The sequence below is a fragment of the bacterium genome, assembly GCA_035295165.1.
Classification (GTDB): domain Bacteria; phylum Sysuimicrobiota; class Sysuimicrobiia; order Sysuimicrobiales; family Segetimicrobiaceae; genus JAJPIA01.
On record DATGJN010000033.1, the window covers coordinates 1 to 56,262 of the forward strand.

General features: G+C 67.0%; 57 protein-coding genes, 1 tRNA gene and 1 pseudogene (1 of these 59 only partly in view). 35 read left to right on the forward strand and 24 right to left on the reverse strand.

Features of this window, described 5'->3' with window-relative positions; genetic code table 11:
* A partial coding sequence (locus VKZ50_04755) for a thiamine pyrophosphate-dependent enzyme (GenBank protein ID HLJ59023.1) occupies positions 1–220 on the forward strand: 220 nt, incomplete at its 5' end.
* Between the two features lie 11 nt (positions 221–231).
* Positions 232–1,206, forward strand: coding sequence for an alpha-ketoacid dehydrogenase subunit beta (locus VKZ50_04760; protein HLJ59024.1), 975 nt, complete (start codon positions 232–234; stop codon positions 1,204–1,206).
* Between the two features lie 302 nt (positions 1,207–1,508).
* Here VKZ50_04760 and VKZ50_04765 read toward each other — a convergent pair whose 3' ends face one another.
* A complete protein-coding gene (locus tag VKZ50_04765; GenBank protein HLJ59025.1) occupies positions 1,509–1,886 on the reverse strand; it encodes a hypothetical protein in 378 nt (125 codons plus the stop codon).
* A gap of 449 nt (positions 1,887–2,335) precedes the next feature.
* On the reverse strand, positions 2,336–3,538 hold the full coding sequence (locus VKZ50_04770) for a hypothetical protein (GenBank protein HLJ59026.1): 1,203 nt from the start codon (positions 3,536–3,538) through the stop codon (positions 2,336–2,338).
* A gap of 217 nt (positions 3,539–3,755) precedes the next feature.
* On the opposite strand from VKZ50_04770, the gene VKZ50_04775 reads away from it, so the two are divergent.
* Positions 3,756–4,346 carry a class I SAM-dependent methyltransferase gene (locus tag VKZ50_04775; protein ID HLJ59027.1) on the forward strand — a complete coding sequence of 197 codons (591 nt, stop codon included), beginning with the start codon at positions 3,756–3,758 and terminating at the stop codon, positions 4,344–4,346.
* Between the two features lie 40 nt (positions 4,347–4,386).
* Here the strand turns inward: VKZ50_04775 and VKZ50_04780 are convergent, their stop codons facing one another.
* From VKZ50_04780 to VKZ50_04790, 3 genes are all read right to left on the reverse strand, one after another.
* Positions 4,387–6,153: an adenine deaminase C-terminal domain-containing protein gene (locus VKZ50_04780; protein HLJ59028.1), complete on the reverse strand. Its 1,767-nt coding sequence runs from the start codon at positions 6,151–6,153 to the stop codon at positions 4,387–4,389.
* Positions 6,154–6,250: 97 nt separating this feature from the next.
* Positions 6,251–6,580: a tRNA-binding protein gene (locus VKZ50_04785; GenBank protein HLJ59029.1), complete on the reverse strand. Its 330-nt coding sequence runs from the start codon at positions 6,578–6,580 to the stop codon at positions 6,251–6,253.
* A gap of 39 nt (positions 6,581–6,619) precedes the next feature.
* Positions 6,620–8,107, reverse strand: a complete 1,488-nt coding sequence (locus VKZ50_04790) for a leucyl aminopeptidase (protein HLJ59030.1) — start codon at positions 8,105–8,107, stop codon at positions 6,620–6,622.
* Between the two features lie 152 nt (positions 8,108–8,259).
* On the opposite strand from VKZ50_04790, the gene VKZ50_04795 reads away from it, so the two are divergent.
* Positions 8,260–8,982, forward strand: a complete 723-nt coding sequence (locus VKZ50_04795) for a divergent polysaccharide deacetylase family protein (GenBank protein ID HLJ59031.1) — start codon at positions 8,260–8,262, stop codon at positions 8,980–8,982.
* A 19-nt stretch (positions 8,983–9,001) separates the two neighbouring features.
* Here VKZ50_04795 and VKZ50_04800 read toward each other — a convergent pair whose 3' ends face one another.
* From VKZ50_04800 to VKZ50_04820, 5 genes are all read right to left on the reverse strand, one after another.
* Positions 9,002–9,976 (reverse strand): divergent polysaccharide deacetylase family protein, encoded by a 975-nt coding sequence (locus tag VKZ50_04800; protein HLJ59032.1) that lies wholly within the window; start codon positions 9,974–9,976, stop codon positions 9,002–9,004.
* A gap of 63 nt (positions 9,977–10,039) precedes the next feature.
* Positions 10,040–11,764, reverse strand: a complete 1,725-nt coding sequence (locus VKZ50_04805; GenBank protein HLJ59033.1) for an N-acetylmuramoyl-L-alanine amidase — start codon at positions 11,762–11,764, stop codon at positions 10,040–10,042.
* A 128-nt stretch (positions 11,765–11,892) separates the two neighbouring features.
* Positions 11,893–12,753, reverse strand: coding sequence for a hypothetical protein (locus VKZ50_04810; protein ID HLJ59034.1), 861 nt, complete (start codon positions 12,751–12,753; stop codon positions 11,893–11,895).
* 108 nt (positions 12,754–12,861) lie between these two features.
* On the reverse strand, positions 12,862–14,157 hold the full coding sequence (locus VKZ50_04815; GenBank protein ID HLJ59035.1) for a tetratricopeptide repeat protein: 1,296 nt from the start codon (positions 14,155–14,157) through the stop codon (positions 12,862–12,864).
* Between the two features lie 1,089 nt (positions 14,158–15,246).
* Positions 15,247–16,131, reverse strand: coding sequence for a hypothetical protein (locus tag VKZ50_04820; protein ID HLJ59036.1), 885 nt, complete (start codon positions 16,129–16,131; stop codon positions 15,247–15,249).
* A 444-nt stretch (positions 16,132–16,575) separates the two neighbouring features.
* On the opposite strand from VKZ50_04820, the gene VKZ50_04825 reads away from it, so the two are divergent.
* From VKZ50_04825 to speD, 3 genes are all read left to right on the forward strand, one after another.
* Positions 16,576–17,553 (forward strand): acyl-CoA thioesterase, encoded by a 978-nt coding sequence (locus tag VKZ50_04825; protein HLJ59037.1) that lies wholly within the window; start codon positions 16,576–16,578, stop codon positions 17,551–17,553.
* The gene (locus VKZ50_04830; GenBank protein ID HLJ59038.1) at positions 17,543–18,001 is read left to right on the forward strand and encodes a small multi-drug export protein; all 459 of its coding nucleotides are present in this window, start codon (positions 17,543–17,545) and stop codon (positions 17,999–18,001) included. The genes VKZ50_04825 and VKZ50_04830 overlap by 11 nt, the downstream gene beginning before the upstream one ends.
* A 76-nt stretch (positions 18,002–18,077) precedes the next feature.
* Positions 18,078–18,551 carry an adenosylmethionine decarboxylase gene (gene speD / locus VKZ50_04835; protein ID HLJ59039.1) on the forward strand — a complete coding sequence of 158 codons (474 nt, stop codon included), beginning with the start codon at positions 18,078–18,080 and terminating at the stop codon, positions 18,549–18,551.
* 9 nt (positions 18,552–18,560) lie between these two features.
* Here speD and VKZ50_04840 read toward each other — a convergent pair whose 3' ends face one another.
* Positions 18,561–18,833: a YggT family protein gene (locus tag VKZ50_04840; protein ID HLJ59040.1), complete on the reverse strand. Its 273-nt coding sequence runs from the start codon at positions 18,831–18,833 to the stop codon at positions 18,561–18,563.
* A gap of 63 nt (positions 18,834–18,896) precedes the next feature.
* On the opposite strand from VKZ50_04840, the gene VKZ50_04845 reads away from it, so the two are divergent.
* From VKZ50_04845 to VKZ50_04895, 11 genes are all read left to right on the forward strand, one after another.
* Positions 18,897–20,105 carry an alanyl-tRNA editing protein gene (locus VKZ50_04845; protein HLJ59041.1) on the forward strand — a complete coding sequence of 403 codons (1,209 nt, stop codon included), beginning with the start codon at positions 18,897–18,899 and terminating at the stop codon, positions 20,103–20,105.
* Entirely contained in the window at positions 20,098–20,892 is a 795-nt protein-coding gene (locus tag VKZ50_04850; GenBank protein ID HLJ59042.1) for a DNA-formamidopyrimidine glycosylase family protein, read from the forward strand. Before VKZ50_04845 ends, VKZ50_04850 begins: the two co-directional genes overlap by 8 nt.
* A gap of 212 nt (positions 20,893–21,104) precedes the next feature.
* A complete protein-coding gene (locus VKZ50_04855) occupies positions 21,105–21,431 on the forward strand; it encodes a hypothetical protein (GenBank protein ID HLJ59043.1) in 327 nt (108 codons plus the stop codon).
* 168 nt (positions 21,432–21,599) lie between these two features.
* Positions 21,600–22,793, forward strand: a complete 1,194-nt coding sequence (locus VKZ50_04860; GenBank protein HLJ59044.1) for a M20/M25/M40 family metallo-hydrolase — start codon at positions 21,600–21,602, stop codon at positions 22,791–22,793.
* A 13-nt stretch (positions 22,794–22,806) separates the two neighbouring features.
* A complete protein-coding gene (locus tag VKZ50_04865) occupies positions 22,807–23,589 on the forward strand; it encodes an SAM-dependent chlorinase/fluorinase (GenBank protein ID HLJ59045.1) in 783 nt (260 codons plus the stop codon).
* A 299-nt stretch (positions 23,590–23,888) separates the two neighbouring features.
* Positions 23,889–25,250: a S41 family peptidase gene (locus tag VKZ50_04870; protein ID HLJ59046.1), complete on the forward strand. Its 1,362-nt coding sequence runs from the start codon at positions 23,889–23,891 to the stop codon at positions 25,248–25,250.
* A 41-nt stretch (positions 25,251–25,291) separates the two neighbouring features.
* Positions 25,292–25,864, forward strand: coding sequence for a hypothetical protein (locus VKZ50_04875; protein ID HLJ59047.1), 573 nt, complete (start codon positions 25,292–25,294; stop codon positions 25,862–25,864).
* Positions 25,865–25,989: 125 nt separating this feature from the next.
* Positions 25,990–26,568 (forward strand): LemA family protein, encoded by a 579-nt coding sequence (locus tag VKZ50_04880; GenBank protein ID HLJ59048.1) that lies wholly within the window; start codon positions 25,990–25,992, stop codon positions 26,566–26,568.
* 2 nt (positions 26,569–26,570) lie between these two features.
* Positions 26,571–27,503 (forward strand): TPM domain-containing protein, encoded by a 933-nt coding sequence (locus VKZ50_04885; GenBank protein HLJ59049.1) that lies wholly within the window; start codon positions 26,571–26,573, stop codon positions 27,501–27,503.
* 2 nt (positions 27,504–27,505) lie between these two features.
* Positions 27,506–27,913, forward strand: a complete 408-nt coding sequence (locus tag VKZ50_04890) for a TPM domain-containing protein (protein HLJ59050.1) — start codon at positions 27,506–27,508, stop codon at positions 27,911–27,913.
* Positions 27,910–28,509, forward strand: coding sequence for a LemA family protein (locus VKZ50_04895; GenBank protein HLJ59051.1), 600 nt, complete (start codon positions 27,910–27,912; stop codon positions 28,507–28,509). The genes VKZ50_04890 and VKZ50_04895 overlap by 4 nt, the downstream gene beginning before the upstream one ends.
* Here VKZ50_04895 and VKZ50_04900 read toward each other — a convergent pair.
* On the reverse strand, positions 28,490–29,173 hold the full coding sequence (locus VKZ50_04900; GenBank protein HLJ59052.1) for a metal-dependent transcriptional regulator: 684 nt from the start codon (positions 29,171–29,173) through the stop codon (positions 28,490–28,492). The two genes, VKZ50_04895 and VKZ50_04900, sit on opposite strands and share 20 nt — an antisense overlap.
* Before the next feature lie 109 nt (positions 29,174–29,282).
* On the opposite strand from VKZ50_04900, the gene VKZ50_04905 reads away from it, so the two are divergent.
* The 3 genes from VKZ50_04905 to VKZ50_04915 are packed head-to-tail and all read left to right on the forward strand — an operon-like array spanning position 29,283 to position 31,437.
* Entirely contained in the window at positions 29,283–29,753 is a 471-nt protein-coding gene (locus VKZ50_04905) for a DUF4149 domain-containing protein (GenBank protein HLJ59053.1), read from the forward strand.
* A 44-nt stretch (positions 29,754–29,797) separates the two neighbouring features.
* Positions 29,798–30,460 carry a lipoyl(octanoyl) transferase LipB gene (lipB, locus tag VKZ50_04910; GenBank protein HLJ59054.1) on the forward strand — a complete coding sequence of 221 codons (663 nt, stop codon included), beginning with the start codon at positions 29,798–29,800 and terminating at the stop codon, positions 30,458–30,460.
* A gap of 20 nt (positions 30,461–30,480) precedes the next feature.
* A complete protein-coding gene (locus tag VKZ50_04915; GenBank protein ID HLJ59055.1) occupies positions 30,481–31,437 on the forward strand; it encodes a succinylglutamate desuccinylase/aspartoacylase family protein in 957 nt (318 codons plus the stop codon).
* A 58-nt stretch (positions 31,438–31,495) separates the two neighbouring features.
* On the opposite strand, the gene VKZ50_04920 is transcribed toward VKZ50_04915, so the two are convergent.
* The 4 genes from VKZ50_04920 to VKZ50_04935 all read right to left on the reverse strand — a co-directional run bounded on the left by VKZ50_04920 (position 31,496) and on the right by VKZ50_04935 (position 34,298).
* Positions 31,496–31,708 (reverse strand): DUF6496 domain-containing protein, encoded by a 213-nt coding sequence (locus VKZ50_04920; protein ID HLJ59056.1) that lies wholly within the window; start codon positions 31,706–31,708, stop codon positions 31,496–31,498.
* A gap of 241 nt (positions 31,709–31,949) precedes the next feature.
* Complete coding sequence (locus VKZ50_04925) at positions 31,950–32,192, reverse strand: hypothetical protein (protein HLJ59057.1); 243 nt, start codon at positions 32,190–32,192, stop codon at positions 31,950–31,952.
* A gap of 86 nt (positions 32,193–32,278) precedes the next feature.
* The gene (locus tag VKZ50_04930) at positions 32,279–33,661 is read right to left on the reverse strand and encodes a hypothetical protein (protein HLJ59058.1); all 1,383 of its coding nucleotides are present in this window, start codon (positions 33,659–33,661) and stop codon (positions 32,279–32,281) included.
* 205 nt (positions 33,662–33,866) lie between these two features.
* Positions 33,867–34,298, reverse strand: coding sequence for a hypothetical protein (locus VKZ50_04935; GenBank protein ID HLJ59059.1), 432 nt, complete (start codon positions 34,296–34,298; stop codon positions 33,867–33,869).
* Between the two features lie 232 nt (positions 34,299–34,530).
* On the opposite strand from VKZ50_04935, the gene VKZ50_04940 reads away from it, so the two are divergent.
* Positions 34,531–35,703, forward strand: a complete 1,173-nt coding sequence (locus VKZ50_04940; GenBank protein HLJ59060.1) for a peptidoglycan DD-metalloendopeptidase family protein — start codon at positions 34,531–34,533, stop codon at positions 35,701–35,703.
* 9 nt (positions 35,704–35,712) lie between these two features.
* Here VKZ50_04940 and VKZ50_04945 read toward each other — a convergent pair whose 3' ends face one another.
* The 4 genes and pseudogenes from VKZ50_04945 to VKZ50_04960 form a co-directional block, all read right to left on the reverse strand.
* Positions 35,713–36,531 carry an alpha/beta hydrolase gene (locus VKZ50_04945; GenBank protein HLJ59061.1) on the reverse strand — a complete coding sequence of 273 codons (819 nt, stop codon included), beginning with the start codon at positions 36,529–36,531 and terminating at the stop codon, positions 35,713–35,715.
* Positions 36,528–36,653 (reverse strand): annotated as a pseudogene (locus VKZ50_04950) (ABC transporter permease). Before VKZ50_04950 ends, VKZ50_04945 begins: the two are co-directional and overlap by 4 nt.
* 129 nt (positions 36,654–36,782) lie before the next feature.
* Positions 36,783–37,193 (reverse strand): VOC family protein, encoded by a 411-nt coding sequence (locus VKZ50_04955; GenBank protein ID HLJ59062.1) that lies wholly within the window; start codon positions 37,191–37,193, stop codon positions 36,783–36,785.
* Positions 37,194–37,461: 268 nt separating this feature from the next.
* Positions 37,462–39,066 carry a GMC family oxidoreductase gene (locus VKZ50_04960; GenBank protein ID HLJ59063.1) on the reverse strand — a complete coding sequence of 535 codons (1,605 nt, stop codon included), beginning with the start codon at positions 39,064–39,066 and terminating at the stop codon, positions 37,462–37,464.
* A 571-nt stretch (positions 39,067–39,637) separates the two neighbouring features.
* Here VKZ50_04960 and VKZ50_04965 point away from each other — a divergent pair.
* From VKZ50_04965 to VKZ50_05005, 9 genes are all read left to right on the forward strand, one after another.
* Positions 39,638–39,916 carry a ubiquitin-like small modifier protein 1 gene (locus VKZ50_04965; GenBank protein HLJ59064.1) on the forward strand — a complete coding sequence of 93 codons (279 nt, stop codon included), beginning with the start codon at positions 39,638–39,640 and terminating at the stop codon, positions 39,914–39,916.
* 4 nt (positions 39,917–39,920) lie between these two features.
* Entirely contained in the window at positions 39,921–40,766 is an 846-nt protein-coding gene (locus VKZ50_04970; GenBank protein HLJ59065.1) for a hypothetical protein, read from the forward strand.
* Positions 40,759–41,709 carry a cysteine synthase gene (locus tag VKZ50_04975; protein HLJ59066.1) on the forward strand — a complete coding sequence of 317 codons (951 nt, stop codon included), beginning with the start codon at positions 40,759–40,761 and terminating at the stop codon, positions 41,707–41,709. The genes VKZ50_04970 and VKZ50_04975 overlap by 8 nt, the downstream gene beginning before the upstream one ends.
* 166 nt (positions 41,710–41,875) lie before the next feature.
* On the forward strand, positions 41,876–42,343 hold the full coding sequence (locus VKZ50_04980; GenBank protein ID HLJ59067.1) for a M67 family metallopeptidase: 468 nt from the start codon (positions 41,876–41,878) through the stop codon (positions 42,341–42,343).
* Positions 42,340–42,768, forward strand: coding sequence for an Rrf2 family transcriptional regulator (locus tag VKZ50_04985; protein ID HLJ59068.1), 429 nt, complete (start codon positions 42,340–42,342; stop codon positions 42,766–42,768). Before VKZ50_04980 ends, VKZ50_04985 begins: the two co-directional genes overlap by 4 nt.
* A 144-nt stretch (positions 42,769–42,912) precedes the next feature.
* Positions 42,913–43,551 carry a sigma-70 family RNA polymerase sigma factor gene (locus VKZ50_04990; GenBank protein ID HLJ59069.1) on the forward strand — a complete coding sequence of 213 codons (639 nt, stop codon included), beginning with the start codon at positions 42,913–42,915 and terminating at the stop codon, positions 43,549–43,551.
* The gene (rsrA, locus tag VKZ50_04995; protein ID HLJ59070.1) at positions 43,548–43,772 is read left to right on the forward strand and encodes a mycothiol system anti-sigma-R factor; all 225 of its coding nucleotides are present in this window, start codon (positions 43,548–43,550) and stop codon (positions 43,770–43,772) included. Before VKZ50_04990 ends, rsrA begins: the two co-directional genes overlap by 4 nt.
* 8 nt (positions 43,773–43,780) lie before the next feature.
* Positions 43,781–44,716, forward strand: coding sequence for a hypothetical protein (locus tag VKZ50_05000; GenBank protein HLJ59071.1), 936 nt, complete (start codon positions 43,781–43,783; stop codon positions 44,714–44,716).
* Between the two features lie 141 nt (positions 44,717–44,857).
* Positions 44,858–44,934 (forward strand) — tRNA-Met (locus VKZ50_05005).
* On the opposite strand, the gene VKZ50_05010 is transcribed toward VKZ50_05005, so the two are convergent.
* The 4 genes from VKZ50_05010 to VKZ50_05025 all read right to left on the reverse strand — a co-directional run bounded on the left by VKZ50_05010 (position 44,913) and on the right by VKZ50_05025 (position 50,856).
* On the reverse strand, positions 44,913–46,553 hold the full coding sequence (locus tag VKZ50_05010; GenBank protein ID HLJ59072.1) for a recombinase family protein: 1,641 nt from the start codon (positions 46,551–46,553) through the stop codon (positions 44,913–44,915). The genes VKZ50_05005 and VKZ50_05010 overlap by 22 nt on opposite strands.
* Before the next feature lie 376 nt (positions 46,554–46,929).
* Positions 46,930–47,502, reverse strand: coding sequence for a hypothetical protein (locus VKZ50_05015; GenBank protein ID HLJ59073.1), 573 nt, complete (start codon positions 47,500–47,502; stop codon positions 46,930–46,932).
* Between the two features lie 651 nt (positions 47,503–48,153).
* Positions 48,154–49,146, reverse strand: coding sequence for a ParB/RepB/Spo0J family partition protein (locus tag VKZ50_05020; GenBank protein HLJ59074.1), 993 nt, complete (start codon positions 49,144–49,146; stop codon positions 48,154–48,156).
* Between the two features lie 1,542 nt (positions 49,147–50,688).
* Entirely contained in the window at positions 50,689–50,856 is a 168-nt protein-coding gene (locus tag VKZ50_05025) for a hypothetical protein (GenBank protein HLJ59075.1), read from the reverse strand.
* 1,120 nt (positions 50,857–51,976) lie between these two features.
* On the opposite strand from VKZ50_05025, the gene VKZ50_05030 reads away from it, so the two are divergent.
* The 4 genes from VKZ50_05030 to VKZ50_05045 form a co-directional block, all read left to right on the forward strand.
* Positions 51,977–52,720 (forward strand): hypothetical protein, encoded by a 744-nt coding sequence (locus tag VKZ50_05030; GenBank protein HLJ59076.1) that lies wholly within the window; start codon positions 51,977–51,979, stop codon positions 52,718–52,720.
* 49 nt (positions 52,721–52,769) lie between these two features.
* A complete protein-coding gene (locus VKZ50_05035; protein HLJ59077.1) occupies positions 52,770–53,915 on the forward strand; it encodes an ATP-binding protein in 1,146 nt (381 codons plus the stop codon).
* A gap of 283 nt (positions 53,916–54,198) precedes the next feature.
* Positions 54,199–54,717 (forward strand): hypothetical protein, encoded by a 519-nt coding sequence (locus tag VKZ50_05040; GenBank protein HLJ59078.1) that lies wholly within the window; start codon positions 54,199–54,201, stop codon positions 54,715–54,717.
* 684 nt (positions 54,718–55,401) lie between these two features.
* Positions 55,402–56,262, forward strand: partial view of an HD domain-containing phosphohydrolase gene (locus VKZ50_05045; protein ID HLJ59079.1) — the 5' portion only. Its footprint extends 669 nt past the window's final position; only the first 861 of its 1,530 coding nucleotides appear in the window; the start codon lies at positions 55,402–55,404; the stop codon falls past the right edge of the window.

The following is a 56,262-nucleotide window of genomic DNA, read 5'->3' on the forward strand; positions in this document are numbered from 1 at the left end:
CACCTACGTGCCCCCGGCGCTGCTTGAGGAGTGGGCGGCGCGAGATCCGATCGCGCGGTTCGAGGGACGGCTGCGCGATGCCGGGGTCCTCTCTCGTGCAGCCGACGACGCGATGCAGGCGAGAATCGCGCGGGAGGTCGAGGAGGGTCTCGAGTGGGCCGAGGCGAGCCCCGAGCCGTCCCCGGCGACGGTCGCCGACGGCGTGTACGCCCCGGACTGAGGACTCACGACATGGCGCAGATGAGCTATCTGGAAGCGATCCGCGACGCGCTGCAGGGCGAGATGCGGCGGGATCCCCGCGTGTTCGTGCTCGGCGAGGACATCGGTGTCTACGGAGGGGCGTTCGGCATCACGAGGGGGTTCGTGGAGGAGTTCGGCGCGTGGCGCGTCATCGACGCGCCGCTCGCCGAGACCGCGAACGTGGGCGCGGGAATCGGCGCCGCGGTGCTGGGGATGCGCCCCGTCGTGGAGATGCAGTTCGCGGACTTCGTCTCGGACGCGTTCACCCAGGTCGTCAACGTCGCCGCGAAGTTTCACTGGCGCACCGGCACGCCGCTCCCGCTGGTGCTGCGCCTGCCCTACGGAGGGGACGTGAAAGGCGGCCCGTTCCACTCTCAGTGCATGGAGGCGTGGTTCGTCCACACGCCGGGGCTCAAGGTCGTGGCGCCGGCGTTTGCCGACGACGCCAAGGGTTTGTTGACCGCGGCGATCCGCGACCCCAACCCGGTGATGTTCTTCGAACACAAGCACCTCTATCGGTACCGGACCGAGGACGTGCCGGACGGCGAGCACACGACGCCGATCGGCGTCGCGCGTACGGTCCGCGACGGCACCACGCTCTCCGTGTTCTCCTATGGGTGGATGCTGCACAAATGCCTCGCCGCGGCCGACGCGGTGGCACGCGATGGGATCGACGCGGAGGTCTTGGATCTCAGGAGTCTTGCGCCCCTCGACCGCGAGGCGATTCTGGGGTCGGTGCGCAAGACCGGCAAAGCGCTCGTGGTGCACGAGGCGGTCCGCACGGCCGGCGTCGGCGCCGAGGTCGCGTCGTTGATCGGCGAGGAGGCGTTCGATGCGCTGGACGGCCCGGTGGTGCGGCTTGCCGGCAAGGACGCGCCGGTGCCGCACAGCCCGGTGCTCGAGGCCGCGTTTCAGCCGTCTGCGGACGAGATCGCCTCGGCGATCCGCGCGCTCGCCGCGTACTGAACGCCCGCGGCCCCTCCGTTGGGGCCGTGTCGATCCGGCGGACCGCATTCGAAGTCGCATCGTGAGGGGGGAGGGCAGCGCGGTCTTTGCGAGCGCTCGTGTTGCCCGCGATCGTCGCCCGCGTCGCAAGAACAGGCACGGCCTTCACGTCTGTCAGTCTCGCGGAATCTCTTTCGTAGCGTTCCGGGCGGCACGGCGGGTTTGCATCGGTGGGCTCGGACGCTCGACGAACGCCAGACGCCCGGAGCGTCAGGGGCTCCGAGCGCCGTGGCTGAACGGACCTGCGTGCTGGTAAGGGACCGCTATTTTACGTCGTACCCGGTGTCCAAGACGGCGGCGTCCGCCCCGTTCTTGCACGTGATGTGCACGCCGTAGTGCGCGGAGTACCCATGGATCTGTTGCCACGACCAGGTGACTTGGCCCTTGTCATCGGCCTGGAGGTCCCGGAGCGGGGCTGATGTTTGCGATCCTCCTCTGCCTGTGGCGCTGTTTCCGACCGACACCAGTCCCCCACACGTTGCCCCGGATTGCGTTTGCACGACAATCGTCTGTTGTTGCCCCTGACCAATTGGCGAATTGATGGACACCAGTGTCACCGTGAGTTTGTCGGCGAACCCTGGTCCAACGCTCACGGTCAGCAGGATCAGTATCGTCGGGACGAGGAGAGCAATGGCTCGCATGAGGTCCTCCTTTGCGTGGCGTAACTCGGGAGAGTGTAACAGGGGCGGGAGCCCGCCGCCATCCTTCGTTCGATCCGCTTTACGCGACCTCGCGGGTCGGCCTTCGTTCGATGGAAGCCATGGGCACCTTCGTGCGGCGACGGAGAGCCCGGGAGTCATGATCCCACCCGTCGCGTTCGAAAGGCATCCAAGGCAACACGATCATTCCGCATCTCCCCACGGGAACCAAGACGCCCGCTGAGGCCCTGTCCCTCGCCCGCGAGCTCATGGCCACGTCTGTGGCTCAGGGGACGGGGTACGCCACAGTGACTGTGCGGCGAGCCGCGACGCGGGAACGGCCACCGATGGGAACGCGCAGTCGTCGCGGAGCGGCGGCGAGGTTGTGGGGGCCGGGGCGTCGCGGGCTACTGTTTGGTCCGGTAAGGCGGCGGAATCCTCGCTCGGACTCCCTAGCCGCGCCCTTCGAGCGCCCGCTTGATCCACGCCAGATGCCCTCGCCGGATGTGTCCATAGTTGTAGAAGGAGAGCCCGTCCACGCCCACCTCGCGGAGCACCCGTACCTTCGCCGCGAGGTTCGTCGCGTCGGCCGCATCCGGGTAGGCGGGCTTGAGGACGACGTGGAGGCGCGTGCTCGGCCCGATCCGATGACGGGCCCACCACGCGTCCGCGCCGACCTCGATGGGGTCCGCACGGTAGCCGAGGATCTCGATCGTGTCGACGTGCCCCGCGAGCCGCGTCAGGTCCGAACCGTTCAGCGGTGCCCGCGCGAGCGGTTGGCCGACGGACGGAATGACGGACAGACGCACCCCCGCCGGCGTGGCGGCGCGGAGGTCGGCGACGAGCGACGTCACGGTGTCGACCCGGACGGCGAGGTAGGATGCGAACTCGCGGTCGTGGAGAACGTTTGCGAGCACCCAATGGAGCGCTTGTCCGTCGGAGGGTCGCGGCATCGACGGCGCATCGAAGAACGCATCGAGCGCGTCGCGCACGGTCTCCGCGAGTCGGGCGGCGTCGAGCCCGGTCTCCGCGGCCCTCGCCGCACACGCCGGGCAGAAGCACAGGGCGAGCAGCATCGCGCTCCACGGATCCGGCGGGTCCATGCGGTTCTCATGGTGAAATCCGTGCGCGTACGGGAGAAAACCCGGCGCTTCGATGACGACGTGCTGCACCGGGTAGGACGCCGCCACGTCCGCGATCAGGGCCCGCGCGTACGCGCGCACCGACCCATGGCTGGGGCAGAGGCTGTACCAGTACGGGTCGCCGTAGGCATTTCGCGCAACGCACTCCGGGTGCGCGGTGCCGAGCGGCGTGTTGTGCAAGAGCACCATCCACGCGGCGACGTCGACACCGCTGGCCGCCCGGTGGTCTGCCAGCGCGGCGAACGCATCGTACCGCTCAACGAGCGGGTTCACGATGGGGCGGAGCGGGGTGTCTCGATACCGGGCGGTCGTCGGCCGGAAATATACCGTGCCGTCGACCGGGAAGATGACGCGGGTCGCGGGCGCATGCGGACGCAGAAATTTTCCGGCGTGGTAGCTGCCGGCGACGACGGCCGTGTTGATGCCGACGTCCCGGAGGCGCGCTGTCACCGCCTCGGTACCTTCATCGGCGAGATCCCACGGATACAGAAACATCCCCGCGTACACGCGCATCCCCGCCTTTCAAGAACGTCGGGGGATCCTTCCTGGCGCGTCGCGGCGTCCCCTGTTCGCGGTCAGGATCTATCTCGGCGTGTTGCGCGGCGGGCGGACGGCAAGTGGATGAGGCGGCGCGGAGGAGCGCATCCCGCGGCCCGCGAAGGCCGTGGGCGCTGCCGTCGGGCCGCGTTGGCGTGTGTCGAGACGTCGGCCGAGCAGCGGAGGAGGCCCGATGGACGAGGCCGCGCTGTTTCACCTGCTGGATGAGTTGGCCGAGTTTGGCCGCGCGCACGACGCCCGCGAATCCGAGCGATCGCGGCGGCTGCTCAACATCACGCCCGAGGCCGGCCGGTTCTTGTCGATTCTGGTGCGCGTGCTCGGCGCGCGCACCATCTTGGAGCTGGGGACGTCGAACGGGTACTCGACGATCTGGCTGGCATGGGCCGCGTCCGCGACCGGCGGCCACGTCACGACGGTCGATCAGGCGCCGCACAAGGTGGCGATGGCGCGCGAGAACCTGGCCCGAGCCGGGGTGGGCGGGCGCGTGACGATCCGAGAGGCCCGCATCCTCGACGTGCTGCCGAGCATCGCCGGGCCCGTGGATTTCATCCTGCTGGACGCCGACCGCCCCAGTTATCTGACGTACCTCGGCCCGCTGCTGCGGTTACTCCGCCCGGGTGGCCTGCTCGCGACGGACAATGTGGTGTCGCACGCGTCGGAGGTCACGGCGTTTATGGCGCGATTGAGGGCGGACCCCGCATTGGAGACCGTGACCCTGCCGGTCGGAAGCGGCGTGGAGCTCACCTACAAGCGGACACCCTGACGATGTCGGGCGATCGGCCCGCCGGTCTCGTCGCGACCGTTTAGGCGGGGGATGGGAGGTCTCGTCTCGGAACGAGCGTTTCCCCGCGCCGGACATCCCACACCCCGCGGTAGGTGACGCGCACGTCGGGCAGCGAGTCGATCGGCAGGAAGAGCAGGCTGTAGTGTGGGTCGGCGTGAGCGTACCCGCGCGCGCGGAGGAACGCGTACAGGCCCCGCACCTGGTCTGCGACCGCCGGCAAACGGTCGGGCGACATCACCCCTGCGATCGGCAGCGGCAGTTCGAGCAGGGTCGTTCCCCGTTCCACCGCCACGATCCCGCCGCCGATCTCGAGGACCCGCCGGGTGGCGTGCGCCATGTCCGCGGGGTCCTGGCCGAGCACGATGAGATGGGCGTTGACGTTGAACGAGGACGCCATCCCGCCCAGCCGGGTGACGAAATTCGAGAGCGCGCCGTTGGTGATCCAGCGTCCCGCCGGATCGAGGAGCGCCAGCCGGACAACGTCGGAGGGCCACGCGAGCACGCCGTTGCGAACGGGCACGGTCATGTCTCGCCTGCGCGTGATGACGCTGTTCTCCAAGTGCATCACCGGAAAGCTCACGCTGTCGGGCGGACTCGCGGGGACTCGGGACGACGTTCCATCGCCGGCGGCGGCGAGGTCACCGGCCGTGGTCTCGAACAGCTCCGGGCGTGGATGCCAATCCGGTCGGATCCTGCGCGGAAAGTAGCGGGGCCAGTCCACGTCGGGGAAGGTCGCCACCGTCGCGCGGTCGCGCACCGCGATCTCGCCCGCGGCCAGCACGAGCGACGGCGTGGGATCGCGGAGGTCGTCGAGCACGGCGATATCCGCGCGCCGGCCGGGACCGATTCCGCCGATTTCCTCGTCGAGGTCGAAGTACGTCGCCGGATTGAGCGTCGCCATCTGATACGCGGGGATCGGCGGGATGCCCGACGCAATGGCCTGACGGATCACGTGGTCCATGTAACCGGATTCGGCGATCGTCGTCGTCTCGGGGCCGTCCGTGGTCAGCATCAGCCGGGCGGAGGCCGCCCGCTCCGCCGTGACCGCCTGTGCGAGGGCGGGGAGATCCGGACGCAGCGACGAGTGTCGCAGCATCGTGTAGATGCCGGCCCGGAGCCTGGCGAGGGCTTCGTCCGGGGTGATCGCCTCGTGATCCGCCGACCAGCCCGCGGCGGCGAGCGCGACGAGACGGTCGGGCGACGCCCCCGGCGCATGGCCCTCGATCCGCCGGCCGGTCGAGAACGCGAGCGCAATCTTCCGGAACAGGTCCTCGTCTCCGCGGTAGAGGTCGGGCCACCGGGTGACCTCGCCGACGGCGCGCACCGATTCCTGTTCCAGCAACGGGGTCAGACGCTCGATCGAGAACATCGTTTCGTCCGGCAGCGGCGAGGCCGCGTCGGGGCGGAGGAACCAGTAGACGTGGACCGGCATGGCGGACAGCCTCGCCAGCAGCTCCACGATCAGTTCCGGCGGCGTCTGCAACTGTATCTGCAGGGTGTCTGCGACCAGCGCGGTCGTCCCCGTACGCAGGACCTCGCGTGCGAACTCGACCGGGGTCACCATCCCGGTGATGTGGGTGTGGGGGTCGATGTACCCGGGCGCGAGCACCTTGCCGGCGAGCGTCAGGACGTCGGTGTCCGGTCCCACCATCGTGCGGCCGGACCCCACGTACGCCACGCGGCCGCCGGCGATGGCCACGTTCGCCCGGTAGAGTTCACCGCTGTACACGTTGAGCAGCGTCGCGCTCTCAAGATAGCGGTCGGCGGGTTGGCGGCCCGCGGCCACGCCCAGCAGACGTCGGCTCTCCTCGAAGGTTCGTGTCGTATGTCTCAGCGGGGTGCTCCCATCCTCGGTGCCGGCGCGCTCCGCGCGACCGCAGCGGTCAGAAGATCTTGGTGCCGTCCGGCACGTCGCGCTCGAGGCTCAAGAGCACGACCCGTCGTTCTGGATCCGCCGCGCCCAGGACCAGCACCTCGGACGTGAACCCGGCGATCGCACGGGCTCCCAGGTTGAAGGCCGCGACGACCTGTCGTCCCACGAGGTCTTCCGGCCGGTACAGATCAGTGAGCTGCGCGCTCGACGTGCGCTCGCCGTAGGGTCCGAAGTCGATCCAGAGCATGTATGAGGGCTTCCGCGCCTTGGGATGGCGCTCCGCCCTGCGGATCCGGCCGACCCGCATGTCGAGGGCTTCAAATGCCTCGAGTCCCTTCATGCTGTCGTGTGTGCGCAGCCCTGGCGGGTGGGCCGCCGCCTAGTCGGACGACGCCAGGTAGCGCAGCAGCGTCCGCACCCCGAAGCCGGTGCCGCCCATCGGCATGTAGGGCGGTGCGCTCTTCTCCTCGCAAAACGCTGGCCCAGCAATGTCGAGGTGGGCCCACGGGGTCGCGCCAACGAACTCGCCGATGAACGCGGCGGCCCGCTCGGCGCCGGCTTGGCGCCCGGCGGAGTTCTTCAGGTCGGAGATCTCGCCGCGCATCGCCTCGAGGTACTCCTCGTACATCGGCAACTGCCAGACCTGTTCCCCGGCCAGCGCCGCGGCGCGGACGAGGCGCTCTTGCAGGGTCTGGTCGTTGCCCATGATGCCGGCCGTGTAGTCGCCGAGCGCGATCACGCACGAGCCGGTCAGCGTGGCGAGGTCGATGAGTTCCGTGGCGCCCTCGCGCACCGCGAACGCAAGTCCGTCCGCGAGCACGAGCCTGCCCTCCGCGTCGGTGTTGGTGATCTCCACGGTCTTCCCCGCGAGGCTCCGGATGATATCGCCTGGCCGCATCGCGTGCCCGCTGATCATGTTCTCGGTGGCGGTCGCGATGCCGAGCACGCGCACGGGCACGTCGTGGGCGCGCAGCGCGCTCATCGCGCCGACGACGGCGGCGGCGCCTCCCATGTCGCCCTTCATCGTAGCCATCCCGCTCGCCCCCTTGATGTCGAGCCCGCCGCTGTCGAACGTGATGCCCTTGCCCACGATCGCGACCGTTCGCCGGGGCCGCTCGCCACCGCCGGAACCCTTCGGTTCGTACGTGAGCACGATGAACTTCGGGGGTTGGTCGCTCGCCGCCGCGACGGCGGCGAACAGTCCCATCCCCATGCGGCGTGCCTCGTCGAGCTCGATGACGCGGAAGCGAAGCCCGTCCCGCTCGGCGACCGCGCGGGCCGCGTCCGCGAGGCCGGCAGGGGTCATGACGTTGGCTGGCTCGTTGACGAGGTCGCGCGCCAGACAGGTCGCCCGCACGGCTGCTTCCCCGAGCCTGAGCGCGGCCCCGAGTGCCTCCTGGGCCCCGGTGGGCACCAACACGGTTGCCTCCTGCACGGGCGTGTCGGTGCCGCCGCGGTACTTGTCAAACCGGTAGGCGCCGAGCCCGGCGCCCTCTACGATCGCGCGGACGCGCTCGGCCGCATCCGAGCCGTCCGGTCCCGTGTGCAGCGCGATCCGCACCGCCCGGGCCTCACGCGCGCGCCGGACCGTCACCGCTGCGTAGCGCCGCAGGCGCTCGTGGTCGGATCCCGCGCCGGTGCCCACGAGCAACACCCGACGGAACGGTGCGTCCGGGGCGAAGTGCATCACGGTGGTGCCCTGTTTGCCGGTGAATCCTTCGACGCGCGCCAGTTCGGCGAGCCGTCCGCCGGTCGCGCCGTCGACGTCGGCCGCAGGTCCACTTAGTGTTCCCGGTTCGGAGACCGGCAGAGCGAGCAGGTCGCACTGCGTACGGTGAGGCGCGGTGTCGCCGAGTCCAAAGCGCATCAAGGGTCCTCCCAAGGATGCGGCGGCGAACGCCGCCGCAGGCTCGCGCGAGAAGAAACGCACTCAGGAGTATTGTCGGGCGCGCCGGGAAACCCCTCTGCGGGGCACGGCGTGTTGACGGTCGGGAGGCCCGGCGGTAGACTCGGGCCGGGATGGTGAGAGCGCTCGCGGTCGTCCTCGTCGTTGCGGCCGCGGTGGGGACCGTGGGACCGGCGCCCGGTGCCGGTCGGTCCGCGTCCGCCGCGATCGTCCTCGTGCACGCGGGCGCCAGCCTGGCCGCGCTCGCCCCGATCTACGCCATGCGGCGTCCGTTCGGTCTCGGGATTCGCCCGCGGCAGCCCTACTCGGTGGAAATCTCGAAGGACGCGCCGGCCCACGGGCTGGAGGCGGTGCTGGACCTCCCGGTCGGGACGGCCGGGTCGGCCGTTCCCGCGATCACCGCGCGCATGTCCGATGACGAGATCCGCCGCACGACGTTGGACGATCTCGTGACGGCGCCGGGGGTCGTGGGGCTCCGCGCCGACGCCGGGGCCTATGGCGTGCCGAACGCTCGGGTGCTGCGAGACGTGTTGCAGGTCGTTCGTGCGAGGGGTGCGTGGTTTCTCGCGGCTGGAGACGACGACTCCGGTGCGTCCGCGATCGCCCGGGAACTCGGCGTTCCGGTGCTCGTCGTGACCGATGATCTGGATGCGACCCCGACCCCCGATGCGATTGCGGCAGGCGTCCGTAGGCTGATCACGCGCGCGCGCGGGACGGGAATGGCGATTGGCGTGGCTCGCTTGGAGACGCCCGCGCCCAGTGTCATCGGCGCCTTGCTGTCCGAATTCGATCGCGCGGGGGTGCGCCTCGTGCCGCCTTCGGTGTTCCTTCGCTGAGCGCTGTCGGCGCCGTCCGCTAACGGACCAACTGCGACACCGTCACGAGCTGGATCCCCGCCTCGTCAAACTCGGGCAGCATCGATCGCAACACGCCGGCCGTGACCTTGCCGACGTGTCCGATCGCGATCGCCTGCCCTTGGCTGAGCGCGATCCTGATCAGCGCGTGGAACTGGCCACGCACGTAGGCGTCCGTGTTCTGGTTGTCGAGGAACACGGCGCGCGTTCCGGTCGGCACGCCCATCTCCCGGGCGACCTGAGCGGCCACCGAGCGCGGCGATGTCAAGCTGTCCACGAAGAAGAGCTGCCGCGTCTTGATCACCGAGATGACGTCCCGCATCACCCGCGGGTCCGCGGTGCCGCGAGACCCCTCGTGGTTGTTCGCGCCCACGGCGGTGGGGACCGTCGCGAGGTCGCCTCGGACGGTCTCCTGGATCGCGGCGTCGGGCATGTCCACCGTGACCACCCCCGGGCCGAGCGGGATCGACGGGTCCAGTGGCTGCACCGGCAGGTGCAAGATGATCTGCACGCCGTGGGCTGGGGCCTCCTGCGCGATCTCGGTGGAGAAGGGGAGGTGGGGAAGGACCGACATGGTGACCGGCCGGCCGAGCGCCATGACCTCGCGGGCGGCCGCGAGACTGTAGCCGGCGTCATCGAAGATGACCGCCACCCGCGCGCGCCCCGGCCCGGCCGGGCCGACGGGATGCTCCGGGGCCTGCGTGGATGGCTGCGGGGCCGACGGCGTGGATCCCGCCGACGGCGCCCCTGGGGTCTGCTGCGGTGTCGACGCTCCGGGTCGACGAGGGGGGGCCTGCTGCGGCGAGCGGGGGTGCATTGTCGGCCCGGGCGCGACCGCGACCGGTGACCGCGTCACGGGACGGCTGTGAGACGCCCACAGCGCTCCGAGCACCAGCCCGACGCCAAGCAGCACGCCGAGTAACAGCGCGCTCAACCACTGCGAGGATTGCCGGCGAGCCGATCGCCGTCGCGCCATGCGTGTCCTCCCTTTCGGATTCCGTCTCTGGGCCGGCGGGCAGCGCGAGGGGCCGTCCCGACGCTACGGGGCCCCGGACTGCTGGGCCGTGAGATACCGCTGGATGCCGTTGAGAATGCCCCGCGCGAACAGTTGTTGCGTCGCGGGGTCCCGCAGCATCTGTTCCTCCCGCGGGTTCGTGACAAACGCGGTCTCCACGAGCACGGCGGGGATCTGTCTGGTGTCGAGGAGCACCTCGAACCGCGCCTGGGTCGGAGGCCGCGGCGTGAGGTTGACCGCGCGGCTCACCTCGTCCTGCACGTACTGGGCGAGGGGGACGCTCTGCGGTGTGTAGTAGAACGTCTGGGTACCGTTTGCGTTGGCGTCCACGGAGGCGTTCGCGTGGATGCTCACGAACAGGGTCGCTCCGCCTCGCTGCGCGATGGACGCGCGATCGTCGAGTGGGACAAACTCATCCCTGTCGCGCACCATGACGGTGTCGATGTGCTGCTGGGCCAGCAGCGCGCGGAGGTCTTGGGCGATCGCGAGCACCACGTCCTTCTCGCGAACCCCGGTCGGACCGGTCGCGCCCGGGTCGCTCCCGCCGTGGCCCGCATCGATCGCGACGACGACCGGACCGCGGGGGCCGGAGGCGGGTAACGGTCCCGCTCCGGGCGCGCCTGCGGCTGCGGCGCCGAGGCCGACCAACGTCTCTGTCGGGTCGGCGCCGGCGCGCACGGCAAACGGCGCGGGACGGGCCAGTTCGACGACGACCCGCACGATGTCCGGCGCCTTGTGGAATTGCGCCGCGCGGATTTGGACGACGAGCCCGTCGTTCACGTCCAGCGTCTGTTTCACCGGGACAAACACGGCGTCCTGGGCATCCAGCACGACCCGGTCCGGGTTGCGCAGCACGTGCTGCGTGATCCGGAGCGGCTGGGTACTCGTGATCGAGAGCCGCCCGCCGCCGTCGACGTGCTGATAGGCGACATTCAGGATGCGCGGCTCGCCGGAAGCCGCGGGCGAAATGGAGCCGCGGGGCTCCGGCAGGCTGCCGGTCGTGACGGTGAGGGTCGCATGCCGGCCGGTCGTATCGGATGCCAGTCGGAACCGGACCGGTCCCGTGACCGCGAAGGTCACCTCGCTGCCGGACGGGAGCGTGGCCACGGTGATGCTCGTGAGCGGGCCTTCGTGGACGTCGATCGTCGGTTGCGGGAGCCGGGCGAGCGCGCCGTCCACGTCCACCACCACGCGGTCGGGACCGCGCAGAAAGGCAGCGCGTGCGTGAAGCGGCGCCGTCGCGTCGAACTGGACCTCGAGGCCCTCGCCAACCGCCCGCCACGCAATGCCTGTGATCTGCGCGCTGATGGTGACGGTGCGGGTCGCCGCATCGTAGCTTGTAATGTCGCCCAGGGTGTCGAATACCCACTGCACTGGGATGAGCACCCGCCCGAACACGCTGACGAGCGGAATCGGGATCGGCCTGCGTTCGCCGTTGACCGTCGCGTAGGGGTCGTCGGGGCGGAGCTGCATCTCATCGCCGGCCGGGCTCACGAGCGTGAGGGTTTGGCCGCGGGGATCCCAGCTCGCGTGGATTCCGAGTGGTTCGGACAACCCCTGATAGGGGGCCATGACGACGGAGTCCTGGAGGATCGCGTCGCCCCGGAGGAACACTGGCTGCCCGTTAGCGATGGCGCGGATCGCCACCGCCTGGGCGCGTGCCGGTGCGGTCGGAAGGGACACGAGGAACGTGGCGGCCAGCACGGCCACCAACGCCCCACAAAGGGCCCGGCGTGCCCGGAGTGCCATGTGCACGGCGATCGATCCTCCCACTGCTGCTGCGACGCATGCGGCGATCCCTGCGATGTCCCGTCCGGCGACCGGAACTTCGGGCCTCTTCCGGCGGCTAGTACGCCCGGCGAGCCGTAATCTCCTGCCTAGGCCCACACCTCGTCGATCGGGCCTTCATCCGCAGCCTTGCCCAGCGGCGGGAGTCCCGCGTTGTCGGTGATGGTCCGGCAGAACCCGTAGTGCGTGTGCCGAACCTGCGAGACACTCCCGCGCCGCACGCCACGCCCCCACCAGGCGGCGAAGACCCGGTTGTTCTCGGTCCCGTCGTCCTCGTCGTAGCAGAAGAACAGGGCCGGGTACCGGCCCGCCGCATCCGGCGTGGCAAACCAGCGTGACCGGCCGAGTAGGTCCAGCAACGCCGTGAGGTTATGGTCGGCCTGCGCGAAGTCCCCGTCGTGGAGATCGTTCGCATCGTTCCAGCCGACGTACACCAGACAGGTAGGGGGAAGGGTATCGAGGTCTCGCCCGAACGTGTCGAACCCGTGGCGCTCGGCCGCGATTGGCGCGTGCAGGTCTCCGAGCGGATTGTGGCGGCGCGCGGCGGTGCCGGCGAGATGGTAGACGTACGTGGGGATGGGCGGTCTCAGCGAGGCGGCGATGCTTGCGACCGACGGGTGGAACGCATCCACGACCTCGCCGTTACCCCACGTTTCTCCCGATACCATCGCCCGGTAGTTGGGACCGGACGGGTGCCCGATCGCGTAGTAGCGTGAGAGGACCGTGCCCTCGCGCGCCACGCGGCGATGGGACGGAAGCGCCGCGACCTCACCGAATGCGCGGTTCTCGAACACCCCGAAGACGAGGCTGCTCCACCACCGGCTCGCTGCGCGCGCGGCCGCGGACCATCCGAGGAACCCGCCGCCCGCCAGAGCCCACGCGAGAAACGTACGGCGGGTGCGTCCTGGCGCGGGCGCGGAACGCCCCTCGGGCCGTGCAGAATGTGACATGAGACCTCCCGGTTCCGAACTCGTCCCTCGAGCCCATCCTACCAAGCGGGTCGTTGCGGAGGGAGCGTGGCGACCGGGATGAGCGGGACGCGTGCGCGCCGATCTTCGCTAGTGGTGCTTGTCGGCCCTGAGCACCCGAAGTGTTCTCGCGAGATACGGGGCGGCTTCCGATGGGCGCTGCTGCTCCAGCAGCAATTCGCCGAGTTCGTTGCAGGCCGCCGCGAGATCGGCGTCCATGCCGAGCGATTCAAACGCGGCGATCGCCTCCTCGTAGTGGCGGATGGCCTCCGCGACCTGCCGTGCGGCCGACCGCAGGCGGGCCCACGCGACTTGAATCCGCGCCGCCTCGGTCTTGTCGCCGAACTTCTTCGTGAGGCGATCCGCCTCGACGAGGGCCGCGTCGGCCTCGGCGAACTCCCGTTTCATGGTGAGGGCTCGTCCCAGTTCCGTAAGCGATCGTGCTCGCCCGGGATCATCTCCGATGCGTCCCTTGATGCGCAGGCTGGTGTTGATGTGAGCGATCGCGTCGTCCACGTTCCCGCGCGCCAGCAGGGTGATGCCGATGCTGTTGTGCGCCCATCCCAGCAACCGCGTATCTTGTAGCACCTCGAAGAGGTGCTCGGCTTTGGTCAGGTGCACGATCGCGGTCTCGTAGTCGCCGCGCTCGCGCTGAGCCACGCCGAGTTGTACATGCACCAACCCGAGTCGATGAAGGTCCTCCGTCGGCTCGACGAGCGCCAGCGCTTGCTCATACCAGCGGGCGGCCTCGACATGATCCCCCAGTTCCATGTACGTATTGCCGAGGTTGTAGAGGAGAATCCCGCCAAGGCTCAGATCCGTGTCGTTCGTCGCTTGGAAGCGCTGGAACCCCTCGGAGAAGTGGCGTCGCGCGTCCTCCAGGCGCCGCTGGAAATACGCGATGATGCCGAGGACGTGGTTGATGCGCACGAGGTGGCGTGAATCGCCGATCGCCACCGCCAACTCCTGTCCGCGCTGCAGGCTCTCCTCCGCGAGATCAAACTGCCGGAGGTGAGCCAATGCCATGGCCAAACCGATGTGGCACTCGGCCTCGACACTCTTGTCCCGACTTTCCTTGCCCAGGCTGAGTGCTTCTTCGAAGTGCTCGGCCGCCCGCGTGTAGTCGCCCTGCTTTATCGCGACCCACGCTGACGCGACTGCGACGCGGACCGCTTTCGTGCTCAGCAGCGTCCCCGGTTCCAGGAAGTAGCCCACGGGTTTTTGGAGGCGCTCGGCGAGCAGGAGCAACGTCTGCAGGGACGGTTTGGCCCGACCCTTTTCAACCAGGCTTATGAATCCCTTCGTGAGGTTCCCACCGCCGAGTTCGGTCTGTGTAAGGCCGAGCTCCTTGCGTCTCCCCCGAATCCGTTCACCCAATGAAGACACCGATGTCGCTCCATTGTCCTCAAAATATAGTTAGTGATACTTGACAAGGCTCTGATGTTTTCTGCCGGGAACACGAATTCCTGCTGTCATCCAACCTCTGAACAAAGTTTCAATTCGCCTCACTCGCAAATCCAACCGCGTCGTACGAGCGTGAAGAGAAAATGGCCGCTCGGCGGTCGGCTCATATCCTCTTCCGTTACGCACAATGTGGTTCACGAAGTGACGACTTGTAAAGCCCCCAATTGCAGCGCGAGTTGCCGGGATCGGATCCAGCTATCTATGACGTCGTCCCCGTGATCTGAGGAACGAGCGGCGGAACGCCGAGGACAGCGCCGGGTCCGTTGTCGTCCCCTTGGGGAACGAGCGGCGGCACGCCCAGAACGGCGCCAGGCCCGTTGTCGTCACCTTGCGGGAGCAGTGCCGGGTTGCTCAAGGTTGCCCCAGCCATCGGCACGGCACCGAATGCGGCAACTTGTGGGAATCCAAATGCAAGCACGAATGCACCTGTGAGCAAGATCGAGAGCATTTTTCTCAAGTTCAACCCCTCCTTCTTTCTGTTTAATCCGCCGAACGGCCGGTTACACAATACTTGATTCGCTGATCACACCCCTTTACTGGAACCATGGTGCGCCGGGCAGGCCGGGCGGGCGGCTCGCCCCGACGCTCGTCGAGCAGGCGCCGCACGCCCGCTCGGGCGCGAGTTCGGGAGCGGGGTCCTCGGCCGGTAGCGCCCGCACGGCGTATCGCTCCCGAGCACGCGACGGTCCCGCGCTATGCCGTTCCTCGGCGTGGCATGGTTGCTACTGTCCGTGGGGATTGGCACGTACTTCGTCGAGGTTCGGGGGCCACCGCGATGCGGGGGCGTCGGGGCTGTTCTTATTCGCGTGGGGATGCTCGCTCGGATGCGACCGGGGTCGCGACCCGGGCCGTGGTTTTTCCGCTTCAGCACGTGGACGATGCTCTGTGCCTACGAGACGCAGCACCAAGGGGTCGGGCGGCGTCGTTGGTGTGCGTGCTGCGGCGTGGGCCTACCGTGCGTTCGGGGAGCTGCCGATCGCACGCGTCGCGGGGTGACCGCGCGAAGATCCGCTACTGCGGCATGCTGTTCAGGAACGCCACGAGACGGCGCGGGGCCGGCGGTGGAGCTTCGCAGAAGGCCGTCCAGGTTTCCGCGAGCCGGCCGATGAGCTCCGGCGGGATCTGCACGGGTGCGACGCCGGCGGCTCCCTCCCACGGGGGGCCTTCCAACCGCAGGCCGATTTGGTCCGCGAAGTCCATGGCCGTGTCGCCGGCCGCCCGCACGGCGGCGCTGTTCTCCATCGGACGCCCCGCGCTGTCTTCGTACACTGCGACGAGCGTCTTCAAGAGGGCGGCCAGCCCGGCGACCGCGCGCAGCGTGACCCACTGCTCCTGGATGCTGGCCTCGGGGTCCCACAGCGTCGGGGGAGCGCCGTTCGGATCAGCCGTCGGGACCGGCCGGACGAGGCGTGTGTCGGCCGCGATCGTCCCGGCCCAGCGCTCGAGCAGCGCGCGAGAGATCGTCGCGGCCTGCAGAACACCGAGGGCCCCGGCGCCCGTGCGGAATGCCCGGTGACAGATCGCGATCGCGGCGTCGGTGACCTTGCTGCCAAGGTCAGGCGGCGCGAGACGAGGTAGCCGCACCTCGCGTTCGAACAACATCTCCGTCATCACGGCGACGCGCTCGCGCGTATCGTATCGGTCGCCGCGGCGTTCCAAGTCCCGTCGCAAGCGCTCTTGGAGGCGCGGCCCTTGCGTATGGAGCAGTTCGATCGCGATGCGCACAGGTGCGAAGACGCAGACGAGCCAGAGAGTGACGACGATAAACAGATGCTGGCCGCCGGCGAAACCCAGCGTGACGAAAGCGCCGACGAGACACACCACGAGCCACGCCCGTCCAAACGTCCGGCGCGGACCCGGCCGGCTCAGGCGCGCCAGGCGGTAGCGCAATGTCACAGACGTACAGTCCGCGCGCGGCGGATCGGGGAAGTTCGACGTGACGGCATCTGTCCTCCCAATGCGGGCGCGAAGGGTTGCGTGCAGATCGACGGCTATACGGTACCCTACTCGCTTCCGCGAAAAAACGGAGTTTCCTGGGCGTGCTGCCGGTGCGAGCCGCGTGTTGCCCTCCCAAACCGATTGGAACGGCGGTGGCGGAAACTCGCGAGGGTGATGCGACGCGCCCGCGGCGCGCGCGCGGGTGCGAGATGTTGTCGCGGAATTCCACCTTTGCTGTGCGAGGCACACGCACGGCAGGTGTCTCTTCGCCTCCGTTGGTCTCAGTGCGTTGATGAGCACACACAACCGTACAGCACAGCGCAGAAGGAGCCCGAGAGAGACACGGGTAGATTTTTCCCGGCTATGTGGTACCATACTCGGTGGCGCAGTGAGGAGGGCAGGGTGCCGACCATCGCGGACACGCGCTTCCAGATGGTTCAGTTGGTCTTTCCCGAGCACACCAACCAGCGTGGCACCCTGTACGGCGGACGGATGATGTCATGGATCGCAACCGCCGGAACGCTCGCCGCGTCTCGCGTGGCGCGCGGAGCCGTCGTGCTTGGCGCGATGGACGATCTGGACTTCCTCACACCAATCCACCTCGGAGAGATCGTGACGATGGATGCACAGGTGGAATCCATCGGCCGGTCATCCCTCGAGGTGGGCGTGACGGTGCATGCGGAGTCGCCTCAGCGGGGCGTGCCGAGGCGGGCGACCTCCTCGCATCTCGCCTTTGTGTCGCTGGATGAGCACGAGCGCCCCCGGCCGGTGGGACGGACGATTACGCCCGGCACCGAGGCGGAGGCGGCGGTATGCGCAGAGGCCGAAGCCCGCAAAGCGGCGCGGCTGACGCGACTTCACGCGCACCGGGGCGGTGAAGATGCGATTCCGGACCTGCGCACGCGGCACGCGGTGACGCTGTCGCGGCTGGTGCGTCCGGAAGACGCCCTCAGCGGAACGCTGATGTTCGCCGGCAAATTGCTCGAGATGCTCGACGAGGTGGCATCGATCACCGCTGCGCGGTACTGCCGCGGCGCGACGGTGACGGCATCGCTCGACACCGTGTACTTCCACAACCCGCTTCGGATCGGTCAGATCGTGGACTTTCGCACGGTGCTTACGCACGTCGCGCGGTCGTCGATGGAGATCGGCGTCCGCGTAGATGCCGAAGACCCGCGATCGGGGGCGCGTCACCACACGTGCACCGCGTTTTTCACGATGGTTCACCTCGACGAGCACGGCCATCCCGCTCCGGTCCCCGCGTTTACCCCGGACGGTCCAGACGAGTGGCGGATGTGGCACGAGGCGGAGGTCCGTATTCGGGCCCGCCGGGCGCGCATCGCGCAACTGCGAGCGTCGGCAGGCGCGAATGCCCGCTAGGATCGTTCAGGTGATGTTGTTCTCGATCGTGCCCTGGGTTGAGTTGCGGCTGGCGATTCCCTACGGGATCACCAAAGGACTGCCGCCCGTGGTCGCCTGTCTCGCCGCAATCACTGCCAGTTGGGTGATGATCATCCCAATGTTCTTGGTGTTGGATCTCTTCTACCATCGGTTTCTGTCTGGGGTGCCGGTCGTGCGGTGGGGGATCGAGGAGGTGCGGAACCGGGGTCGCGGCTACGTGGAACGCTGGGGCGTGCTCGGGGTGGGAATCTATGTGAGCCTGCCTCTGCCGGGCCCGGGCATCTACTCCGGCACAATCCTCGCATGGCTGTTCGGCCTGCCGCGCCGACAGGCGGTGATCGCCCTGGCGCTCGGGAGCACGGTCAGCGCGCTGCTCGTCACGATCATCAGCACGGGTGTGATCGCGCTCATACGGAGGTTTGCCTGACCGGGACGGGCACGAGCCCCCCGGAATCGTCGCAGCGGCGCCGCGCGAGCTTTCGCGGCGGGGAGGGAGGTCGACGGTGGAAACCGTCGGGCATCACTACATCGTCGAGGGGTCGGGCTGCAACCCGGACGTGATCAGCCGGGTCGAGCAGGTGGAGCAAATCATGGTGCAGGCCGCCGAGGTCGCGGACGTGCAAATCTGGGCGATCTCGTTCCATCGGTTTCGTCCCACCGGCGTCAGCGGCGTGGTGGTGATCTCCGAGTCCCACTTGTCGGTGCACACTTGGCCCGAGGCCGGCTACGTTGCGCTCGACATTTTCACGTGCGGCGAGCGTGCGAAGCCCGAACCGGCGGTGCAACACGCGCTGAAGGCGTTCGGCGCCACGAACATGCACATCACGGAAGTGACGCGCGGCCTCGACGAGGGCGACAACGTCTACTTTCACAGTATGATCACGTGGGAGGAGAATTTGCCGGAGAACGTCTTGAACCACAAGCCGCGCCGCCGTCGCCGCGCGGTCGCGCGGCGCAAGAAATCCGTGTCAACGTAAGCGGGCGGCTCAGGCGCCCGCGAGCAGGGAGACCAGCGCCCGGATCAACAACTGGCCCGCGAACTGCAACAGGAGGATGGCGATAATCGGGGAGAGGTCCAAGCCGCCGAGGGGCGGGAGCACTCGCCGCACGGGTTCCAGCACCGGGTCGGTGACGCGCATGACGAAGCGGATGATCGGGTGGCCGTAGTCCGCCGTGGGGATCCACGAGAGGACGGCCCGCACGATGATCAGGAGCGTCAACAACTGGATGACGTCGGAGACCAGTGTGATGAGGAGCATCGCGTGTATTGTAGCACAGCCGGCGGACCTGCGCGTTCCAGCGGCTCCGCGCCGGAGGCGCCGGTGACGGAGCGCCTCTACTACAGCGACGCGTACCTGCGCGCGTTCACTGCGCGCGTTACCGGGGTGATCTCGCCCGGCGACGGCGGCCGCGGCGGCGTCGTGCTCGACCGGACCGCGTTCTACCCGACCTCCGGGGGGCAGCCCCACGATACCGGGACGCTCGGCGGCCACCGGGTGGTGGACGTGGTGGACGCCGGGGAGACGGTGGTGCACGTGCTTGACGGCGCGGATCCGTCCGGCGGCTTAGCCCCGGGCGCGGACGTGGCGGGCGAGCTGGACTGGCCGCGTCGATTCGATCATATGCAGCAGCACACCGCGCAGCACCTGCTCTCGGCGGTCTTCCTCGATGTGCTCGCTGCCAAGACCGCCTCGGTGCACCTCGGCGAGTCTTCCACACTCGATCTCGACATCGCGCTCCTGGACGCGGACGCCGTACGGCGCGTCGAGGATGCGGCCAACCAGATCGTGTTCGAGAACCGCCCGGTGACGATTCGGTTCGTCGAGGCGGCCGACGCGGACGCGCTCGGGCTCCGCCGCCCCTCCGGTCGCACGGGGACGCTGCGTGTGATCGAAATCGCCGGGTGCGACCGGTCGGCATGTGGCGGGACGCACGTGCGAAGCACCGGCGAGCTCGGGCCGGTGTTGGTGCGCCGGTGGGAGCGCAGCCGTGGGCGTTTGCGGGCGGAGTTCTTGGCGGGGTGGCGGGCCGTCCGGGACTATCAATGGAAGCACGCGCTGGTCGGGGACTGGAGCGCCCGGCTGACCGTGCGTGACCGGGACCTCGGCGATGCGCTCGACCGGATCGTCGCTGAGAGCCGCGTGCACGAGCGTTCCCTGCAGGATGCACGCAAGCGCCTGTTGGCCTACGAGGCGGCAGAGCGTGTGGCCGCCCTCCCGGCCGGACCGGAGGGGCGCGTCCTCCGGCTGCTCTTCCCGGACCGGGACGGCGACGACGTCCGTGCGCTGCTGCGCGAGGTCACCGCGCTGACGCCGGCGGCCGTGGTGGCCGGCGTGACCGAGACCGGCCGCATCTGGTTCGCGCGCGCGCCGGGCGACGGGCCGGATCTCGCCGCGCTGCTGTCGCGCGTGGCTCGTGCAGTTGGCGGACGCGGGGGCGGCACAGCGGAGTTCGCGCAGGGTGCGGTTGCGGCCGGCGATACGGTGGCTCGCGTGCTCGCCGCCGCCGAGGAGGAGCTGCGCGGTGCCTGAGCTGCCCGAAGTGGAGACGGCGCGACGCAGCCTGGTGCGGGCCGTCGGCGAGAAGATCATCGACCGCGGCGCCGTGCTCCGGCCCGTTGCGGTGCGGACCCACACGCCGCAGGGATTCGCCCGCGCCGTGCGCGGCGCCGTTGTTGAGGACGTGGCCCGCCACGGCAAGGCGCTCTGGTTCATGCTGGGCCGCTGGGTGCTCGTGTTCCACTACAAGCTATGGGGCGTGATTCGGTTTCACGCGCAGGCACCGGAGACGGATAAGGGGGCGGCCCTGCTACTCGTGTTCACCGACGGTACTGCCCTGGAGTTCCGCGACCTCCAGTTGAGCTCGTTCCATCTCGTCAAGACCGGGACGCGTACGCTGCTCGACAATCTGGGCATCGAACCGCTCGCGCCGACGACCACCTTCGAGGTGTTCCGGCGCGCCCTCGGCCCCAAGGGCGCGGTCAAGGACCTGCTCTGTGATCAGGAGCGGATCGCCGGGATTGGTAACCTGTGGGCGCACGAGATCCTGTTTCGCGCCCGCATTCGCCCGGACCGCAAGGTGGAGTCGCTGACCCCGACCGAGGCGCGGACGTTATACCGGATCACGCGGGAGACCCTCCGCCAGGCCGTGGAGGCCGGTGGTGAGCCGGAGTTTCAAGACGCGTTCGGCCGAGCGGGTCGGTATCGTCTCGCGGTCTACGGCGCCGCCGGCAAGCCGTGCCCCGTGTGCGGCACGAAGGTTCTCGGCGGGCGCTTCCACGGACGTCCAACGTTCTACTGCCCATCCTGCCAGCGCTGAGCCACGCTATCAGCCTCGATCGCGCCGTCACCGCGAGCCCGCCTGCCGAAGGACGCAAACCGTGAGAGACTGTCTTCGCAATATTGTGGGAGTTCTCAAAGAATAGCGTCGTAAGTTTCATTACGCTCACCAATCGGGCGCTCACCTGATGGCATCTGCGGATCATAAGAAGTATCATCAGCGCACACGGTCGGTCATCTGGAGGATCACAGATGCTGTCACAAGTTGGCAAGAGTCAACCCGGGATGATCAACGGTCGTGTCCACGGCGGTGCCCTCGGAGTGCACGAGCACGGCCGTGCGCCGCTGGAGCGGCGGGATACGTCCCCGGAGGGCGCGGCGCGGCGGGCCAGGTTCGAGGAGTCGCTGGAGTTACTGCGTGCGTTGGGGCTCTCCCCCTTTGCGATCGAACACTATAGGCGGTTGGCCCGCAAGACTCGGAAGCTGCCGCACGAGCTTGTGCGCACCCTCGTGGAGGAAACGGCCGAGCAGCCGGACATCCTGACCCTGATTGGCGTGAACGCCGGGCGTCCGGCGTAGCCAGCACGCGATCCACGGGTCTGACACGCGAACGCCGTCCCCGATCACGGTTCGCACGCGGGTAACAGGAAGCCGCGCGCTCTTCGCAAAATGCCTCTTCTTGTGGGGTGACGGCGGCATCCCGTTGGCCGACACTCTCCGAACGTCGTCCCAGCAAGGGAGGCGCACATGGCGCGCTCGAGCCCACCGACCGTGGATGCGACGCGGCTCACGGACCTCATAGCCGATCTCGTTCGCATCCCGTCGGTAAACCCCATGCTCGTGCGGGGTGGCGCCGGCGAGGGGGCGATCGCTGCCCACCTCGCGGATGTGTGCCGGCGCCTCGGGATGACCGTGACGGTCGAGGACGCGGCTCCCGGACGTCCCAACGTCGTCGCGGTGCTGCCGGGGTCCGATCCCGCCGGCGGCCGCCGTCTGCTGCTGAACGGGCACATGGACACCGTCGGACTGGCGGGGATGCAGGCGCCATTCACGCCCGAGATCCGCGCGGCCCGTCTGTACGGCCGCGGTGCCTTCGACATGAAGGCGAGCCTCGCGGCGATGGTCGCCGCCGTCGCCGCGTTCCGCTCGACTGGCCGGACGTTGCTCGGAGACATCGTGCTGACATTCGTGTCGGACGAGGAGCACTTGAGCGTCGGCACTGCGGCAATCGCCGGCCGGGTCAGTGCCGATGCCGCGATCGTGACCGAGCCGACGGGGCTCGCAATCTGTGTTGCGCACAAAGGCTTTCTGTGGGCGACGATTCGGACGGAAGGCCGCGCGGCCCACGGCAGCAACTACGGTGTCGGGGTGGACGCCATCGCTCGCATGGGCCGCGTGCTCGCGCGGCTGGAACTGCTCGAGCGCGACGTGCTCCCGCGGCGGACCCATCCGCTCCTCGGCCGTCCCTCGCTGCACGCGTCCCTGATCCAGGGCGGCGAAGGCCTGAGTACGTACCCCCCGTCCTGCGAACTGGCATTGGAACGCCGCACGCTGCCGAACGAGACCGACGATGCGGTTCGGGCGGAACTACAGGGTATTTTGGACTCGCTGCGCGAGCGGGATTCGACATTCCAGGCGTCACTGCGCGTGTGCGGCGCGCGCCCCGGGCTGGAGGCGGACCGCGGCGTCGGTGTTGTGCCCGCGCTACACCGGGCGTGCGTGACCGTGCGCGGAGAGGAGCCGGCGTACACCGGCGCAGCGTTTTGGACCGACGCGGCCCTGCTCGCGGGCGCCGGAGTGCCGACCGTGCTCTTCGGCCCGGCAGGGGACGGAGCGCACGCAGATGTGGAGTACGTCGATCTGCCGTCGGCCGTGGCGTGCGCCCAGGTGCTCGTCAACACGATCGACGAGTTTTGCGGGAGCGAGCGGGCGTCCGCGTAGCGCCGCCTCGGACGTGCGTCTGCTCACGTTCTTGTCGGATTTCGGGAGTTGGTCGCCGTATCCGGCGGCGATGAAGGGCGCGGCAGCGGGCGGTAACGCTGTGTTCGTTGACATTTCGCACGATGTCCCGCGCCACGACATCCGGGCGGGCGCATACCTGCTCTGGTCTGCGGCGCCCGCGTTTCCGCCCGGCACCGTCCACTGCGCGGTTGTCGATCCGGGGGTCGGTGGCGCGCGGGCGGCGCTCGCCGTCGCGTCGGGCGGCCACGTCTTCGTGGGCCCCGATAACGGCCTGCTGATCCCGGCCGCCCGGCGGCTAGGAGCCCCGCGCGTATTTCGTCTCATCGCCAGCCCCGGTGGGGATACCGTCGTCTCCTCGACGTTTCACGGACGCGACGTGTTCGCCCCTGCGGCCGCGCGTCTCGCCGCGGGCGAGGCGGTCGAGACGATCGCGCGTCCGGTCGACGACTTCACCGATCTGGTATTTCCCGCCGGGCGGCGCCGCGGGCGCCGGCTTGAGGGCGAGGTCCTTTGGGTGGACCCGTTCGGCAACCTGATCACGACGATTCCCGGCGGGTTGTTCGCGGACATAGCCGCGAACGGCGCCGTTCGGGTGCACGTAGGTGCCGGCTCGATGACCGCGACCGTGGGAAAGACATTCGGCGCCGTCCCTCGCGGGAAGGCAGTCGCCTATGTCGGGAGTGACGGCGTCGTCGAGGTCGCGATTAACCAGGGAAGCGCGGCCGCGCTCACGGAGGCCGTTGCCGGGGCGCGCGTGAGCATCGGGCCCATCTGAACACGCCGTGCTCCCATCCGTTCGGTGCAGCCGGGCGAAGAATACAGTGGAGGCGGCGACGCCGGGCGTTCCCACGATTTTCGGCGATGGGTGCCTATCACCGGGACCGTTTCATCGACGGCAGACACGGTACGATCGGTCGGGTGGGTCGGCGTACTCGCTCGCCCGCGGGCGATGCACGGCGGTCGCCGCGAGAATCACGGCTTGCCGGCGCGGATTATGAATGGTAGCGTGGTGTAATAGCGGCGCCGCCGGCCATCCGGCGGCTGCCGATTATCCGCCGTTGGGGGGAGCAGTGCATGAAGCGTTTCCGTGTCCTGTCCGCTGTGCTCATCGGAGCCGTCGCCGTCATGCTGGCGATGCCGGGGGCGCCCAGAGCGGAGGCGGCGGATGCACAGTTTGTGTTGGCGGCGCTCCGCACGCTGGAGGCACACTACGTGGACCCGCTCTCCGCCCCCACGATGCTCAACGCCGCCTTGGACAGCGCTCGGGACCAGTCCCATGCCGCGTCGTTCGGCGGACCGATCCCGGCAGACGCGGACGCCGCCGAGGCCGCCCGGTTGTTCACGCAGCGGTTCGACGAGATCCTGAGCCAGGCGCACGGAGAACACGCGTCCACGGAAGTCGCCTACGCGGCGGTCGCGGGCATGCTCGATAGTCTCCACGACTCCCACACCGCGTTCATACCGCCCTCCGTGTACCAGGAGGAGCAGCGGCGCGAGGACGGGGACGCGGCGTTTACCGGGATCGGGATTGAGCTGCTGGCCCGTAACGGCAGCTTCTACGTGAGCGAAGTGTATCCCGACAGCCCAGCCAGCGTCGCTGGGGTGCGCACGTTCGACCGGGTCGTCGCCGTGGACGGACAGGCGACCAGCGGTCTCGCGGACGACGCCGTCAGTGCCATGGTCCGCGGCGCCGCGGGATCTTCCGTGGTGTTGACCGTGGATCGTCCTGGCCAGACCGGTTCCATCGACTTGCGTGTCACGCGCGCGCCCATCCACGTGCCCCGCGTGACCAGCCGCATGCTGGACGACGGCATCGGGTACGTGAAGATCTACGAATTCGTGCAGGGGACCGGGGCCGCGTTCCGCGAGGCGATCTTCGGGCTCCGGCGCAGCGGCATGCGCGCGATGGTCCTGGATCTCCGAGGGAATCCGGGCGGCCTCGTGGACGAGCTCAGGGATGTCTCGGCCGCGCTGCTTCCCCAGCGCTCGCCGTTCATCCGGTTGCGTACGCGCAGTGGCCGCGACATGCTGCTCGAGACGTCCGATCCGCCGATCGTGCCGGCTACGACGCCCCTCGTGGTGCTCGTGGACGAGGGAACGGGATCCGCGGCCGAGCTGCTGACCGCGGCGCTGCAGGAGCAGTCGCGCGCCGTGGTCACCGGCGCGCGGACCGCTGGTGCGGTCGAGATCGGCATCACGGTGGACCTTCCGGAGGGCGCCGGCATGGCCATCACGGTCGCCCGTGTGTGGAGCGGTCACGGCGCACGGCTCGAGGGGCACGGCGTGACGCCGGACGACCCCGAAGCGCTGTCGACCGACGCGATGAACCTGGGGCACGATAGCCAGCTCGACAAAGCGCTCGAGACACTACGGACGAGGCTTGGCTCGGGCGCGGGGTTCCGGCCGGTCCCGGCCCTATCTGCACACGCGGCGTAGGTGGTTCCGTTCGGATCGTGACCGCTCCCTTCGAGTGCGAGGTGCGGTTTCTGATTCCCGACATCGAGGCGTTTCGGGCACGGCTGCGGGTGCTCGGGGCGAGCAGCGAGGAACGATACGCGTTCACCGATCACTACGTCCGCCCGACACACTGGTCGTGGGACGCCCGGACGCATGCGCTACGCGTTCGAGAGTGGCAGGAGCCCGTCCGAGAGAGCGAGTTGTTGCTGACCCGCATCGAGATCGTCCACGCCGGCGGGCTGACGTGCAAACGCTCGTTGCTCCCCGACGGCAAGCTCCGGTTACACCACGGCACGGTCCAGGAGTGCATGAGGGTCTGCGAGATCTTGGGGTTCACGCGATGGCTGGACGTGGTCAAGTCGCAGTGCGGGATCTGCGATCTTCCCGGGCTCGGTAAGGCCATCTACGAACACGTCGAGGGCCTCGGCTGGGCGAGCGAAGTTGAGGTCGAGGGCACCGATCCCGCCGCCGCGCTTGCGCGCATCCGCGACAAGCTCGCCTCACTGGGCGTGCCGGCGGCCGCGGCGACCGATACGCCGATGGCCGTGCTCGTGGCGGAACGCCTCGGCCTGCTCCCAGCGTCTACCCGATAGTTCTGCCTTCCGCGGCCGGCGCGCGACGCGTCCGGGTTTGCACGTCGCGGGTGGTGTGCTACGCTGAAGTGCCGGGGCCCGGCGGGAACGTACCGATTCGGATCCGGGGTTTGAGAGGAGAGAGCATGCGCATTGCGGCGGGCGTCGTACTCGGAATCGCCCTCGTCGGGGCGATCGTCTACTCGACAGTAGCCGGCACGTACAACCGGCTCGTGCAGGCCAATCAACAGGTCAACGCGGCGCAGGCCGAGGTGGAGACGCAGCTCCAGAGGCGGTTCGATCTCGTGCCCAATCTGGTCGAGGCGACCCGGGCGACGCTCACGCAGGAGCGCGCGGTGTTCGGTGCGATCGCGCAGGCGCGCACGCACTACGCGGGCACGCAGGCCGGCACGCCCGAACGTGTCGAGGCGGCGAACCAGTACGAGGGCGCCATTGCGCGCCTGCTCGTGATCGTCGAGAACTATCCGGTGCTGCGGAGCAACGACACGGTGCAGGCGCTGATGCGCCAGCTCGCATCGACGGAGAATGAGGTCGCGTTCGCGCGCCGCGGGTACAACGCGTCCGTGCAAGCGTACGACACGATGATTCAGTCGTTTCCGACCACGGTGATCGCCGGCAGCCTCGGGTTTCATCCGCGGCCCTACTTCCAGGCGCAGCCCGGCGCGGAGCAGGCCCCACGCGTCAATCTCACGCCCCAGCCCTGAACATGGTCGCCTCGCGCAAACGCCCGCGTGCGGGGTGGCGGCGCGTTGCGGCCGCGTTGGCGGTGTGCGGCGCGGTCTGGGCGTGGGCGGCGCTCCCGGCGGCGGGTGCGCCGGGGTTTCCTCGTCCCACCGGGTATGTGAACGACTTCGCGCACCTCCTGGATCCGGCCGCGCGAAGCGCGCTTGACGCGCGGCTGGCCGCGTACGACCAGGGGACAGGCAACCAGATCGCCGTGGCGATTTTCGCGGACCTAGGCGGCGTCCCGATCAACGACTTTGCCGCGCAATTGGAGGAGGCTTGGAAGGTCGGGCGCAAGGGCAAGGACAACGGCCTGCTGCTGCTGATCGCGCTCCGAGAGCGCGAGGTGCGGATCGAGGTCGGGTACGGACTCGAGAGCAAGATCACGGACGCCGACGCTGGCGCGATCATCCGGGATGAGATCGCGCCTGCGTTCCGCGACGCGCGCTACGCCGACGGGTTGAACGCGGCGGTGAACGCCCTGCAGGGTCTGATCGGCGGCGCGTCGTCCGGAGCGCCAGGCGTGCCCGGCGCGCCCTCCGCCGTGACGCCGCAGCCGGCGCGCAGCGCGGGGGGCGGTATCGGGTTGCTTCCCGTGGCGCTGTTCGTCGCGTTCCTCATAATCTCGTCGGTGCTCGGCCGTCGTCAGGCGAGACGGTGCCCGCGGTGCGGCACGCCGCTCGTACCGTCGGCCCCGGTTCAGGCGCATAGCGTCGGAGCGGTGCAGGTCTGGGCGTGTCCGCGCTGCGGCTACCGGGAGAAGCACGTATCGCGAGGCGCAGGGTCGGGGATGTTGGTCCCTTGGGTCGTGGGTCCCGGCGTCGGATGGGGCAGCGGCGGGTTCTCGGGCGGCGGCGGGTTTGGCGGGTTCGGCGGCGGCGCCTCGGGTGGCGGCGGCGCTACGGGAGGCTGGTGACCGTGGAGCGGCATCCTCACCGCGCGTTGAGCCGCGTGGAGAAAGCGCGCCTCCGGTCGGTCGTCGAGGAGATCGAACGCGATACCGGCGTCGAGATCGCCGCGTTGATCGTGCCGCACGTGGACGAGGTCGAGGCGTTCGCGACCACGTACTTCAACCACCTCGGTGTCGGCAAGCGCGGGCGCGACAACGGCATCCTCGTGCTCGTCGTCGTGGACCGCCGTCTCGTCCGCATCGAGGTGGGACGGGGGCTCCAGGCTGTCGTTACCCACGAGACGGCCGAGCGGATCATCGCGGACATCATGGTCCCGCAGTTGCGTCACGGACGACTCGGTGAGGCCGTCGTGCGCGCCGTGGAAGCGCTGGGGCACGTCGTGCGGACGTCGCCCTCGCCGCCTCCGACCGGATGAACGGCCAGGCTCCGCGTTCGCTGCACGGCTCCGCGTTTGTCGCGCTCGTCGTCGCGGCGCTCGCCCTTGCCGTGGGTGCGTGGACGGCGACCACCTATAACCGCCTTGTTCAGGCGCGCCAGGCCGTCGACACGCAGTGGGCGCAGGTCGAGGTCCAATACCAGCGGCGCGTGGATCTTATCCCCGCACTCGTGGCTGCGCTACGGGGGTATCTGGCCCAGGAGCGCACGGTGCTTGACGCTGTGGCCCGGGCGCGCGCGGCGTACCTGGCGACACCCTCCGGCTCGCCGGATCGCGTTCGCGCGGCGGACGCGCTCCAGCAGCCGCTCGGACGGCTCGTCGCGGTCGTTGAGGCGTCGCCGGTGCTCCGCAGCAACGACACCGTGGCCGGGCTCATGGACGAACTGGCGGGCACCGAAAATCGGATCGCCGTCGAGCGGCGCCGCTACAACGACCGCGTCTTGACGTACGACACCCTGGTGCTGAAGGTGCCGTCGTCGCTGATCGCGGCCGCCGCCGGGTTTCGGCTGCGCCCCTACTTCGAAGCGGCGTCGGGAGCCGCCTCGCCGCCGCCCGTCACGCTTCCGTCCCGCTAGCCGGGGCGATCCAGACCTGCGCAGCCGCGTCCCTGGGAACGGTTCGGCGGATGCCGTTCGTCCGCACGATCAATGGTCCTCGGGGGGTGGCGGAGGCTTCGACGCTCACCTCGACCCCGAGTCGCAGTCCGGTGGCGAGCGAGATCTTGAGCAGATCCGTGCGCTCTTCGGGAAGTGCCGTCACGCGTCCGGGCAGTTGCGGCGCAAGCGTCGCGAGCGTCCTGTCCCGACGCGGAGCGAGCACGCCGTCTCGACCGGGGATCGGGTGCCCGTGCGGACACGTCGCGGGATGACCGAGCACGTCGTCGAGGCGAGTCTCGACCTGCGGGCTGATGACATGCTCCATCTTGCACGCTTCGTCGTACACGTCCTGGAGGTCCATCTTGAGCACGTCGGTCAGCAACCGCTCCGCAAGCCGGAGGCGGCGTACGACCTGCGTGGCGATGCCCAGCCCCGTGCCGGTCAGCCGCGTGCCTTCGTCGGACCCTTCCAAGTATCCGAGGTGCTCGAGCCGCTTCAGCATCTCCGAGGCCGACGGGGCTGAGACGCCCATCGCCTCGGCCACCCGCGAGGTCGTGACGCGGTGACCGGCCTGGGCGAGCGTGAGCACGCTCTTCAGATACATCTCGATGCGTTCGACCTTGGCGATGTCGTGGGTGGTCATGGTGTCACCGTGGAGTAATGTTACCTTCGCCGGGCGCGAGTCCTGCTGGCCGCCGGGCGCGTGGTCCTCCGCGGACGTCGTCTCACAATTCTTGACAGGGCATGAGGGGTTGGCTAGCCTAACGGTGATGCTCCAACTGGCCGGGATCGTCCGGACCCTCGCGCTCGCACTTTGGATCGGCGGCATGGCGGTGCTCGACTTCGTCGATGCACCGGCCCGCTTTGCGTTGCTCGATCGGAACCAGGCGGTACGCCTCGGCCAGATGATGTTCGAGCGGTTCAACCGGATCGAGCTCGCGCTCGCCCTGGTAACGCTCGCCGCGGCGCTGCTGGCACAGAGCGCCCGGTGGACAATCTGGCTGCTGGTGGTTATGCTCGCGGTGGTGGTGGCGCAGGCGACGTATCTGACGCCGGCAATCACACGCCTCGCGCACGGCCTGGATTTCGTTCATCGCGCCCCGCACGATCCCCGGTACGCGGCGATCCGACCGCTCCACACGGCCTATGCCGTGCTCGAGATCGTCCTGTTCGCTGCGGGGATCATCGTGCTCGCTGTCTGGGCGCGCCCAGGACGCCGTTAGCCGTCGCGCCGATGCGTGTGGCGTGGCTGGTCGAATGCGGGCGCATGGCCTACGGCGAGGCGTGGGCGCTGCAGCGTACGGTGCTGGCGGCGCGCCAGGCGGAACAGGTGCCGGACGTGGTGCTCAGCGTGGAGCACCCGCCCGTCATCACGGTGGGCCGCGCGGGCCGCACGTCGAACATTCTCGCATCAACGGATCTCCTCGGGGCGCACGGCATTGAGGTGCACCACATCGAACGCGGCGGGGACGTCACGTACCATGGGCCGGGTCAGCTCGTTGGGTATCCGATCCTGAACCTGCGCGCGCTCGACGAGGACGTGGTCAGGTACGTGCGGTTGCTCGAGGCGACGCTAATCGCGTCGCTCGCCGCGTGGGAGATCGTCGCGGAACGGCTGCGCGGGTTTCCCGGCGTCTGGGTCACCGGGGCAAAGATCGCCGCGATCGGTGTGGCGGTGAAGCGCCGTGTGACGATGCACGGGTTCGCATTGAACGTGGATCCGGCGCTGTTGCACTTCGAGTTGATCAACCCGTGCGGGCTCAACAAGCCGGTGACCTCGATGACGCGCGTCCTCGGGCGTCCGATCACGCTCGACGAGGTGCGGCCCGTGGTGGCACGGACATTCGGCGAAATGTTCCAGATCGCGTTCGAACCTATGTCGGTCGGCGAACTGTGGGCCCGGCTCGGCGCCCCGACCGCGCCGGTCTAGGGTCGGGAGGGAGGGGCGACATGGCGGGACAGACGCTTGTGGTGGGGTCCGCGGAGGCGGCGCCGGGGACGAAGGCGACCGGGTACCTGGATGTTCCGGGCACGCCGATCCGCATGCCGGTCGTTGTCGTAAACGGCGCGGCGCTCGGGCCGCGTCTCAGCATTACCGCAGGAGTGCACGGTGGTGAGTATCCCGGGATCGAGGCCGCGATTCGTACGGCCGTCACGCTCGATCCGAAGGAGGTACGCGGCCAGGTGGTCGTGGTCCCCATCGTCGATGTGCCGTCCTTCCAAGGACGCAACATCTACATCTGCCCGCTCGACGGGAAAAATCCCAACCGCGTGTTCCCGGGCAACCCGGAGGGGACCGCGAGCGACCGTCTCGCGTACACCCTGTTCACCGACGTGATCGCCCGCGGGCAGTTCTACGTGGACCTGCACGGTGGCGACATCAACGAGGCGCTGCTGCCGTTTACGATTCTACTCGACTCCGGAGCGGCGGACGTCGACGCCGCGGCGCTCGATCTCGCGCGCGTGTACGGCATCAGGTACGTCGTCCGCGGGCGCGTGTCCGGCGGGACGTACTCGGCGGCGGCGCAGCAGCGGATTCCCGCAATTCTCACGGAGGCGGGTGGGCAGGGGTTGTTGCAGCCGGAGGCGTTGGAGATCCACCTGCGCGGTCTTCGAAACGTCCTGCGGCATCTCAAGATCACGCCCGGCGCGCCGGAGTCGGTGGAGCCGATCACCGAGCTGACCGAGATGCACTGGGTCCGATCCTCGCACGCCGGCCTGTTCTATCCCGAGATCGCCCCCGGGGACCGCGTGACGAAAGGACAGCGCGTCGGGGAGACGCGAGATTACTTTGGAGCGAGCCTCGCCGAGATTACCGCCCCGGCGACGGGTGTGGTGCTGTTTACGGTGACGACCCCGGCGACCAACCCGTCGGACCCCATGTTCGCCGTCGGCGCGCCGGCGTAACAGCCTTTGTCGCTGGTGCGTCGCGGCCCGGCGCGCCGACGCGCGGGCTGGCGGCGGGCTAGCGACTTCGCGGACGCGTGCGCGTCCGGCCGCGTGTCGGGGCAGGGGGCACCTTCGCGCCGCGCTTGCGCGCCTCAGAGAGTCCAATCGCGATCGCTTGTTTTCGGCTCGTGACTTTCCTCCCCGATCGGCCGCTGCGAAGCTCGCCTCGTTTCTCTTCGTGAAGGGCGCGCGCGACCTTCGCTTGGGCGACCTTCCCGTACCTCACCATGGCGATCCACCTCCGACCGTCGATTGCCCCCGCCGTAAACTATTTCCCCGGCGAACGCACAACATCATCGCTGCGCCGTGCTCTGGCCGGCCGTTCCGCGCGCGTTTCGGCCGCCAAGGGGTGGGTGCCCGCCGGGATGTCGTTGCCCTCGATGCGCACGACCGCGTGCGTCGCGGAGTGCGGATCGCGCGCCACTACGGTACGGTGACGCGGTGGTCGAGACGCCCGACTCGGACGTCTGTTACGGTGACGTGGTGACGCTGAGCGGCACCCGCCACTGCAGGTTGATCTGCATCGAACCTTCGTGCTCGTTCTCCTCGGCGCGGATTTCGAATCGGATCATCTGGCCGAGATGATAGACGTGTCGCTGCTCACTGGACCGGACGGCCAGCGTTCCGTGCATCAGACCGAGCGACACCTGATTGATCAACTCCGCGGCCGTGGTGCTCGGCAGCGCCGTCCTTACCTTGAGCGGTGTTCCCATCTCATCACACTCCTCGCTGCGCGCCTACCGCGCGACGCTGGATCCTGCATCTGCGATCGAGGCTCACATCGACCCGCGTCTCCGGGTCACGGGCGCGACCAAGACACGATGTCCGTCCACGACACGTGTCCGAAGAAGTCGGTCAGGGCAGCGTGCTGAGGGAACGGACCGATGATCCGGACCACGTCGCTCGACCTGGACCGCCAGAGCCACAGTGCGTCGTCTTGCCAGAACAAAAGGGCGCGACCGTCCGTGGCCCATGCGGGGGCAAAGACACCGCCGCGCACGTAGGAGAGCTCGTGCGCGCCGGTCCCGTTGGACGCGGTGAGCCACAGCGTCCGCGTGGTGGTCCAGTCGACGCCGGTCCGCGCGCCGCCGGACGAGTCGGCGCGTTGCTGCGCGCGGACAAATGCGATCGTGCTGCCGTCGGGCGCCCACGCCGGGTCCACGGAGACGTCGGAGGCGGGTTGAGGGATGCGTCGGCACGTGCCCCGCGCGACGTCGCATACCACCAGATGCTTCCCCCGCCACACCTCGCGGCCGCCGCCGTCCACCAGCAGCAGGGTATGGCCGTCCGGAGCCCACGACAGCCAATCTCGGTACGGCAGTGTGCCGGCAATCGCGCGGCTCGTGGATCCGTCCAGCGCGAGCGCGAACAGGTCGAGGCCGTCGGCGGCGAGGGACTGCGAGTAGTCCGGATCCAGCCAGAACACCAGGCCGCGCCCGTTGGGCCACCATCCTGCAAGGACGACCGCAGTGTCGGCCGACGCGGTGAAGCGCCTAACGATTTGGCCATCTCGTAGTCGAATCGTGCTTACCACGTCGTGTCGCACCGGCAACGAGACCGTCGCGACGTAGGCGATCATGGCGCCGTCAGGGGACCACGCAAACGACGTCACGGCGTCGCCGGCTGCACGCAGCGGTCGTGAAATACCGCCCGGGTTCGTGAGCCACAACCCCGACTTTCCGGAGGAGTCTCGAAGCACGGCCGCGAGCGTAGCGGTCGTCGGGGACCACGCTAGGTCGTCCGGTGACGCCCCACGAGCCTGGCCGACACGGTAGCTTGCTCCGCCGTCGGCGCGCGCAATCCACGTCTCGCTGGTCGCCGTGTTCGCGCCGAGGAGCCGATGATACGCGAGCCAGTGTCCGTCGTGGGACCACGTTGGGGTCGCCGCAACACCGACCGACGGAATCTGGCGGAGCACGCCGGCCGCCCCGTCCGCGACGTACAGATGGGATCCCCAGACCAGCGCAAACCGGCCCAGCCCCTGCAACGCCGACAACCTGACACCCGGCGTCGACGCCGAGGGTTGCGCGGTGTCCGGCAGCGTCGATGTGCTCGGCACCGCGGGCTCACCCGTGCCGACGAGCGCGAAGATGCCGATGAGGAGGGCCGCTTCCAGCACGGGAAGCGCCTTGCGAAAGACCCCTGCGGCAATCAGTGGACGGCTGATTCGGTGCACGCGCATTCCCGGCCTTTGCCGTGGAAGATGGCTACAGCATATCACACGGTGATGAGACCTCAACGGTGACGAAGGATTTGCGCATTTCTCTCTTCCGCACCCGAGCGGGGCCATCAAAAAACGAGCCGGGGCGAATGCGCCCGTGAAGTGTCGCAGGCCGGCGCCCCGAAGGCGCCGGCCTGCGCGCGCGGCGCTGCATCGCAGAGTGCGCCTACGTGGGTTCGTCCTCGTCGTCTTCGATTTCGAAGTCCTCTTCCACCTCGACGGTCTGCACGCCCCAAATGGGTTCCTGCTGGGGCGCTCCGGTGGGCCCTGCCGGCGGCGTGACAAACAGCTCCGGCGCTGGCGAAGGCATGCGCTCAGGGGTGACGGCGGAGGGTGCAGACGCGGTCCGTGTCCGCACCGTGCGCGGTCTCGCTTTGGCCGCCGCGCCGGTGCGCTTCCTCGTGCTCCGCGCCGGTGCCCGCCGCTTGGCGCCGGCGCGGGTCGTCTTGCGGGCGGCCGTCTTGCGGCGGCTCCCCGCGGTCGATCGGGCTGCGGCCCGGCCGCCGGCCGCCTTCCTCACGCGCTTCCGAGCTGTGGTCGTCCGCTTGCGGGGTCCCGACTTGGCCCGGGTCTTTCGCCGCACCGCTCGCCTCACCATACTCGACCTCCCTTTGCCGGCTCGCAGGATGTACGTGCCACGCAATTCGCGGCCGTTGTTCGACGGGGTGAGACCGTTTCCTTTGTATAATCACAGCCGCTCGCGCCCGCGCCCGCGGCAGGAGTCTGACGTCTCACGACGAATACACCGTCTCGTGCTCGGGGGGAATGGCGCTCATAGCCCCGCGTCGCACTTGTCACAGCATCACGTCGCAGCATTGAACGAGGCAGCGATGCGGGGACGATTCAGGGCATTTTTTGTTGCCCTCGTAGTGGGGTCGCTGGTTTCCGCCGATCCCTTCGGGGCCATCGCGGCGGGCGGATCCGTATCCGCTCCACAGTCGCACGTCGCGGCGTCCTCCGCCGAGTCCACGCTGGCCCGTATCCAGCAACAACTGGCTGACCGGCGCCGTGCCCTGGCGCAGACGCGCATGCAGGAGCAGCATGCGCTCGTGCAACTCTCGTGGGCCCAGGAGCGACTCGAGCGAGCGCGGATGGGCCTCGCCCAGACCGTCAGCGCGCTCCACGGCACCCAAGCGGCGGTTGCGCAGGTCACCAGCTCGCTCGCCACCGTGTCGCAGCAGCTCGAGACCCACGAAACGCTGATGGGCGCTCGCGTACGGGCCTTCTATGAGCGTGGTCCTCTCGGTTACCTCGACGTGTTGCTCGGGGCCGCCGATTTCCGGGATTTCGTCTCGCGCTCGTATCTGCTCGGGGTCATCATCAACCGTGACGTCCAGCTGTACCAGCAGGTCAGCTCGGAACGTGCGAAGCAGAGCGAGGCGCGGGCGACGCTGGCCGAGCAGGAGCAGCATCTCGCCGAGCAACAGGCCCAGTGGATCGTGAGCCGCGACCAAACCGTACGGCTCGCCCAGGAGCGGCGTGATCTCCTGACCCGGGTCCGCTCGCAGCGACTGGCGCAGGAGGAAGCGATCCGCGAACTTGAGGCTGAGTCCCTCAAGATCACGGACATCATCCGGCGGTCGACGGGGCGCGTGCACGTTGGTCCCATCCCGACCCTCCGGGACGGCGCGCTCCTCTGGCCGGTGGAGGGTCGCATCAGCTCTGGGTACGGCTGGCGAACCCACCCGATCTTCGGCACGCGTGAATTCCACACGGGGATCGACATCGCCGTCCCTTGGGGGACCCCGATTCACGCCGCGGCCCCGGGTTCGGTGATTTTCACGGGGTGGATGCGCGGTTATGGGATGCTTGTGATTCTGGACCACGGCAACGGTCTTTCCACGACGTACTCGCACCTATCCTCATACAGCGTGCACGTTGGACAGCGCGTGGAGCGTGGCGAGGTGATTGCGCACATCGGCAGCACGGGGTGGAGCACGGGTCCGCACCTGTTCTTCGAGGTGCGCGAGGACGGGAAGCCGGTCAACCCGCTCGGCGAGTAGCGCCGCGATCTACACGACGCGATCCAGGAACTGGCTCAACGCTTCGAACAGCGCCTCCGGCTCTTCCGTTTGCGGCGAGTGCCCGCTCTGCTCGAACACGTGCAGCTCGGCCTGCGGCATCAGCCGCGCGATCTCCACGGACTCCTCGACCGGGCAGATCCAGTCGTGGCGACCGACGCCGATGAACGTCGGGACGGCGATGCTGGCGAGCGCCGCTCGGACGTCGTAGGTCGCATAGTCCCGGATCAGCGCGCGCCGCGTTTCCGGGTCGAAGGAGCGTCCTGCCAGGCTGGTGGGCGCGCGCGTCTTGTCGTAATAGTACAGCGGTTGAATTGTCTCGAAGTCCCGCTGGAACCCCGCCGGATCCGTGAGGGAGCCGTCCCACAACCGCCGGTACGCCGCGATCACCTCGGGTGATCCCTGGCGTTCCGCGTTCGCCGTCGCGCGCGCCATGAACCCGCCGCTCGGGGCCGTGCCAATCAGGACGAGCGCGCGCGGCTCGGAAGGGTACCGGGTCGCGTACAGCAGCGACGCGAATCCGCCGGCCGACGTGCCCCCGACGATGGGGCGCTCGAGGCGGAGCGCTTGGATCAGCGCGTGCAGGTCCTCCGCCTGGTCCGCGATCGTGTACGTGTGCGCCGGGGCGCGGCCCGACGCTCCATGGCCGCGGTGCTCGTAGGCGATCAAGCGCACCCGGCCGGCGAGCCTCCGGTACGCGCCGATCCGGTCGGGGTGCCCCATCCCCGGCCCGCCGTGGACGAGGACGTAGGGCGGGCCGGACCCCAGCGTCTCGTACGCCAGCTCGACGCCGCGGACCGAGATCTTCATCGGGGTCGTGGATCGAGGGCGTCCCGGAATCCGTCGCCCACCAGATTGATGCTGGTCAGGAAGATCGCCGCGCCGGGCAACGCGGCGATCCACCACGCGCTGTCCACGTACCGCCTCCCTTCGAAGGGCCCACCCGCACGCGCGTTATGATGGTGTATCAGATGTTCCGCGATCCTGATCGTGTGGTCCGCTATGGCCGTTGGTCGATGCATGCGGCATCACCAGCACCATGAACCGCCTCGCCCTGTTTCCTACGCGACGTAGACCATCCACAGCACACCGAAACGGTCCGCGACCATGCCGAACCGCGAGGAGAAGAACGTCTTGGTCAATGGCGCCTGCACCCGCCCGCCGTCGGCCAGTGCGCCAAATACCCGCTCGGCGTCCTCATCCTTGGGCACTGTCAGCGACAGCCCAAAGCCCTGAAACGTCGGACGCCCAAGACACTGCCCGTCGGACGCCAAGATCTGCGTCTCCCCCACGCGGAACGCCGCGTGCATGATCTTGTCCGCGCTGTCGGCCGCGACCCGTTCGCGCTGGCGGGCGTCGGGATTGTCCTTGAACCGAATGAGCGCCGTTACCTCCGCGCCGAGCGCGCGGCGGTAGAACTCGAGCGCCTCCTCACACCGGCCATCGAAGAACACGTAAGGCTGAACCTGCATGTCACACCTCCGTCTGATGTCGGGGTCGGACCGCCGGATCCGCTTTGGCCCGCCCGTCTCGTTGATTCTTCTCCCGCCACATAGTCGACTGAGGGGTCCCAAAATCGACACACGGCTCGGCAATCAACACCCGGCCCCGGGTCCGCCTCTCTTGGTTGGGTTCAAATAGTATCTTTGACACTATTGGTGCAACGAACGTGCATATTCCGAGGTTCACGCCCTCGCGCGCACCAACCGCGTCCTTCGGGCCAGCAGATCCGCGTGACCACTACCTCTGACCTCGTACAGGGCGACGCGATCGGTCAAACACCGACCTGAGATGGTGGCAAAGTCTCCGCGTCAAGGCGAGAATCGTGAAGGTAGGGTTGGCATTTCCGCCGGTCGGGAAGACGGAACTGCCGATGACATAGAGATTGGTAACCCCGAACACCTTGCAGTTGACGTCGACGACACCCTGCGCGCTCGACGCGGCCATTCGCGTCGTCCCCATATGGTGGTGTGCACCGCTGAGTGCGAATCGAAGGTCGCCGGTGTCCGCGGGATAGCTGATCTCGCCGATGTGATGGTTCTCAAGCACGTCTCGGAGCAAGCGCAAATACTTCTCGAGTGACGCAAGATCGAACTCCGAAAGCTTCCAATCCACGACGAGGACAGGCTCGTTCAATTCGTCCTTCGCGGCTGCAGACAGGCACACGCGACTCTCAGCATCTGGCGCTTGTTCCAGAAAGTGAACCAGTTCATAGTACGGGACCTGCTCGGGCGGTTTGGGGCGACTCCGTTTGAACGGCCCCATCAGCCGATTGTACACGCGGCGCGGTAGGGGTTTGATCAGATGACCGCCGTCTGGTTTCCTTCGAGCAGGGTCGGAGTCGTCAGATGCCCTGACCGTCGTTCCACGTACGGGATAGAAGGCCGTGCTGTGATTCGGAAGGCGATGTTCTCGGCGGAACTCTTCCGAAAACGCGAAATACCGGCTGATGTGTGTATTCCGATGTTCGAGTGCCAATTGTTCTTCCAACTGAACATTCAGCCCCGGGGTGAATCTTCCCCAGATGCCCTTCGGATGGTCCATGAAGAACCGCCCAACCAAATCGGAGCGGTTCCCGAGCGCCACATTATCCCGCGTGCGTGAGTTGAGGAGCAGCCTGGCATTCTCAAAGCCGCCGGTCGCTAGGACGAAGGCCTTCGCATACACCCGACCGCAGTGCCCGCTCAGCGTCTTGGCAACGACGTGACCAATCGTGTCCGGTTCGTTGCCACCGGCCCCCTTGTCAATGACGAGTTCAACGGCGTTCGCGTTCAAAATGACGGTCACATTCTTCGAGCGCTCCAACGCCGCCCGGACCTCGGTGTTGAAGTTGAGCGGCGGTATTTGATCGTAGTGGAAATCCTCCGCCTGTTCTCGAAGCCCGCCGCGGCGAAGGCGATTCCGGTCAAACAGCAGCCGAGGAATTTCATAGTCTCGTGCCACATGAACGTAGAAGGGCAGGAGGTCATGGTACGTCAACGGCCATCCACTGCGGGGCATCCAGTCCTTGCGCTGGAAGTCGTCCGGGGCGTGCGGCTTCCACTTTCCCGACCAGGCGTTGCTCGTTCCTCCGAACTGCCTGATTCGGGTCTCGTGTCGATAGGCAGGAGGCAAATCCGGCATCAACCGGTCCGATGTGGCGATGTCCTTCCCGACGGATATGATCCGGTGCAATCGCTGCGCCCCGGCATCGAAGTCCAAGCCTCCCCCCTCGATGACGACAACCGACAACTCCGTGCCGTCAAACAGCCGTGCCATATCAAGGCCCGCCGCGCCGGCTCCGACGATGCAGAGCTCCGTGTGCATGGCATCGCGCTCGAATCCCTTGCAGGCGAATGTGATCATTGAGCCACGGCCGCTGTCAAACGTTCCTCCGTCGCATGAGCGATTCCATAGCATTTCATCGACTACCCGGCGTCGTCACACCGACGACCTGCGACGTTCCGCCACGTTTCTTTGAGGCGGTTCTATGTGAGCGTTGTGATTCACTCCGGCGTCGGTTGAGCAGTATGGGCTACCTTACGGCTTCAATTGACGCCTTGTATTCGTCGGAATTGATCGTTCCCGCCTGCTTGTTCAACCCATGGGCTCGAGGGAGACGCTCGGGGGGGCACGCGCGGGCGCTCAGTCGTCGGATTCGGCCTCCCGGCAGCGACAGCCCTCATCCGGGAAGCCGCGGGCTGTGCGCGTGCCGGACCGGGACGAACCGGGCGTCCCGAGCATGGAATCGGGGGCCCGCCCCGGGCGTTCACTTGACTGATATGGGGATGGGCTGCATCTGTACGAGCGCGCACGGCCCGGCGGAGGTGTGTCGCCGGGAATAGCGGTTGGGCGTCGTGCCCGTGTTTCGATGCAGCATCAGACAGCCGCGGCGCCCGAGACCGCGGCTGCACCATTTTCGGGAGGTGGCGATCGGATGGCGCAGATCTATCTGCCGACGCCGCTCCGTCGACTGACTCAGGGTCAGGCGCGGGTCGCGGCCGACGGACGCACCGTGGAGGAGGCGCTGGCCTCGGTCGAGCGGCAATACCCCGGCCTTCGCGAGCAACTCAGGGATACCTCGGGGGAGGTACGCAGCTTCATCAACGTCTTCGTTAATGGGACGGAGATCCGGTCGCTCCAGGGCGTGGCCACCCCGCTTCGCGAGGAGGACGAGATCTCGATCGTCCCCGCGATGGCAGGGGGGAGCTCATAAGCGCATGGATGTTTCCGTTCGGCCGCGTCCGCACGCTGCCCGTTCGTCCCCGGTGCTCCGCGTTGTGGAGACCTCGCGACTGTTCCTGCACGAGGAGGTGGAGTCCGGGCGCGTGGCCCGGTTGTCCGACGCCCTGAGACGCGATGGCGTGCTGCGCAACCCGCCGGTCGTCGCGCCGATGCCGAACGGCCGCGCCGCCGTGCTCGACGGCGCGAACCGTGTGACGGCGCTGGAGGCGCTCGGGATCCCGCACGCCGTGGTGCACGTGGTGGACTACACCCGCCCCGAGATCGTCCTTTCGACGTGGCGGCACTACGTCCGCGACCGCGGGCGGCTCGGGCGGCGCGTGGCGGAGCTGGGTGAGGCCCGGATCCTCCCGGTCGACGCGGTCGCGTCCGGCGAGGCCGACCTCGCGAGCGGCGCGGCCGCCGCGCTCGTGGTCGACAGGGGCGGGATCGCGCTCCTCGGAGACCGCGGGGGCGTCGCTGCGGCGCTGTTGCTCTCCCGGCTCGTCGCGCTGTACCGAGGGCGTGACGAAATCTACCGCGTGGAGCGCGGCGACCTCGAGACGCTGCACGCGGAATACGGCCCCGGTACGCTCGTTGTGTTCCCGTCCTTCTCCAAGGACGATATTGTGCGGCTCGCGGCCGGCGCGGGACGGTTGCCGACGGGGATCACGCGTCACCTCATTCCTGGCCGCGTGCTCCGGCTCAACACCCCGCTCGACTGGCTCGGCGCTCCGGCGGACGAAGCACGCAAGCAGGCGGAGCTTGACGCTACCGTTCAGCGCCGCTGGCTCGCGCACGGCGTGCGATATTACGCCGAGCCCACGTTTCTGTTCGATGAGTGACGGTCGCTCTCGGGCGCAGGCTGCTGCCGGGCTCAGCGTCTCGCTGTTGGACCGGATCGGAAATACGCCGCTCGTGCGCCTGCGTCGCGTCATCCGGGGTGTGTCCGATGCCGTCGAGGTATATCTCAAGGCCGAGTGGCTGAACCCAGGCGGCTCCGTCAAGGATCGGCCGGTGCTCCGGATGCTCGCCGACGCCGAACGCGACGGTCGCCTGACTCCGGGGAAGACAATCCTCGACTCCACCTCGGGCAACGCCGGTATCGCGTACGCGATGATCGGCGCGGTGAAAGGGTATCCGGTGGAACTGGTGATGCCTGCAAGCGCGAGCGAGGAGCGACGGCGCATCATCGCCGCGTACGGCGCGCGGATCACGTTGTCCGATCCGCTTGAGGGCAGCGACGGGGCGATTCTGCTCGCGCGGGAGATCCACGGGCGAGATCCGGAGCGCTACTTTAAGCCGGACCAGTACAACAACCCGTCGAACTGGCGCGCGCACTATGATACGACGGGGCCGGAGATCCTTGAGCAGACCGGCGGTCAGGTGACCCACTTCGTGGCCGGCCTGGGCACGACCGGCACCCTCGTCGGCACCGGGCGCCGGCTGCATGACGCGGACCCGCGCATCCGGGTCGTCGCCGTGGAGCCGGACGCGCCGCTCCACGGGCTCGAGGGGCTGAAGCATATCGTGACCTCGATCGTCCCGGGGATCTACGACCCGGCCGTGCACGATCGGAAGGTTTCGGTCGCGACTGAGGACGGGTACGCGATGGCGCGTCGCCTCGCCAAGGAAGAGGGATGTTTCGTCGGAGAATCCACTGGCGCCGCCGTGGTGGGGGCGCTTCAGGTGGCCCACGAGCTTGCGTCGGGCGTAGTCGTGGTTATTGCGCCGGACGGGGGCGACCGGTATCTCAGTACGCCCCTGTGGCGCGGCATCACCGCGTGACCCGTCCGCGGATGCACGATCGCCGGTGGTGCGTTCGAGCCTGCGAACGCAGATGCTGCTCGGACCGGAGCGCTCTACCCGGCGGGATGTCCCGTTCGGGACCTTCCACGGCGGAACCGATTCGGGTACAATAAGAAGCTAGGTAGGGGAGTGTTCGCGCTTGCCGGTGCGGTTGACACGGACGCAGCTCGAACAAATGGTCGCGCAGGCCCGTGCGGAGGCGCCAAACGAGTGCTGCGGTCTGCTGCTTGGGACCGGCGACGTGGTGGCCGAGGTCGTCCCGGCGCGGAACAGGGCCGGGGATCCGCCGGAGCCTCGTGACCCGACGCGACACTATCGTGTCGACGATCAGGCTCAGCTTAAGGCCATGCGGTTGGAACGGGAGCGGGGGTGGGAGATCGTGGGTATCTACCATTCGCACCCGGCGACTCAGGCACACCCGAGCGCGACGGACCGGGCGCTGGCGTTCTGGCAGAGTCCTTGCTACGTGATTATTTCCCTCGCCGACCCGGCTCGGGTCGACGTGCGCGCGTTCCGCATCAGCGACCGGATCGATGGGAACGGAGCCATCGCCACGGACGAGAATCGGCACCCGATCAGGGACGTCACGGAAGAGGAAGTGGTGGTGACATGAAAGTCAGTTCCCGGGCCGAATACGGCATTCGTGCGCTGATCGACCTGGCGCAGCACTACGGCGAGGGACCGGTCCAGAGCCACGACATCGCCCGCCGGCAGGGGCTCCCGGAACCGTATCTGAACCAGTTGATGACCACGCTCCGTCGCGCCGGCCTTGTTCAGAGCAAGCGCGGGCCGAGCGGCGGGCACGTTCTCGCGCGCCCGCCTGAGCGGATCACGATCGGGGAGGCGTTTTTGGTCCTGGAAGGAAGCGTGGCGCCCTGGTTGTGCGTGGAAGAGACGGACGCGCACTGCATTTACGCACCCGGTTGCGGGCTGCGCCCGGTGTGGCAGGCGGTAAAGGTGGCGACTGAGGAAGTGTTGAATCGCACGACGCTTGCGGATATCGTGCGCCCCGCGCTTGTATCCGCGGGCGGCGGGTGAGCGGCGGCCTGGCACGCGCAACGTCTGGCGATGGTTCCCAGCGGAGGCACCCCGGAGGTGCCTCCGCTGCGTTTGGGCGGAATCGCTTGGTCGCGATCGGCGTTCTTGCGAATGAATGTGCATGGGGAGCACCAGGAGAACGAGATGAACACCGCGGAGCCGGAGCGCCACCCGGTCGGGCCAGGGGCGGAGCGGCCATCCGGCGCCATGGATCGGGATGCTCGCGCGCGGTTCGAACGGCTCGTCGGTGAACATCTCGACGGCCTGTATCGGGTGGCGCGCCGCCTGACCCGGAATCAGGCGGGTGCGGAGGACCTCGTGCAGGAGGCAATGCTCAAAGCGTGGCGCTCGTTTCACACGTTTCGCGAGGGCACCAACATGCGCGCATGGTTGTACCGAATCTTGATGAACGCCCACATCGATCGTCACCGTAAGGACGCGCGAACCCCCGAGGTTCTGCAGGAAGAGATCGGCGACGCCTACCTCTACGCCGGGGCCCGGGAGGGTCTGGCGCTGAGTGAAAACGGGAATCCCGAGACGCAGGTGCTGGACCAGATCATGGATGCGGAGGTTCGGGAGAGCCTCGACGCCCTGCCGGTGGCGTTTCGCACCGCCGTAATGCTGGTGGATGTGGAGGGTTTCTCCTACAAGGAAGCGGCGGAGATTCTCGGGGTGCCGGTGGGCACGGTGATGTCGCGCCTGTATCGCGGGCGCCAAGCGCTTAAGCGTCGGCTGGCCGCGTTCGCGCGGGACCGGCACTTCATCAGCGGAGCGCAGGCATGAACTGTCACGACGCCGTGGAGAAGCTCTGGCAGTATCTCGACCATGAGCTCGACGGTGCCGCGGTCCCCGAGCTGGAACGGCACCTGCAAGAGTGTCGGGACTGTTTCTCCAGGGCGGAGTTCGAGCGGCATCTGCGAGCCTTGCTGCGGCGGTCGTGCGGCTGCGAGCAGGCCCCGGCCGGGCTGCGGGCCCGCCTTCACCGACTGCTAGGAATGTTCTGAGCCGTCGCATGTCCCGGCGTGCGGCGATCGACGTCGGCACCAACTCGGTACGCCTGCTCGTCGCCGAGCTCCCTGCGCGCGACTCTGCCGCAGCAGATCCACCTGGCGACAGACCGCCGCTCCGTCCGGTGCTTCGCCGCCTCGCCATCACCCGTCTCGGCGACGGCCTGGACGCGGACGGATTGATCCAGGAGGACGCGGCCGCGCGAACGGCCGCGGCGGTTCAGGAGTTTGCCGCGGCGGCTGAGGACGCGGGCGCTACGCCCACGGTGTTCGCTACGTACGCGGTGCGCGCCGCCCGCAACCCCGCGGTGCTGCTCGAGCGGCTCGCCCTTCCGGTACGCGTCCTGAGCGGCGAGGATGAGGCGCGGCTTGGATTCCTGGGGGCGGTAGCAGGTCTCCGCCGCGGGACTGGTGATGAGCGCTCGCTCGTCCTCGACATCGGCGGCGGGAGCGTCGAGTTAACCCGAGGAACGTCGCAGCGCATCGAAGAGACCCACAGCGTCCCGCTGGGATGCGTCGTGCTGACGCAGCGGTTCCTCGCCCACGATCCGCCCCAGGACCGAGAGGTCGCCGCGCTCCGCGCGTATGTGGCCCAAACGCTCGGGCCGTTGTTGGGCCGGTTTCGTCGGGAGCCCGACGCTACCATCGGCGTTGGAGGAACCATCACCACGATCGCGGCAATCACTCAGGGACTCATGCCTTATGACCCCGACCGCGTCCATGGGTATCGACTGGAGTTGACGCAGGTCGCAGGCGCGCTCGACGTCCTGCGCGCTCGTCCACTCCAGGCGCGGCGGATGCTTCCGGGGCTTCAACCGGAACGCGCGGACGTGATCATCGCCGGCGGCCTAGTCCTGCACGACGTGCTTGAAGGGCTCGGTGGACGCTCGATCGAGGTCAGCGAGGCGGATCTGCTTTGGGCCGTGCTCATGGATCGGTAGACTAGTCGTTGGGGACAGCGTTGAATCTATCTGGCAGTGCCTGGGCGTCGGAGAACGGGGTTCTGTGGCGCGAATGCGTTTGACACACCCCTGCCTACTGGTATAATTGGAAATGCACTCTACAACCTCATACGATTGCGGCGCGGGGTGGAGCAGTCCGGTAGCTCGTCGGGCTCATAACCCGAAGGTCGCAGGTTCAAATCCTGCCCCCGCTACCAGTGCCACCACTAGGGGCCTGGTCTCCCGTAAGGGCGAGCAGGCCTTCTAGATTTCCGGTGAGGTGCGCCACCAGCCCCGCGGGAGTTGGTTCCAACACAATGTCCCCCAGCAGGCCCCGGAGCGCCGTTCGCGCCTCGTCGATGTCGGTATGGAGGACCCGAGCCAAGTGTTCGAGCCGGCGCCGGATCGCGTCCGGTAGCTGGCGCAGCGCACGGACTTGGGCGCGGGACGGCGTGTCCAGGCGGGCCCGAAGGGTACGGACCTTGGATTCCGTCTCGTCGAGCATCTGTTTGGTCAGGTCGCTCAGGAGGCCGCGACGAATGGCCTCTCGGATATGGTCGAGTTCTGCCATCGCCTCCCGTAACTCCGACGCAAGCTGCTCTCGATCGTCGTCCGTTCGGGACCGCTCCGCTTCGACCTGCCGGAGGCCCTCGTTAACGCTCCGGGTCAGGAACGCGATGGCGTCAGGGGAGAAGAGCTCGTCGCGGATGACGCGCAGCAGACGGTCCTCCACGAGCACCCGCCGCACATGGAGCGAGTTCCCGCAGACGTCCGGGCCACGGTTCACATGATAGCTGCACCCATAACGGGCGCCGTCCCGCATGATGTAACGAGCCCCGCAGACCCCACAGCGCAGGAGCCCGCTGAACAGGTACCGTTGAGAGATGCCCCCCGAATGCCCTTGCCGGGCGGCCCGCTCCGATGCGGCGTGCTGTCGGTCCTTCACGCGGTCCCACAGGTCTTGGGGCACGATCCGGAGCGACTCGTCGTGTTGGACGATCCATTCGGTGCGGTCGCGGACCCGCGGGACGCGCTTGCCAGTCTCGGGATTCTTCTCCCACCGAAACTTGTTCCAGACCACTTCGCCGCAGTACAACGCATTATTCAAGATCCCGGTCCCGAGTTTCGGATTGCCGTAGAGCGCGGTCCAGGTCCACCCACGCTGCCCGCGGGGCGGGGGGACGTGTTCGGCGTTGAGGGCGTGGACGATCCGCTTTGGCGTCCAGCCCGCGGCGAACTGGGCGAAGATCCGGCGCACGATCTCCGCCTGCCCCTCGTGAATCACCCGACGATATCCCACGACCCGCGGCTGCCCGTGGGCGTCGAGATGGGCCGAGTCCAGCACCGGCTCACTCGTGTACCCGTAGGAACGGCCTCCGGCCACGAACCCTCGGCGTGCCTGCCCGGCCAATCCCCGCTGCGTCCGGGCCGCGAGATCGCTCAGATACACCGAGTCCTTCCACGCGGTCACGATCGAGATGAGGGAGCCGGTCTTCTCATCGGCGAGATTCGTACCGCTCGCGACCGAGAACACGGAGACGCCGAGGAACCGCAACCGTTTCAGCGCCCGCGCGGCTTCTTCGATGTCGCGCCACAGACGAGACTGGTCCTCAACGAGGATGGCCTCGAACGCTTTCCGCCGAGCGGCGGCCAAGAGGCGTTGATAGCCGTCGCGTCGGGCCTCGCTGCCGCTGCTTTCCTGGTCAACGTAGATGTGCTCCTCCGCTACTACGCAGCCGAACCGATCCGAGGCACTCCGACACAGTGCAATTTGGTCTTCCAAGCTCGTCTCGCGCTGCAAGGCACTCGAATAGCGCGCGTAGATGGCGGTTCTCATTGGGGCAACACCGTTCGTGCGGGGCATGAAGGAGAAGATTCCTCCGAGGGCGCGATCGCCCCTTGCGACTCCGCAAGAATGTCCTTGACCATGAGCCGAGCGAGGCCTTCGAGGAAGACGCGGACCCCTGGGCGGAGTGCAACAGGCCGGGGGGATCGAGGAAGCACGCGCCGATCGGTCATGCACCGCCCCCACAGATGGTATGGGGGGGGATGCGGGCGGCCGACTCCCCTCGACACTTAGGCGGCGTCCCGATTTGAACGTAGACGCCGTGCCGCACTAATCGCACAAGACTACTTCAAGAAATAGCGTCCTCTCCCTCTTCGGCCGTTGGTCCGAAGGACGAGTCGGGTCCCGAGCAGTTCGTCGGGATCCATCAGTTGCTCGGCATCAGGATGAACTGCATACGCGGCGCCTGCGCGGCAGTAGAGTTTCGTATCTTAACCGTGCCCCCAGTTTCCTTGAACTGAAGAGTGAGGCTATGCGAGGCGCCGTCCCCCGCGATAGAGCCGGACAGGTTGAAAGGCTCGAAACTCTCTAGCGAGAGTCCAAGGCTAAGTTCCTGTTCGTGGATAGCAGAGCCCCCATCGGCTAACGCGACGAATGGATTACCGCTTGCGGCGCAGTCCGTTGTGCCCCCTATGTTATACGCGAGTTTCCAGCCTGTAGGAATCGTCACCACGAACTTCAGATTCGTGGTATCCACGTCTGCGTAGGAGCCAGACGACGTACTATAGTCTCCCGACGCTGACCCTGTCTTCGTCGTGATGCCCATCTGGGCGGTATTGGCATGGTTGAGGAGCACGCCGGAAAGGGCGATATGCCCGCCTACGTCTATCGTGGCTGAGGCAAGAGGAGAGGCTTGAGCAACTCCGATCACTACTGGACTGGTGAGCACTCTCAGAGCTTCGAGCCAAGTGATTGCCCCTGAGGCCGGCGCCGCATACATCCACCGGAACCCCGGGAGGCTGTGCTCCTTCGTGATCGCGAGCGACCAGACAGACGTGGAATCCCGGGCCCAGACCGTTGGACTCGCCTGACTCACATAGCCATTCGCCACGAGCCACTGATCGTCCGTGAGTTGGTTGTCTCGCCAGCCAGTGGTCGGTGGACCGTTCGGTGTCGTGAATGGGCTCAGGGTGCCAAGGACGCCCCCGGACGCGCTTGGGGTACCCCCGAGAATAGCCCACTGGATCTGCGCAGCACCCACGCCCGTCGCCAATGCGAAGTTCGAGACCGTATCAGCCGTGGTGGGGTGCTGGGTACTCCAATTCGTGAATGGGCTTGGGCACATGGTCCGCTACCCTCCGACACACGCGTCTCGATTCGACTTGAATCGGAGATCCGGCCCGGTGATGCGTGGCACCCCGGCTCGTACTGCGGGTGCCACCGGCGACGGCCCGAGTGTTCGTATCGACTCCCCGCCAGTCTACGGCATTCGCGACAGACGCGGAAGACGTAAGGGCCGCTCCGCGGAGGCACGTCAGCTTTTGACATGGAGAGAGTCATCGCGGTCCCCTCCTGGGCGTTTCGCCCGTATCCCATACCTAGACATGGACAATGAAATGTCGGTTTCCGACATAAGCGCCTGTATCCCCGGTCATGGGAGCGCTCGATAGCGCCACGTCGGGTCGCGCCATGGAATCGGGGCTCCCTGTGCCGTCAAGAATCCCTCGACCGCCCGCAGGACCGACGCGAACACGTCCGAACACAGCCAGAGTCGGTACTCCAACGGGCACTCCGATGCCGCACCGAGCTCCGCGCAGAGCTCCGAAGCATCACCGAGTGTCTCGTGCCATTCAAGAACCGCCAGGAGATTGCCGGCGTGCACCGCGTCTCGCGTCGGCGAAGAGCACTCGGTCGCGGGCTCATCCAACGGAGCGGGGGCGACGCGCGTCTGCGCCGCCTGGGCTGTATCGAGCGACGATGCGGGGGCGAACGCTGGATCTACCCGCCGTGCCCGCGCCAATTCATGTTCGGTTGCGAGCCCGGTGCGCACGAGATTGTCGCCCGGCCGCGGGAGGAGGTTCGGACGGACCAGGATCTCACGAGGCACGGTGCGGCCCTCGACCTCGTCAATCCAGCAGGCAATCGTGGTCCTGTGGACGCCATAGATCTGCGCCCACTCCAGCTGGGTCCGTCCTAGCGGTTTGTAATACGGGACCCAGGCCATCTTGAAGTGGCTTCTCTTCTGCGCGAGGTCGAGGGGGAGACCGTGCCCGAGATTCGCTTCCAGCGCCCGAATGAACCTCTGGGCGGGACTGCCCTCGAAGATGGTTGCCGGGATCGTCGTCCATTTCTCTCGGTCATCGGCGATGTCGTGAGCGAACTCTTTGGATTCAAGAATCCGCTGTCGGGCCCGGTACCGGTGCCGCCCATCGAGGATTACAAACTTCGTCCTGCCGTCCTCGGCGGGAGCGAGGAGGATCGGCGGCACAGGCCGTCCGTGGAGATACGCGACGGCGAGCGCCTCGATGTGGTCGGATGACGTGGCGACGCCCCGTGGGTTCTCCGCCCCAAGTGCCGCGTCAATCTCCTCCAACGGAATCTCGACGACCCTCGGCTCGTTAGCACGTGCCGCTGCAAGCGCCATCGTTGTTTCCTCCTTTTTTCTTATGGACTGAGTGCCCAGCAGTACGTTGGAGACCCGAATCACGATCAGGCAGAGCATGCAAAGGAACCCAGTGCTTCCCCTCGATCCGGTCCGCGCTGACCAACTTCGGCCCCCATTCGCGGGCGAGCCGCTCTGCCCGACGAAGCTGGCGTTTGAGGTCCCGTGGAGACGGGAGTCGGAAAGTGCCAGAGGGGCGTCGGCTGGTCAGGTGGGCGAAACGCCCATGAAGCCGGGTCAAATAGTCGTCACCGGAAGCGGAGGAGGGCCTATCGGCCGAGTCGGCTGCCGTAGGGGCCACTACACCTTCAGGTCTTGCTTCCCTTGTACTGAAGTAGCATTGTCTTGGATTACCTATTGGAAGGGGTGTGGGGAAACCATTCGTTCGTCGCGCGCGGGACACGCCCGGCCCTGGCATGAAAACAGCCGTCGGTCGGTGACCTAGTTGAATCGTGCCGACGATGTGAATGATGCCGAGGCGAAGCAGCTCATGCATAGCCTCTCCGGCTTGGCGTTCCCCCATCCCGCACCACGACGCCACGAACCTCCACGAGAGCGGGATGGCCTCCCCCGGCGCGAACTGCCAGCGTACCCCGAACAGCTCCAGAATCCCCTCGTGGGCGCGCCGAGTCGAGGACCGGATACCTTCGGGAGGCGATGGGATCACTACCCCGGCGAGACGGAGCACCCCCGCGCGCACGAGGAGTCGGCGCCCCCATAGTGCCCGCTGGATCGGACTGAGGTGCCGGACCGTACCACTCACCCGTGCCGCAAAGACCTCGGCGAGCAAGAAGATTTCTTCGCCGTCCTTGGTATGCCAATCATGATAGAAGTAGTTGCCGTTCGTTCCCGACCACACGGATGCTGAGGGGTGCCGATCCGCCCCATGGCCGGGGAGTACGCAACGAACGGACTTGCCGGACATTGCGGCGGACCGAATGCCAAGGAGCGGCAGCACCCGTGCAACGACCACGGGATCGCTGAGGTAGACACCGAGTTCCTGCTCGGTGCGCTTCATCTCATCTGTCGAGGGTTTCGATTCGTCGGGCTGATCCCGGACGAGGTCTGTGAGCCACTCGGGCATCGGCGGGAGCTGGTCCAGGACGAGCGGCGGAGACTCAGGCCGGTAGTGCCGGCCTGGCGAGTTGGGCACGATCGCCAACCGTCCAGCCCCAAGCGCGTCAAGCCCAGACTCCGCTTTCACTCCTGGCCCGGAGAGCGCCCCCGCCCAGGTGCAGTGAATCCCCCGCGGTGAGTCCAACACCGGCGTCCCGCGTGGGATGCCGTGCGCCTCGATGTGCTGCGTGCCCTCGGCGGTGTCGGCCTCGACGTGGACAGTCCCGTCGGGCAGGATGATCGCCACGCTCGTCGCCCGAGGGTGGGCAAACATTCGCGTAATCTCGTGCGGGGACTGGGCGCGCTGTTTGAAGTGCTTCCACGTCCGCACGACCGGCCGCTTCTCGGAGTCCATCGCGAGCACGCTGAATCCCGAACGGTGCAACTCGTGGGCCTGCGCGGTGAGGTTCACTGGAGCACCCGGGGAGCCACGGTTTGCTGGTCGATCAGGCAGATGATGCGAACGAGCGCGGCTCGGATCATAAACACCAGGTCCGCGCGCTCGACGTCGTCGAAGGATGCGGTTAGCCGATGCAGCGATGCAAGAGTGGGCTCATCGCCTCCTGCGATCGCCACGAGTCCTCGGAGCGTATCTGCCGCAGACGGGCGTTGCAGAAGAGACGACACTGAGTTGTCCGGATGATCGGGGGGCGTTGCTCCGTTGCCCTCTTGCGGAATCTTGAGCTGTCGTCGTACACTCAACGTAATCAGCCTCCTTGGTCGGGGGTGCTGGGGTTTGCATGAGCTGAGCGGCTGCCTTCAATCGCTGGGGACGGCCGCTCAACTTTTGTATCAGGTCATCGAGCCGCTGCCGCTACCTCCTTGCCCGCCATCCGTGCTCGCGCGGCCCGAGGATTCCGTCGGTGCTCCCGAAGAAAGCGCTCGACGTCCTCTTCGCGGAAGTACCGAACCCCACCGGGCCCTCTAAACGCAACCTGAAGCCGTCCGGTTGTGATGTGGTCCATCAACGTGCTGTGCGATAGTTGCGCCCGTCGCATGACCACTCCGGTTGTCACGACGCCGTCGAGCGGGTTAGTCGTGTTTTCGCCCATTCGGTGCACCTCCACCCGAATATCCTTCACTCTCAATCGTACAAGGTGAGTCTTGAATTACCAGACTGACAGTAAGGCCCTTACGGGGTCCCCGGAACGGTCCGATCTGACGACGATCATCTTGATAGACAGGGATCCGCAGTGCTGGGGACGGGGCAGGGGATTCTACGCAGGCATCGGGCATTCGCCCGGAACGGCGTTCGAAGACGGTGGGGGCTTGTGTGCGAGCGCGTTCGGACGTAGTCTGGGGCCGACTAGAACCCTTCGCCTCCTCGGGGGCCTCTGGTCTCTCAAGCGGGTCACCCCGGCGATGGGTGGCCCGTCCCACGTCTGGGGCAGGTCACCGTGCTGCAACCGCCCCCTCCTTGCTATCCGCCTGTGTCCGCGCGCGCCGCGGGTTTCGCCCTCCATCCGGCCCGAGGGAGGTCCGCCAGACATGGCGAACGGGCATGATCTGACTGGTAGCGTTGGGGGGGATGATGATGAGACTGATGCTGGCGGTCATAAGCGCCGCAGCGCTCATCGCCCGAATCCTGAATCCCGTGACCATGTGCTACGTGCTGGGCCCCCGAGGCGGATTGTACCCAGGACCAATGCGCCTCTGGCCTTGGGATCCTGCTTGTGCTCCCCAGTGGACGGTCAGCGTGTGGATGACCCTGTTGCAAATAGCCGTCTTGGGAGTGGTGTTGGCGTGGGCGGCGCGGGGTGTGCGAGTCCCCCATCTGTCCGTTTCCTGGCGGCAACACTCGCGGCGGTTGATCTTCTTAGCCGTGCTTGTGTGTGCCGCCCTCTTAGTTTGGGATTGGGTATCTGCAAATAGCATCACGCAGCAGGAGAATCAAGAACGCACCCGTGCAGCGCAAGATCGCTATGCCCACACGATCGTCGAGGGCGAACACCTGGGGCCCGTCGCGATTGGGATGACGCTTGATGCCGTGAAAAACGTGATGACGCACCCGTTCGACGGCGCAGTAAAGAACAAGGATGGATCCATTGAGTATCAGTGGTGGGATGATGCCGGCCGATGGAGGATTGGCTTTGAAGCGCGCACTCGCGGGGTAGTGTATGCGAGGTACTTTGCCACCCATGTACCGATCGCACAGTGGGCGGTAGCGACGTCCAGAGGTCTTCGATACGGGCAGGATCTAGGAACGGTGAAAGCCATCTATGATGCCCCGTGGACGAAGTACTGCGACGAGAGCTTTTTCGATTTGTATTACCCGAGTCTGAGAACCGCGTTTGCGGTGGAGGCTGATGAAAACACCTCCTGGAATTGCACTCTTGACAAAGAGACCGCGAAGGCCGGTTGGGAGATTGACAATCCAGGGGAACTCGTGGAGATTGCCATCTATGCACCTGGCTACCGCCCGTTGTGGGTCAAGAAGTGACGACCCCCTCGAGACGATCACGCCGGCGTGTCGGTGAGGGCATGCGACTATGCCGAGTATGAAACGAAACGATGCAACGAAGCGCAGAGATCACTCTGAGACTCGACCCCAACCCGGCCTCTCAGCTGAAAGGCACCAAGATATTGAGAACAAAAGTTATCGCTTGTTCGCCAGCCATCCAGAGAAGGCCAATTTTGAGATAGCGCAGACCCTGGCTGCCCTGGCAAATCGGAACGGTGGCACACTGACGATCGGTGCCGGCAACGATGCGAAGATGGATACCATCCCCGGAAACAATCTTGATCCCCTTCAGCAACGCTTGGCGAATCTCGCACAGAATAGGTGCGTACCTCCGGTAAACATAAGCACCGCGGCGCACAGAGTGGGGAAGGATCGTTTTCACCTTGAGATACGAATATCTCGAGGGACGGATCTGGTAACGGTGGACGGACGGTACTTCACCCGAAGCGGAACGACAACTCGCGAAATGTCGCCCTCGCAAGTAACAGCAATAATCCTAGAACGTTTTTGCCCGAAAAGCAGACGACGGAGTCCCGATGAGTTTCAGAATCTAAGCCTGGCCGAACGAAAGGAGGCTGTACTTTCACAGGCGGAGTCCATCCTTAAGGGCGACAAGTTCTCGATACTTCGATCACACGCCGACGCCAGGTATGTCTCGACAGTGATTGCCTATGGACACAACCCCCCTTTGCCGGTCGTCGTGACCTCGCATCCGACAGCGTTTCACATGGCGGACTGGATTAATGTGATCTGGAATGCATTCAGTGAAGCATCGCTCCCCCGTGACGACGAAAAATCCGATGCGAGTCAGTTCCCTGATCCATGGGTTGCCATTGTGTTCGTAGCCGGGCCCGTCTCGTCGGTAGTCACTGATCCTGCCCGCAATCGCCATTTTGAGACCCGGCAAAACTTGGGATCGGTGGTTTATCTGGGACCTGATGTCGTAGACGTTTCGATGACAAGACTGCACAGTGACAATACGTCCATCTTCCGGAGTGAAGTCATTTTTCTGGTAGCCCATGCCACCACCCGAGACAGGATTCGTACTGGCTTGACTGAAAGCCTTGAGTTTTGCCGCACGCATCTTTCGGGATGGCTTCGCTTCCGCCTACAGAGGGAGAAAAGAAGGCATCAGGAAGGAAAAGTAGGACGTACATATCGCGCCAGCTGGTAGGAAACTCAATCCTCACGGCCCATCGCAATGCACTGATCGTCGTACTTTCTCGCGTTATGCAGACACGTCAATCCGGCGCGCCATTCGCCGGCGTCGAGAGATTACTTCGCCATGCGGATCGAGACGTCGCGGAGATGGTGCAGCGTGGCGACCAGCTGGGCGCGGGCCTGTTCGGATGTGACCTTGCGAAAGCCTTTGCGGGTCATGCAAGGGGCGTTCTCTCTGTTCGGCGAACCCCTCCTGCCGAACGCGGCAGTCATGTACCATTGTCGAGGATGGAATGATGGCTACCCTCTCGAGGCGTAAACTCGGAGAAACCCGCTATTTTTGGGGACTAATGGAACTTGAGAGGCAAAAAGCACTCCAGGCAAATTGGGATCATTTTGCTTATCTCCTCAGCGCGTTTCTTTCGGCGGGCAGAAGCGTGACGTTCGCTGTGCAGAACGAGGATCCAGATCGCTACGCTGCGCTATGGACGCCGTGGCTTGCGGCACAGTCCGCCGAGGATCAGGCGCTGTTCAAGTTTATGAATCGGCAACGCAGGGAGGAGGTCCACGTAGCAGGTGCCGCTTTCTCACGCGAAACAGGCACTATTCCGGTTGCAGACGTATTCATCGCCGGCGCTACAGCGTCCGGCGCGGCGCGGCCACCCTTCGGCTACGTGGATGACTATCCAGTCACCATCGAAATCGGCACGATCAAACCGCAATTCGAAATTGCAGGCAGGACCGTGGACGCGGTCCCAGCGTGTCGTAGGTACGTTGACCTGCTGGCTGAATTTCTCGATAGGTTCGAACGCTGACCATGTACGCCGTAGACGCCTCTCTGCGCTCTTACGACGCAAGCGAATGCACGAGAGGAGAACACGGTCACGTGGTGCGAGTTAGGTCTCGTGGACGTATCCGGGATCCGATGGACAGCCACGGTCAAGACCGCGCTCTCCCATCTGAGCCTTGAGAGGCCCGGGCTGGCGCGGTTCCCGAAGCCGTTTCAGCCCATGCTGGTCGAGCCGGGCAAAGCGGCGTTCGACCATCCCGAGTGGATCTATGAACCGAAGTGGGTACGGCATCCGCATCCTCGCGTACGTCGAGGGCCATCGGGTTCCCGTCGGTACGAGCGATAGCGTAGGGCTGCTTTTGCTTCGAGCTTGCGACCTCTTGCCACTCGCAGAAGATATCGGCTGATACGAGGCACCGTCGATTGGCCAAGGTATTGCTGAACAGTCCCGGCCTTGCTACGATTTCGGCCCGTGCGTTGATGAGGCGCCGGGTGTGCATCGGGTCTCTGGCCCAATTCGATTGTGCCGCACTCCTGGGCGAGGGTGTTCCTCTCTCGTTGGCTGATATGCCAGTGAATTGGGCACGACTAACCCGAGAGTTAGTAAAGCATTACCGGGACGAAATTGCCGGAGCGCTCTCGACGACGGCTGCAATCTGAGTCATCGCTTGATGCCGGGCGCAGGCCTCAACAGCGCCGTGGTCGCCATGTGCTCGAAGCTGACGCGTGGTACCGGGCGCTGGTTGAGCAATCCCTGACAGGTATTTATCTGATCGTGGGCAAGCGCTTTCTCTACGTGAATCAAGCGTTTGCCGAGATCTTTGGCTATCGCACTGAGGAGATCATTGGACGCCTCGGCCCCGCTGAGCTGACGCACCCGGAAGACCGCCTGGTGGTTGCCCGCCACATCCGAGATCGTCTCAAGGGCGCGGCGGACGTCGCCCACTATCAGTTTCGAGGGGTACGGAAGGACGGCAGCATGGTCTGGATCGAGGCGTTTGGGCGCCGGATCGAGGACCAAGGCCACCCGGCCATCCTGGGCACCTTGATGGACATCACCCAGCGTCGGCAGGACGCAGACCGGATGCAATCCCAACTGCGGCGTCTTGGAGCACTCCGGTCGATTGACATGGCAATTACCGCCAGCCTCGACATCCACGTGACCTTGAATGTGATCCTGGATGAGGTGTTGTCCCAACTCACCGTTGACGCCGCAGACGTCCTTTTGCTAGATGCCCACACGCAACGGCTGCGCTATGCGGCCGGGCGCGGGTTCCGAACCGGGGTCCTGCAACACACCAGTTTGGCGCTCGGGGAAGGGCACGCAGGTCAGGTGGCACTCGATCGACGTCCATGCATCATCGAGAATCTCAACCTGACCCCTGGGGCCTTCCTCCACGCTCCGCTACTGGCGAGTGAAGAATTCGTCGCGTACTACGCGGTCCCACTCCTCGCCAAGGGGCACGTGAACGGAGTGCTCGAACTGTGGCATCGCACCCCGCTCTTCCCAGACCAGGCGTGGTGTGAGTTTCTTGAAGCCCTGGCAGGGCAGACAGCGATTGCCGTGGAC

Excerpts from the sequence above, each read along its gene's own strand:
- VKZ50_04955 (HLJ59062.1), bottom strand. The coding sequence starts at position 37,193 with ATGCAGGTTCAGCCTTACGTGTTCTTCGATGGCCGGTGTGAGGAGGCG.
- VKZ50_05015 (HLJ59073.1), bottom strand. The coding sequence starts at position 47,502 with ATGTATGCGGCGCCGGCCTCAGGGGCAATCACTTGGCTCGAAGCTCTG.
- VKZ50_04985 (HLJ59068.1), top strand. The coding sequence starts at position 42,340 with ATGAAAGTCAGTTCCCGGGCCGAATACGGCATTCGTGCGCTGATCGAC.
- VKZ50_04915 (HLJ59055.1), top strand. The coding sequence starts at position 30,481 with ATGGCGGGACAGACGCTTGTGGTGGGGTCCGCGGAGGCGGCGCCGGGG.
- VKZ50_04840 (HLJ59040.1), bottom strand. The coding sequence starts at position 18,833 with ATGCTCCTCATCACACTGGTCTCCGACGTCATCCAGTTGTTGACGCTC.
- VKZ50_04760 (HLJ59024.1), top strand. The coding sequence starts at position 232 with ATGGCGCAGATGAGCTATCTGGAAGCGATCCGCGACGCGCTGCAGGGC.
- VKZ50_04765 (HLJ59025.1), bottom strand. The coding sequence starts at position 1,886 with ATGCGAGCCATTGCTCTCCTCGTCCCGACGATACTGATCCTGCTGACC.
- VKZ50_04965 (HLJ59064.1), top strand. The coding sequence starts at position 39,638 with ATGGCGCAGATCTATCTGCCGACGCCGCTCCGTCGACTGACTCAGGGT.
- rsrA (HLJ59070.1), top strand. The coding sequence starts at position 43,548 with ATGAACTGTCACGACGCCGTGGAGAAGCTCTGGCAGTATCTCGACCAT.
- VKZ50_04775 (HLJ59027.1), top strand. The coding sequence starts at position 3,756 with ATGGACGAGGCCGCGCTGTTTCACCTGCTGGATGAGTTGGCCGAGTTT.
- VKZ50_04935 (HLJ59059.1), bottom strand. The coding sequence starts at position 34,298 with ATGGTGAGGCGAGCGGTGCGGCGAAAGACCCGGGCCAAGTCGGGACCC.
- VKZ50_05035 (HLJ59077.1), top strand. The coding sequence starts at position 52,770 with ATGCCGAGTATGAAACGAAACGATGCAACGAAGCGCAGAGATCACTCT.
- VKZ50_04975 (HLJ59066.1), top strand. The coding sequence starts at position 40,759 with ATGAGTGACGGTCGCTCTCGGGCGCAGGCTGCTGCCGGGCTCAGCGTC.
- VKZ50_04795 (HLJ59031.1), top strand. The coding sequence starts at position 8,260 with ATGGTGAGAGCGCTCGCGGTCGTCCTCGTCGTTGCGGCCGCGGTGGGG.
- VKZ50_04940 (HLJ59060.1), top strand. The coding sequence starts at position 34,531 with ATGCGGGGACGATTCAGGGCATTTTTTGTTGCCCTCGTAGTGGGGTCG.
- VKZ50_04810 (HLJ59034.1), bottom strand. The coding sequence starts at position 12,753 with ATGTCACATTCTGCACGGCCCGAGGGGCGTTCCGCGCCCGCGCCAGGA.
- VKZ50_05010 (HLJ59072.1), bottom strand. The coding sequence starts at position 46,553 with ATGAGAACCGCCATCTACGCGCGCTATTCGAGTGCCTTGCAGCGCGAG.
- lipB (HLJ59054.1), top strand. The coding sequence starts at position 29,798 with ATGGCCTACGGCGAGGCGTGGGCGCTGCAGCGTACGGTGCTGGCGGCG.
- VKZ50_04870 (HLJ59046.1), top strand. The coding sequence starts at position 23,889 with ATGAAGCGTTTCCGTGTCCTGTCCGCTGTGCTCATCGGAGCCGTCGCC.
- VKZ50_04860 (HLJ59044.1), top strand. The coding sequence starts at position 21,600 with ATGGCGCGCTCGAGCCCACCGACCGTGGATGCGACGCGGCTCACGGAC.
- VKZ50_04970 (HLJ59065.1), top strand. The coding sequence starts at position 39,921 with ATGGATGTTTCCGTTCGGCCGCGTCCGCACGCTGCCCGTTCGTCCCCG.
- VKZ50_04805 (HLJ59033.1), bottom strand. The coding sequence starts at position 11,764 with ATGGCACTCCGGGCACGCCGGGCCCTTTGTGGGGCGTTGGTGGCCGTG.
- VKZ50_04920 (HLJ59056.1), bottom strand. The coding sequence starts at position 31,708 with ATGGTGAGGTACGGGAAGGTCGCCCAAGCGAAGGTCGCGCGCGCCCTT.
- VKZ50_04900 (HLJ59052.1), bottom strand. The coding sequence starts at position 29,173 with ATGACCACCCACGACATCGCCAAGGTCGAACGCATCGAGATGTATCTG.
- VKZ50_04930 (HLJ59058.1), bottom strand. The coding sequence starts at position 33,661 with ATGCGCGTGCACCGAATCAGCCGTCCACTGATTGCCGCAGGGGTCTTT.
- VKZ50_04990 (HLJ59069.1), top strand. The coding sequence starts at position 42,913 with ATGAACACCGCGGAGCCGGAGCGCCACCCGGTCGGGCCAGGGGCGGAG.
- VKZ50_04785 (HLJ59029.1), bottom strand. The coding sequence starts at position 6,580 with ATGAAGGGACTCGAGGCATTTGAAGCCCTCGACATGCGGGTCGGCCGG.
- VKZ50_04770 (HLJ59026.1), bottom strand. The coding sequence starts at position 3,538 with ATGCGCGTGTACGCGGGGATGTTTCTGTATCCGTGGGATCTCGCCGAT.
- VKZ50_04880 (HLJ59048.1), top strand. The coding sequence starts at position 25,990 with ATGCGCATTGCGGCGGGCGTCGTACTCGGAATCGCCCTCGTCGGGGCG.
- VKZ50_05000 (HLJ59071.1), top strand. The coding sequence starts at position 43,781 with ATGTCCCGGCGTGCGGCGATCGACGTCGGCACCAACTCGGTACGCCTG.
- VKZ50_04830 (HLJ59038.1), top strand. The coding sequence starts at position 17,543 with ATGCCCGCTAGGATCGTTCAGGTGATGTTGTTCTCGATCGTGCCCTGG.
- VKZ50_04855 (HLJ59043.1), top strand. The coding sequence starts at position 21,105 with ATGCTGTCACAAGTTGGCAAGAGTCAACCCGGGATGATCAACGGTCGT.
- VKZ50_04925 (HLJ59057.1), bottom strand. The coding sequence starts at position 32,192 with ATGGGAACACCGCTCAAGGTAAGGACGGCGCTGCCGAGCACCACGGCC.
- VKZ50_04790 (HLJ59030.1), bottom strand. The coding sequence starts at position 8,107 with ATGCGCTTTGGACTCGGCGACACCGCGCCTCACCGTACGCAGTGCGAC.
- VKZ50_04945 (HLJ59061.1), bottom strand. The coding sequence starts at position 36,531 with ATGAAGATCTCGGTCCGCGGCGTCGAGCTGGCGTACGAGACGCTGGGG.
- VKZ50_04800 (HLJ59032.1), bottom strand. The coding sequence starts at position 9,976 with ATGGCGCGACGGCGATCGGCTCGCCGGCAATCCTCGCAGTGGTTGAGC.
- VKZ50_05020 (HLJ59074.1), bottom strand. The coding sequence starts at position 49,146 with ATGGCGCTTGCAGCGGCACGTGCTAACGAGCCGAGGGTCGTCGAGATT.
- VKZ50_04960 (HLJ59063.1), bottom strand. The coding sequence starts at position 39,066 with ATGATCACATTCGCCTGCAAGGGATTCGAGCGCGATGCCATGCACACG.
- VKZ50_05040 (HLJ59078.1), top strand. The coding sequence starts at position 54,199 with ATGGCTACCCTCTCGAGGCGTAAACTCGGAGAAACCCGCTATTTTTGG.
- VKZ50_04885 (HLJ59049.1), top strand. The coding sequence starts at position 26,571 with ATGGTCGCCTCGCGCAAACGCCCGCGTGCGGGGTGGCGGCGCGTTGCG.
- VKZ50_04895 (HLJ59051.1), top strand. The coding sequence starts at position 27,910 with ATGAACGGCCAGGCTCCGCGTTCGCTGCACGGCTCCGCGTTTGTCGCG.